The organism is Methanoculleus sp. (assembly GCF_030019085.1).
GTDB lineage: Archaea > Halobacteriota > Methanomicrobia > Methanomicrobiales > Methanoculleaceae > Methanoculleus.
The window spans coordinates 1-56863 of record NZ_JASEFJ010000002.1 but is presented as its reverse complement, the minus strand read 5'-3'; the positions used below and the strand labels follow the sequence as shown (position 1 = coordinate 56863).

Sequence of the window (56863 nt, the reverse complement as noted above, 5' to 3'; positions counted from 1 at the left end):
TCAGGGTAAGCAGAGAGAACAGGAGCACGTTCCTGAGGGTAAAGTGCCCCGACTGCGAGAACGAGCAACTCGTCTTTGAGCGGGCAAGCACCGTTGTTGAGTGCAACGTCTGCGGGCGGGTTCTTGCAGAGCCCCGTGGCGGAAAAGCCGATATAAAGGCTGAGGTTGTTGCAGTCGTTGAGTGAGTGTTCCATGCACGAGAGAGAGTGGCCCGAGGAAGGAGAACTTGTTGTCTGCACCGTCTCTGACGTCAAGGACTTTGCGGCGTTCGTGACCCTCGATGAGTACAAAGGCCGTAGAGGGCTCATACCGATCTCCGAGATTGCGCGGGGCTGGATTAAGTACATCCGGGACTACGTACGTGAAGGACAGAAGGTCGTCTGTAAGGTCCTGAACGTGGACCCAGAACGCGGTCACATCGATCTCTCGTTAAAAGACGTGAACGAGCACCAGCGGCGCGAGAAGATTCACGAGTGGAAGAACGAACAGAAAGCCGCAAAATGGATCGGGTTTGCCGCGGAGGCTGCCGGGGTGGACAGGGTTGTCATCGAAGAGGCCATATACCATGAATACGGCCAGTTATACCCTGCATTTGAAGAGATCGTCGCTACCAGCGGTGAGGCTGCAGAGAGGTTGAACCTGGATGAACCTGTGAAAAAAGCACTCATCAACGTCGCAAACGAGAACGTGAAAATCCCGCGCGTGACGATCAGCGGCTACCTCGTACTGACAACACCGCGGCCTGACGGTGTCAACGTGATCCGCCGGGCTCTCCGAAGTGCGCAACCGAAGATAGATAACGTTGATATCGACCTGGTCTACGTCGGTGCCCCGACGTACCGGATAAAGGTGACTGCACCGGACTATAAGGAGGCCGAGAAGGCGATCGAGAGGGCGGCGAACGCTGCAATCGGCGTGGTTGAAAGAGCAGGCGGCACCGGCAAGTTTGTCCGGAAACAGAAGACCGGGTAGGTTTTCATCATATGAACAGTCGCATTCGCCGCTGCCCACACGAGGGGAGATATACCCTCTCAACCGTCTGCCCGGTCTGCGGTAGGCGATGCGGGCCGGCTCATCCGGCACGTTTTTCACCACAGGATAGGTACGGGTATTACAGAAGGATGCTGCGCAGATGGAAGACGTCACAGTAACCTTTACGAGAGATGAGGAGATCGAGGCCTCTGTCCTGATCGAGGGGCTGCCCGGTATAGGACATGTTGGAAAACTTGTTGCCGAGCATCTGATTCATGAACTTGAGGCCGAGAAGATCGGGGAGATCACTTCGATCTATTTTCCGCCCCAGGTGGTGGTCGATGAGCGTGGCGTCACATCTCTTGTCAACAACGAGATCTACCGCTGCGAGAAGAACGGCCAGGCAATCCTATTCCTTGTGGGTGATTTTCAGAGCACCTCGGCCGAAGGCCATTATATCCTGACCGAATGTTATCTGGACATCGCACAGGACCTTGGGGTGCGGCGGATATACACACTCGGGGGCTACGGTGTCGGCCACCTGGTCGAGAGCCCGAGGGTGCTTGCCGCAGTAAATACGGAGAGCCTCCTGCCAGAGGTCGAGAGCGCCGGGGGATCGTTTGAGGGCGGCGGGATGATCGTTGGAGCTTCAGGCCTTCTGCTCGGCCTTGGCCTTGCACGGGGCATAGAGGGTGTCTGCCTGATGGGCGAGACGAGCGGCTATATTGTCGATCCAAGGAGCGCCGACAACCTTCTCACAGTGCTCTCCCGCCTCATCGGGATCGAGGTTGACCACACCCTGCTGCAGCAGCGTGCCGAAGAAATGGAGCGGATCATAGCAAAGATCCAGGAAACCGAAGAGGCCAGAGGTCGGGAAGACCTGACCTATATCGGCTAATTTTCTTTGCAGATTCGCAAAAAACGGATTCATCATCTCCCCTGGCCTGGCAACCTGAGGGACATGACCAGGTACACTATCTTACCATCTCCGGTGGGTAGCCGTTGCTGTAGCCACAGGCCGCACCAGGGTCTTTCCGGACTTTTTACCTCTCACATCTGCCCAGGCGGACCGCCGGGATGATCGCCTCAGAGAGGTGGCGCCAGTCCGCTGTCAGTTAGGCCTCCGCATGCAGGGGGTCCTGGCAGACGCCTCCCACCGAACAGGTCCCTATTTCTGCAGTTCGTTCGGGGTGCCAGCGAAAGACCCGGGCCCCGGATCTCCATGATATTGTTGAAACGCAACCGTTCGTGACTGCCAAGGAGGCTTATGAACAGGACCGCCCATTTCCGGGCCAATAGTGGTGATGCTACCCTCGAAGGGATCGAAACCTATTCCATCGCCACACTTTTTCATACTCGTTATTAATATAGACCAGGTAGTATTATACCACATAAATTATAATGTTTGTGTAAGCAATTGAGCGGAGGTGAATCAGAATGTGTAATCCGGTTCATCAACACGGTCACGGATGCTCCTGCCAGGGACCATGCGGATGGATGCAGTCGCTCACGGTCGAGGAGGAGATCGCTATGCTGGAAGCCCAGAAGACGCGGATGCAGGTCATGATCGATATGATAGACCGAAGGATCGAGAGCCTGAAGAAGAGGGCCTGAGGTAGATCTTTCGTATGAAAATGACCCCCGATTTTCATCCGGTATGCCTGTAGCCCTGACGGGCATCATGTGGTTTTTTAGTGTAGTCCGTGTCCAGCAGTGGACAGGGCAATTGCGTCCCGTCTCAGGCACTGCCTACGGCGCACCCCCTGCCTTAAAGATCCGCTGAGATATCTGAATAAAACGGTATCCACTGGCAATACAGATCTACTCAAACGATCTTTCCTTCCATCGGATAAACCAGGAGATAGGGACGTTTCGCATCACCATCATTGAGACTGGAAATAGGGAATTCGATGGCAATATCTATCCAGGAAAGATTTGGTGGGGTGCGGCTCTCGCCTCAGGCCTCAGCAGTCATTTATCAAGGCCAAACGACCTGTCAATCTCAGCAGCCGCGGCCTCGATGTCTTCAATAACACGGAGAGCGTCTTTACGTAACTCCTGCACCAGCGACTGGAGGGAATGCCCGCGTAGATAGATCCGTTTCTTGTGGCGGTAGACGACACCGGCGTTTACAAGGTTTCTTATGTGGTGGTTAACACGCGAACTGGAGATGTTCAGGTCACGGGAGATCTTCTCCACCGATGCACCCTCTCCGGCACTCTGATAATAAAGGAGTGCGGCCAGGATCCGCCTGGCAACCTGATCAACATCTCTCCCCTCACCTATGCCGAGGCTGTTGAAGAGCCATTCCAGGTTTTCTTCCGCCCCTCTCCCCCTCGGTCTCTCGATCTGCCTGAACGTTATCTGCTTTGCAATTGGGGCCATCTTTCACTCATCTCTATCGTGCCCGGATCGTATAAACATATCCATAATATTAATATGATTTCGATAATTTTGATAAGGTTTAAATATTTACAGGGGTGTAAAATATTGATGTAAACATCCTCTAGAGGTGATAGAGGTATGGAAATTATCCCAATCGGAGAACGGGTGCTTATCAAGCCAATCAAGAAAGAAGAGGTTACAAAGAGTGGTATTTACATCCCCGAATCAGCACGCGAGACCAGAAAAGAGGGGGCTGTCATTGCGGTGGGCAAACGCGATGACGGAACAAACCTCCCACTAAAGCCAGGCGATCACGTTCTCTACGGTGGTTACAGTTCGGACACGTTTGAGATTGACTCTGAGACCTACGTCTTCGTCCCGTTTAAGGACATCCTGGCAAAGATTGAGTAAGGAGGTGAGAGTGTGGCATCGTCAAAACAGCTCATGTTCGATGAAGACGCCCGCAAAGCGATCCTTGCCGGAGTCAACAAAGTTGCAGACACTGTCAAGATCACGCTCGGCCCGAGAGGCAGGTATGTTGTGATCGACAAACCAACAAACCCCATCGTGACAAACGACGGTGTGACGATTGCAAAGGAGATCTCTCTACATGACAAGTTCGAGAATATCGGGGCGAAACTCGTAAAAGAGGTTGCCCAGAACACCCAGGACAAGACAGGTGATGGGACCACAACAGCAACCCTGCTCACACAGGCTATCCTCACGGGGGGACTGAAGAACATAGCCGCAGGGGCCAACCCCAACGATGTGAGGCGGGGCATCGAGGCCGCGGTCGGGGCGGTCGTTGAGTATATCCGGTCGACAAGCATCCCTGTCAGGGAGCGGGACAGGATCCTGCAGGTTGCTACAATCTCGGCCAACAACGACGAAGAGATCGGGAAACTTATCGCGGATGCGATGGACAAGGTAGGATACAGCGGGCTTATCACCGTTGAGGATGCAAAGAGCCTTGAGACCAGTCTCGACGTGGTCAGGGGGATGCAGTTTGACCAGGGTTACATCTCTCCATACATGATCACAGACCCGGAGAAGATGGTCTGCGAATACGAAGACCCCTACATCCTGATCACAGATCGTAAGATCACCTCACTCAAACAGATGCTCCCCATACTCGAGATCGCCGCACAGGACGGTAAACCGCTCCTGATAATCGCCGAGGACCTCGATGGCGAAGCTCAGGCAGCGCTCATTCTGAACATCATACGCGGTTCTCTCAAGGCCTGTGCGGTCAGGGCACCAGGGTTCGGGGATGATCGCAAGGAACTCCTGGAGGATATCGCCGTACTCACTGGTGCAACGGTTATATCCGAGGATAAGGGGATGAAACTGGAGAACGTATCCAGACAGGTCTTTGGTTCGGCCCACACTGTCAGGGTCGATGGAGAGAAGACCCTTATAGTCGGCGGCAAGGGTGACCGCAAGGCTCTCGAAGAGCGGATGCGCCTGATCGAGTCTCAGATAAATATTTCTGACTCAGAGTGGAAGAAAGACGAACTCCGGAAGAGGCTTGGAAACCTTGGTGGCGGGGTCGCGGTCATCAAGGTCGGGGCGGCAACCGAGACCGAACTTAAAGAGAAGAAGATGCGGATCGACGATGCCTTAAACGCCACCAAAGCTGCAGTCGAAGAGGGTGTTGTTGCCGGTGGTGGCGTCACACTCTTCCGCGCGATCGGGAACCTTGAGGCGCTGCAGTTCGACGACGATCGGAAGATTGGGGTCTCCATAGTTCGCCGGGCGCTGGAGGAACCCATCCGTCAGATCGCAGAGAACGCCGGTGTTGAAGGTGCCGAAGTCATCGCCACCGTTAGGGGGAGTGACGACCCAGCGTTCGGCTACAACGCAAAGACCGGTGAATACGAGGACCTGATAGAGAATGGCGTCATCGATCCCGCGAAGGTGGTCCGTCTTGCGCTTCAGAACGCCGCCTCCATCGCAGGGCTGATCCTCACGACGGAGGTCGCAATCACCGATTTCGACGAAGAGAAAGATACAAGGACAGCTGCGATCATAATCTGAGGCAAATTGTCCCTTTTTCCCCCCTCTCTGTTTTCACGCAGAGACAGACGTGGCAGTGGTTCCGGGTCTTGCCCATTCAGCCCACTGCCACGGGCAGTCCTTCTGCCTGCCAGGCGCTGATCCCACCCTCTATCTCGTAGACTTCACTGAACCCGGCCTCGCGCATCAGGCTGTGAACGCCTGCGCTCCGCCCTCCTCGCCGGCAGTATATAAGGTAGGTTCCGTTCGGATCGAGGTTATCGATCTGTTCAGCAAGGGTTGCCGAGTCTATGTTGATTGCGCCGGGGATGTGCCCGGCGGCAAACTCGTCCACTGTCCTGACATCGATTATGACAAATCCCGGGTCGTCTCTCATCTCTTCGATCATGGTGGCGGCCAGAGCAGGAGAGATCAGCCCCGGATTCGGGTCACCATGGCCCGGCGTGTTTCCCAGACAGGCGCAGGTGAGGGTTAGGCTGAGAACGACAAGAACCAGCGGTGGGAGACGGTGGTTATCTACCATACACCCATATTCATCGGGAACGACAATAAAGGGGTTTCGGTCAACCAACCACAACCCGATTGGATATGGCGGCAGAAACATCCCTTTTTCCCGTTATCGGTTATACGATGATCCGTTCTTCACTATAGGGATCATCCAGGTGCACGGTCTGTAACGTCTCAGGTCGCTACATCGAGCTGCGCTTGTTCAAACCCCCGGAGCCACAGTTCTGCACAGGCTATCCGCCAGAACTCGGTGGAATAAGCGCTCTTTCCCGCGAGGAACTCCCGGTAGTTCCTGAGCACACGCTCTGCATCCCAGTAGGGCCTCCGGAGGAACTCCGGCGAGGAGAAGAGTTCAAGGACGCGGGGTGCGAGCTCACCCCTCATCCACACCTCCTCGGGGGTGACGAAACCCATCTTGTCGGTCCTGCAGCGAACAGCGTCAGCGACGAGGCCCCTGATCGCACTTCGAAGAACGTACTTTGTGATACCGTGGCGAATCTTCTGGTCGAGCGGGAGCGACGCGAGGTACTCCACCACCCGGTAATCCAGGAACGGAACACGGGCCTCGATCGAGAAAGCCATCGAGTTCCTGTCTTCCCAGTGCAGCAGTAGTGGGAGGTTGGAGACCGTGATCTCCCGTTTCAACACCTCATCGAGGGTTCCTGCGTAGCGGAGAACTTCCGGCGGAGACCCCAGGAGAAGGTCACGCCGCTCTGACCGGACAAGAACCTGACGGAACGCCCACCAGAAGAACGAACTGTGCAACCTCAAACTCCCGATAATCTCCCTGAGTGCAGCCAGGATCTCACCATGGCCGAGAAGGGTGCGGATATAGGGCACCAGATAAGCAATGTATCCTCCAAGTTGCTCATCTGCGCCCTGCCCGTCGAGAACCACCTTCACCTCATCCTGTGCAAGCCGCATCACGCAGTACTGAGCGTAGATCGAGAGAGATGCAAACGGCTCATCCTGCATGTAGAGTAACCGCTCGATATCCTCCCAGAGACCGTCCGTGCCGGGCGTCGTCCGGCGGTTCTCGACCCCGGTCGCAGCAACCACCGTATCGATGTAGCTGCTCTCATCAAACCTCTCGTCCTCAAAGCAGACCGAGAACGTCTTCTGCCGATCACCAACGCTCTCCGGGCTCTCTGCACGCAGTAGATGGTTGATGATGGCGGTTACAGTCGATGAATCGATCCCGCCAGATAGGCACGTCCCGACAGGAACGTCGCTCCTCAACCTGAGTCTGACTGCATCGGTCAGGAGATTCCGGAGTTCTCGTGCAGCGGCCTCGTCGTCGACCCCAACACCACGCGGGGTCGGGTTCATCTCAAAATCCCAGTAGCGCTCCGGATCTCCAACACCTTTCTCTGTGACCAGAAGCCTGTGTGCCGGAGGGAGCTGGAAGATGCCATCGTACATCGTCTCTGGAGTATGGTCGGCAACACCCCAGGCCAGAAATGTCAGAAGCATCCGGTCGTTCGGTCGTTTCCCGGCATCGGGGTGTGCACGGAGCGCCTTGATCTCCGAGGCAAAGAGGAACGAAACCCCGACCACTGTATAGTAAAAAGGCTTGATGCCCAGACGGTCGCGGGCGCAGAAGAGTTCACGCCGACGTCCGTCCCAGATAGCAAAAGCCCACATGCCGTTGAACCGCTGCAGGCAGTCTCTCCCCCACTCCTCGTAGGCATGGAGGATCACCTCCGTGTCGGTTGCTGAGAAGAAAGAGTGTCCTGCAGCCTGGAGTTCGCCCCGGAGTTCGCGGTAGTTGTAGATCTCGCCGTTGAAGACGACCCATATCGAGCCGTCCTCGTTTGCCATCGGTTGCCTCCCCTCATCAGAGAGGTCGATGATGGCAAGACGGCGGTGGGCGAGGCCGACCGGCCCCGAGCAGAAGCTTCCCTCCCCATCCGGCCCCCGATGGGCAAGTCTCTCTGCCATCGCAGCGATGAGGGCTGCATCTGCCTCTCCCCCGTCAAGGACAAACTGCCCGGCAATACCACACATACCAGGGATACCGGTAACTAACTATTACTTATCCGAAAAGGTCTTATTCAGCCCTGTACCGTTGATATCGCACGTGGGGCAGGAGGCAGATGAGCTGTCCACCACCCGGTACGCATCCGCCAGAACGGCAGAGTTTGCAAGCATACCCGCGATCAGGATCACCTCCAGAACCTCGGCCCGCGTCGCGCCTTTTGCCATCGCTGTCTGCATATGATACTCAACACAGTGGCTGCACTTGAGCGCTGCCCCCACCGCAAGGCTGATAAGTTCGATCACCTTCGGCTCGAGCTGGCTGGTCTCCGTGACAGCCCCCTTGTAAAGGAGGTGCGAGATGAGGATCTCTGGCCGTTCAGCCATCTTCTCAAAGATAAGGGGAACCTTGCCATATTCTCTCTCGATCTCCAGGAGGAGATCTTCCGCGAAGGCGTTTTGCCCACGTTCCATAATCCTTGCGAGTATCTTCTCAAAGTCCATCGCAACTACACCAATATCCTGGTTTCCGAGAAAGGTTTCACCCTGATCAATATGTAGTTGCGCATCCGCGACGGTGTAACCTCGGCGATATCCCCGACCGTGACGCCCTCGGTGACCTCAAGCGACCTGATCTCCGGAGCATAGTATTCGTAGGGGAGTTTCACCCTCAGTCCCTCCATCTGTACTGTCACCGGCGTCGGGTGCGTCAGTAGCGTGACCTCCGGGAGCTCCTCCTCGATGATCGTCATCAGACGTGGTGGAAAGACTGAGAGAGGATCCTTTGCAAGAACATCACGGCGTGCGTCCAGTACGCGCGAGACCTCGTCCACCAGCTCATCAAGTTTCGCGAGTTCCTCCGGGCGCTTGAACCGGTGCATGATCCTGCCGATGCCTCCGACATACCCTTCAACCGGCGGATCGATGATCCGCATCAAAGTCTCGCGGTCTGGAGCACCGGTCACCACGATTGGAACGTGGATCCCACGGCGGAGCACAGGGAACTTATGTTGTATGCACTCCTCAAAGTTGCCGAGCATGTATACAGCGAGATCGTGCTCGTTGATGACGTCGCGTTCCTCGTCGTTGAGGTTTGCAATCCGCTTCCCGAATCCTCTGGCAAGTCCAACCATATTGGTCTTTGCTCCTGAACGCCTCAGATACTCGGCGATATCGCAGGAGGTATGAGGTAGGTGGTGGATCTCAAGGCTCGGACTGACAACAGCGATCTCAGTCCCGACAAGGGGAGCCTCGGTCACCTGCCCGGCGAGAGGTTTGGCAACCGCACGTATCAGTTCGATGTCATCACGGGGCACAAACGACTGGAGCACGACGTCCTGGGCCATGACGTGTTTCTGCACCACGTAGCCACCGAGGTCATCGATCAGATCCATGATCTCGTCGTGCCGATAGACGCCCCCCTTGTAGGTCACAGGAACCAGCGTTGTCACAGAGTAACCCCCATCTTCTCAAAGAGCGGCATGACCCACCTCTCCACGACATCATCGGGAAGCGTATCCTCACTTGCAACATAGTAAAACTTCCCTTCCCGGATATACTGGCGACGGACCTTGAAACCTTCCGGAGCCATGTACTGCATCGCGTAGATGACATCTTTATGCAGCGTCTCGCTTGGATCAGCAACCACAACCTGCTCGAGGTCTTCTTCCCCCGCCATACCAGCCGGGAGGACTATGGTGAAACGATCAGGCTGTTCAACGTTCTCCTTGCCATAAATCTCCCAGAGCACCCTGAGCAGCGGCGCAAGATAGGTCTCATCGCCAATATCGAGGACTATCTCGGTATCGCCACGTTTGACGTTTGCAAAGTCGCCAAGATAGATTGCGCGTGGCATGTGGCGCAGGACGCCCGCAGCAACGAAGATAGGGATCTTCGGGTCGACGTAGATATGCAATCGATCGATCACCTTGATGAGATCCAGATCCTGGAGGACATCGCCTGCGACACGCTCGTAGGCCCTCCTCCCGACATCGTCCGGCGACTCTACAACGAAGTAGTTCAGCGGAGGCATCTACTCCCCTTCAATGAACCCTGAAGCAAGCAGGGCAGAGCCAACCGCACCGATATACTGTGAGTGTGGCGGAACAACGACCTTTACCTGCAGGAGATCGCCCATAGCGTGAACCAGACCCTCGATCAGGGATGTGCCGCCGACCATGATAACCGGTTCCTTGATATCGATCTCCTGCAACTGCTGCTCGAACACCTGTTCCGCCACGCTGTGACAGGCCGCGGCCGCCACATCCTCACGGGAGCTCCCTGCGGCGAGCGCGTTCACCAGGCTCTGTGTCCCGAATACGATACAGTAACTGTTCATCGGGACGTTCTTTGACAGACCTTTCATGGCCAGGGGGCCGAGTTCGGTGATATCGACGCCAAGACGTTTTGCAGTCATCTCAAGGAACCGGCCGCTTGCCCCGGCGCAGATCCCGCCCATAGTAAACGTCCCGGGGATACCGTCTATCACGCTGATAGCCTTGTTGTCCATCCCGCCGATATCGATGACGGTTGAAGCGCCCCGCTGATGGTCAGCAAGGTAGACTGCGCCTTTCGAGTTCACTGTCAACTCCTCCTGGACCAGGTCGGCCCCGAAGTGCCTGCCGACCAGGAAACGCCCGTAACCGGTGGTTCCGATCGCCTGGATATCTTCACGGACAAGACCGGCCATCTCGAGCGCCTGGGCGACGACTCCCTCGGCACTCTTGATGACCTCGGTCGTTGGGAGCCAGCCGGTACCAATGATCTCGTTGTCCTTCATCACGGCGGCCTTTGTGGTGCTAGATCCAGAATCGATGCCCATCGTGATTCCGGTCTGCGCTTCGCGGGCAAGGAGCGCCCTCCGCCGGGCGATGGTGGTCAGCGCCTCCATCCGCGTGAGGAGCGTCCCTGCGGTAGTCCGCTCAGTGAAGGAGTAACTCACAACCGGCAGCCTGGAGTTCTCATGGATGTAGCGCCTGAGTTCGTTTCGGACGATCGCCGCCTCAGCGCACCGGAAACATGTGCCGATGAAGACCGCGTCGGCATCAACCTTCCCCTCCACCAGGGCCATGCCACGACCAATCATAAGTTTCAGATCAGCGCTCCGGACGTCCAGGCCGAATGCATCCACAGCCCGCTCAACGTCAGCTAACGCTATGTCAGGGAAGAAGACCTCCGCATCCACCGCCTCGGCGGCCCGGTAGATCTCGTTCTGGACACCACTGTACTCCGACCCGCAGGATAACTGCGCAATCCGCACCTTCCGGCTCACGCTTCAACCTCCTCTGGTAGACCATCAAGGAACTTCCTGACAGCCGCTACAAACCGGACGCCCTCTTCCTCGTCCCCGGGATAGTCCAGTTCCAGGATCGGGATACCACTCTGGCGCAGGGTAAAGAGGATCAACTCGTTGGTTCTGGCGCAGCCCATGCACCCGAACGCGAGATCGGCATCGTTGACGATGATTGCGGCCTCGGCCTCCTCGATGAGGGGGCCGTAGATTGCCATCCTCCCCCTGACACCTGAGGGCACCTCGACTGCCGCATACTTCAGGCCGCGCTTTGGTTCTTCGGGTGTGATCTGAAGGGGGGGGGAGTCGACCCCGGCGGTCTGTATCCGCTCCCGGATACCGAGGGCTGCACCGAGGGGTTTATGGCCAAACCTGGCCACCAGGTCGGACAGGATAAGGCTCGTTGCAGGGTAGATAAACACCTTTGCCATTGAATTCAGGGCTCCTCTAAGTTTATCAGGTCTTGTAATCGTTTTATATCGAGTTTTGGTCTTTTTTCGTGACCGGGAGGCACCGGTTCGGGCTCCTCGCCCTCCCCTCGTTCGAGTTCCTCAAGCCCACGGCTGATGTAGCGCAGAAGTCGAAACTCCCGCTCATGCCCGAGATAGCCAGGTCTCGCCCCGCCAAGGTTCGCCCGGCAACGTCTCGAATCCCCCGGCGGGAACCCCCTGTCTTTGACGAATATGTGGTCTGGATCGATGCTGCGGATGACCTTGATGAGTCTATCGACTGCATCCGCTTCACCGGTCACCTGCAGCCCAAAACAGGTCTCTTTGATGAGAACTCCCTCAGAAGCCTCATACGCCCGAAGCGCGAGTTCACCAGGCGTCATGCTGGGTGACTCGATGAAGACGTATTTGGTCACCGTCCCAGCATACCCCGGGGTGTATTCGGCCATCATTTAACCTCCCTTACATATACCGTCGAGCCTTCACGCAGTCCCGCCAGTTTCTCCGTATCGAGCACTTTACCGATGATGTTAGTTCCCGTGAGAGGCTCAGAGGTCGGACCAAATTCGGAGTTGGATGTTGTGCGGACGCCGACCATGCCCACCCCCCTGCGAGAGTCGTTCGTCATCGCGAGTATGAATGCCGGCACCTCACCTGTGGGGGTGTTCTCAGGTATGATCCCGACACTCTTCTCTATCTTTGGTTTGAAGAGGTAGACATCCTCAAAGATGAAGATAAGTGGCATCTTTCCGATAGCATGGTGTTTGAGCCCGGTCGCCTCACGAAATATCCTGACCGACCTTGGTGCGGCCTCATCATCAAGGCTGATGGCGATAACCCGCTCGGGTGGCTCGGTATCGACCCTGACCTCACCAGCAGCAAGAACCTCGAGTGTCGTCTCCGGACTCTGGCCGACCACGATGCGATCACCCCCGGCTACATTGGCGGTCAGGGAGATCCCCCGACTGGAGGCGACCTCTTTTGCCTCGTCCACCGCAAGACCGATGAGATCGAACCGTTCGGGCTCTGCCCTGATTGCCAGAATGTCACCTTCACCAGCAAACCGGGCGAGGTCGATGCCATGGACTACTCTACCCACAACGGTATGTACCGGACTTGGAGATACGCCCTGCGTATAGATGTAGACCGCCCCCGAAGATTTTCCCGACGTCCTGAGCGTGACCGTTCCCTCAAGCCTTGAACGCTGGAGTTCCATCGGGACAACTGTCGGGACGAGACGCGTATCGGTGATATAGGTACTGCTAGAACGATTAACCTTGAATCTACCATCCTGCACGGAAAGAAGGAAATGCTCAACACTCCTGGCGGTTGTGGTATCTATCTGCTCCTTGCTGAAACCCTGCACAGCCACCTCCAGATAGGAGATGATCCGCATCCCATCCTCAAGCGGGAAGGTTGCATCGTGGGTTATAACGGCGTGCGAGCGGTCGGCGCGCTGGAGCACGCGTTCGACCCCGGTTATCTGATCCCCCTCCCCGAACCGATCGATCACACCACGGCCTGTGACAACCCGGCCGATAACACCGCCCCCTCTCGAGGCACCGTGGTCGGCAACATGCCTGATGCGCGCAAAGATCAGATATGACCTGGAGGGAGCATAGCCGCCGCATCCCAGTATCACGTCTCCACGCTCGTAATGCCAGGGTTCTCGTGCCGGGTGGATATCGGACTTGAACGGGCCGAAAGCAGCGGCATAGCGATCCTGCCAGTGCAGGTGTAGCCGCCCCGCGATCTCTGGCTGAAGGAGACGGCTGGCTACCGCGGGATCCGACATCTCGACCACCAGATCTCCCGCTGTGGTGGTTAATCTGATCTCCGCTGACTCTGCCACATCCTCCTCCACCCTCGGACGTATGACGGCGACGCTGCAATGCCAGTCCCACCCCGGGAGAAGATCACCGAGAGACGATCCCTCCGGAACCTCAACGCGTTTGCCGTCCAGCTGGATCTCCATCAGACGCACCTCAGGTGGCTCCGGACCCTCCCATCACATTTCGCTCATCGTCGGTGAGGTGAGCGAGCACCTCTTCGGTCGGACCCATCTGGATGATCTTACCTCCTCTCATGAGAGCCACACGATCACAGACCCCCTGCACAAAATCCATATCATGGGAGACCACGATAAACGTCTCATCCATCTCTTCGCGGGCGTGGAGGATTGAGTGCTTCACATCGAGCTTTGTGATAGGATCCATCGTACCGGTCGGCTCGTCAAGGACGACAAGCCTGGGTTCGCGGATGAGCACCTGAGCGAGAGCCACACGATGCTTCTCCCCCTCCGAGAGCTGCCCGGGATAACGATCCAGGATCTCTCTGCTCTTTTCGGGTGTAAACCCGGCCATCCCCAGCGTGATGATCGCCTTTCTCATCGCCAGTTCCTTGGGGAATTCCAGACCAATGGCGTCAGTGAGGTTGTCCAGAACCGTTCTGTGCGGATATAAATCGTATTCCTGGTGGAGGAGCCCAATATAGGCCTTTGCCCGGCCACGGTTCTCGATACCGGGTTTCGTCATATCGATCCATTCGTCGCCGATTCGGATGTTCATCTCCCCGCTTGTGGGTTCAAGGATCCCGGCTATGATCCGGGAGAGGGTCGTCTTGCCGGCACCGCTCTTACCGATTATCCCGAAGATCTCCTTCTCATAGACATCAAAGGAGACGCCATTGACAGCCCGAACAACGCCACGGTCGATGGAAAGGTAACGCTTGACTATGTCACGGGCTACCAGGATCTTCTCGCCAACTTCAGCCACGCCGTGCTTCTCAACGTCGCTGTAGTTCTCCATAAACCTCTTTATCACACTCTGGGGATCTCCGATCTCCACGATCTCCCCGTTCTCAAGAAGGATCGCTCTGTCAGCGACCTCCTCGATGACGTGTGAGAAGTGCGACGTGACAACCATACTCATATCGTTGGCCTGCGCGCTCTCAATGAGCATCCGGTGGACGAGCGTGGCGGTCTCAGGGTCGAGAGTCCCGGTCGGTTCGTCAGCAAAAAGGAGGAAGGGATTTTTTGCAAGTTGCCGGGCAAGCACAACCCGTTGTTTTTCGCCGCCAGAGAGGTCCCTCGCGATATGCATCATCCGGTGTGAGAGTCTGACCTGGTCGATGAGGTCAGCTGCCCTGCTGATCGCCTTCTCGCTCGGGTAACCTATATCGTCAAGCGCCCGCAGAACGTTTTCTATCACCCTGTCGTCACCATAGAGCGCGAACGTACGCTGGAACATTATGGCGGTCCTTCGCATGATCCGGCGTTTCATCTGTGCGTTCTCTTCCAGCCAGAAGTCGACATCCACCGGTTTGAGTCCGCCGCCACAGGCAGGGCACGGTTTCCCTCGCTCACCAGCGGTACCGACATACTCACACCTATCGCAGGCTGCGATGTGGTAGATTACCGCACCTCCTGTGGGCGGCTGGTCGACACCCCGCATAAGGTGCATAAGAACCGTCTTACCAGCACCGCTTCGCCCTATAATGCCGACGGTTTCTCCCTCTGCCACCTCAAAATTGATATTTTTGAGCACGGTCGTTCCATTGAACTCCATGCAGAGGTCTTTTATGGTAACTAGTGGGGTCATCTCGAGGTCCTCGTTAAACTGATCTTTCTGTGGTATCATATTAGGGTTTATATTGTTGCACTTTGCTCCCGGTTGCCGGGGTGCCGGAGAGGAGTTCCGCCACGATACCGGGCACCTCACTGACGTTGCGGATCACCCGATCCACGTATGCGTAAAGGATATCTGGTTTCCGGTCAGACTGCTGCTCCGTGAGTATGGCGAGGTCTGCTTTCTGGAAGGCGTTCAAATCGTTTATGGCATCTCCTACCATCACAACTATCTCATATTGAGATTTCAGTTCTTCCACGATCCTCGCCTTCATCGATGGAGTGGCAACACCGTAGATCCGTTCCCTGGGGATTCCAAGATAATCCCCCATACGTTCCAGTTTCTCCAGTCTGTCGCCCGACGCGATGTATGCCGGTACGCCCATCCTGTGCAGTTCACTTATAGCCTCTCTCGCGCCTTCAAACGGTCTTCCGCCGGTTGTCACCGTGAACTCTATGCCAGGGAGATCCATGTTGAGGATCACGCCGCTGTTCATGGTAACGATAGACTCCTGCTTACAACTTGACCAGACCTCGCGGATGCACGCCTGCAGGTCGCTTACAAGAGCACGTTTGTCGCTGTAAAGAATTTCGGCGACCTCCTCAACGGGAATAACCCTCATGGAACAGGCGACACCAAAGCCGATCGAGTGCTCTGAGAGGAACTCTGAGAGGATCTGGTCTCCCGGCGCTTCCATGACATCACGTGAATGGAGATGTAGTACGACCAGGACACGAGCCTCGCCTCCAAACGTCAGTGTAGTGGTCTCGACCTCGGTCAGCATCTCGCCGCGGAGAATATCGCGCGCTACACGGTATGTCCGCAGAAGTGTGCCTGCACTATCAAAAACAACGGCTACCAACATCTAATCTCACGTCAATAAATCTATGTAATCCCGGGTCATCTCTTGAGTGAGGACTATGTTACTGAGTGAGACGGCAGCAAGCATAAAGAATATGGAGATCCGGGGCGCAGGCAGGATCGCCCGTGCAGCAGTGGAAGCACTGGCCGATTACGCGAGAAACCTTGACGTATCCGATCCTGGGAGGTTCAGGCAGGAGATGCAGAATGCGGCCAGGATCCTGATCGAGACGAGACCGACCGCCGTATCGCTCCCGAACGCTGTAAAGAGTGTGGTAAGGGCGCTGGATGAGTTTGAGTCGGTGGACGCCGCAAGAGAGGCTGTCCTTTCACGGGCGGCGGAGTTTATACAGCGCTCCGAGCATGCGGTTGAGCGGATAGCAGATATCGGAGCACGCCATATCTCCGATGGTGACGTCCTCCTTACCCACTGCAACTCCGAGGCAGCGCTCGGTTGCATCCTGAAAGCACACGGTCAGGGTAAGGAGATAGAGGTTTACGCGACGGAGGTCAGACCGCGGGACCAGGGTCTCATAACGATAAAGACCCTGAACGAGGCCGGGATCCCTACAAACTACATTGTCGACTCGGCAGTCCGCTACTTCATCAACGAGGTTGACATGGTCTTCGTCGGTGCCGATGCGATCGCGGTGAACGGGGCGGTGGTCAACAAGATCGGCACCGCCCAGATCGCGCTTGCGGCACATGAGGCAAGGACAAACTTTATCGTTGCCGCCGAGACCTACAAGTTTGCGCCGAGGACGATCCTGGGTGAGCTTATCGAGATAGAGGAGCGTGATCCTGCCGAGGTGCTAGCACGGGAGATCGCGGAAGAACTCCCGTATGTCAGGGTCCGGAACCCGGCTTTCGACGTTACACCTGCAGATTACATCGACCTCATTGTGACGGAACAGGGGGCGATCCCGCCGGAACTTGCGTTCACGGTGATCCGGGATTACCTTGGATGGACGATAGAGGAGTTACAGTAGGATCATCCGGATGGCGTGGTTGGGGACACCCGGCGAGATCGTTTGGAGGTACTTCTACCCGACAGAGAGTCGGGTGCAGCAGGGACGCTATCCCTGAGATCGAAGCCCTAAAGATTACACACGGCCGAATACCTGACTGGGCATGACCACCGCAAAATCGCCTGCCCCCCCTACAAAACTTCGAATATCTTCGTCGTTAACGCCAGGTATAACTACAGCCGATGCCATATCGCAGACCATGGACAGAAATGCCATCTGCCTGCTGCTTCTCGCGGGCATTATAGCGCTCGGTTGCATCGCTGCCGGATGCACCGGGACGGAAGGTACTGCACCTGTGAATTCCACCCATCCTGTCGGGCAGGTGACAGCAAGTCCAGAGGTGGTTGCAGAAAGCGTCGCCAACGTCACGGATGGGAACAACAGGTTTGCACTCGACCTCTACCGGCAGATCTCAAGCGACCCGGCATACGCCGACAGGAACATCTTCTTCTCCCCCTACAGCATCTCTTCTGCGCTCGCGATCACCTACGAGGGTGCCCGTGGCATAACCGCCGACGAGATCAGGTCGGTGCTCTGCCTCCCCATAGACGACACCGTTCGGCGGGAGGGGTTTGCCGCGCTCAACGCCGCCCTGAACCGGGGTAGCGACAACTACACCCTCCGCATTGCAAACGCCCTCTGGGCAGAGGAGACCTATCCCTTCCTCCCCGGCTACATCGAGGTGGCGGAACGCTGGTATGGGGCAAACGTCACGAACCTGGACTTCATAAGCGATCCCGAAGGCTCGCGGGAGACGATCAACCGCCACGTTGAAGGTGAGACCGAAGAGAGGATCCGCGACCTCCTCCCTCCGGGTTCGATCGACTCCATGACACGTCTTGTGATAACAAACGCGATCTACTTCAAGGGAACCTGGGTGAGAGAGTTTAACCCGGACGAGACGGTGGAGGAGGAGTTCCGGGTTTCACCTGACAGGGCTGTGAGCGTCCCGATGATGCGCAGGACCGATGAGGATGCCATCTATCCTTACACCGAGACCGATACCCTCCAGGTGCTCGAGATGCCCTACGCGCACGGGAACGAAACCGGGATATCCATGATAGTTCTACTCCCGAAGGACGGCAACCTGACGGCATTAGAGGGGGCACTGGATGCGGAGACGATTGAAGAACTCCGGGATTCGCTGGTCGAGCAGCGGGTCAGGGTTGTCTTCCCGAAGTTCAGGCTTGAGACCGACTACACCCTCAGCCAGATTCTCGCAGATATGGGTATGCCAACGGTCTTCTCCTATGATGCCGACCTCTCGGGGATGGACGGCACTGATATGCTCTTCGTCGATGAGGTCTACCATAAAGCCTTCGTGGATGTGAACGAGGAGGGCGCCGAGGCCGCGGCAGCGACAGCGGTCGTTGTGGACCTAAAGGGCGCGCCGGGGGGCGACACCACCCCTGTCTTCCGGGCGGATCACCCGTTCGTCTTCCTGATCGTCGAGAGGGATAACGGCACGATCCTCTTTGCGGGCCGGGTTGTGAACCCAGAGGGTCGGTGAGGATGGGCTATAGCCGACCCGGTTATAGCACCCATTTTTCCAATGAAAGAGGGCAGCAACAGGCTTGAGGAGGGAACGACCATAAAGAACGGCCTTTCATAGAAACTCCTTAACCCACTGGAGACGCGGTCCCACGCCACGGATTCTCATGATATTTTGCATCCTCTCCTGGTTACGGTGGATCAGGTAACGGGACGCCACCTGATAGAACAGTAACAGCCCTTCCAATCATGGTATGATGGTGAGGTAGGGGTGTGGATAGAACAGGGGGATGAGGTTATACCCGGGTGGCTGTTGCACTGACCTGGATGCGGTTGGCCTCCCATGATACCTCGTGCCCACTGCACCTCCATGAAGAGGCGCAAAGACCCTCTACCACAGGGCAACATCCACATACATTTAGTAAAGTATTGTTAACAATATGTTATAACAATTAGACGTATGCAATCCTCACCAACGATCAAACCCGGGAGGAGAGGACGAAAAATGGCAGGGGCCCCGTCCCTGGCTCTTGTAATAGCCGTCCTCACCATCTGCAGTGGTTGTAGCGCTGCAATGGATACCGGAGGGGACAGCACGAGCCTTCAGGATCAGGCCGATCTGCAGGCTGACCCCTCACACAGCAGCAGCGCCGAACCAGACTACGCGGTGGTTTTTCCCACCGACAGGGTCAACACGATGACGATCACGATCTCGCCGGAGAACTGGCAGAAGATGCTTGACAACATGACTGAACTCTACGGTGAATTTGGCGGGAGCACCGCCAGCGGTATGCCCGCCGGACAGGCGTTCCAGGGCGGCATACAACCGGATGGAGCGCGGGGTATGGGAAATACCGCTGATATCGATCCGGTCTACGTTCCTGCAAACATCTCGTTTGAAGATCAGGTATGGACCGACGTTGGTATCCGTTTCAAGGGTCAGATGTCGTTAGGGAGCACCTGGCGGGAGGGCTCATACAAGATCTCGTTCAAACTTAACTTCGATAAATTCGAGGACGAGAACCCGGCCATAAAGAACCAGCGGTTCTATGGGTTTGATGAACTCAACCTGCAGAGCGGTTATGGGGATAACTCGTTGATGAGGGATATGATCGTCCCCACCATCTTCAGGGAATCGGGTGTCCCGGCACCGCATACTGCGTTCTACCGCATCTACGTGGACTACGGAGAGGGACCGGTCTACTTTGGTCTCTACACCATGGTCGAGAGCGTTGAGGACACGGTCATAAAGACCCAATTTGAGGACGATTCGGGCAACCTTTATAAACCCGAGGGCACGGGAGCAACATTTGCACAGGGCACCTTAGACACCGAAAGTTTTGAGAAGAAGACCAACAAGGGCGACGAGAACTGGAGCGATGTCGAAGCACTCTACACCATCCTGAACTCCGACCTCCGAAAGACCAACCCAGCAGCCTGGCGAGCACAACTCGAGAGTGTGCTGTACGTCGATGAGTTCCTCCGCTGGCTCGCAACAAACACCGTTATCCAGAACTGGGACACCTACGGCAGCAACTGCAGGAATTTCTACCTCTACACAGACCCCACCGACGGCAGGATAGTCTGGATCCCCTGGGACAACAACTTTGCTCTCAACGGCAACATGGGCGGCGGATTGCAGGGCAATTTCGCAGCAAACGATAACATCGGCCGAATGAACGGATTCCCGGAGAACACCACCAGACAACTCGATCGGCAGCGTCCAGCAGACGTCCTCATGGCCGGGAACCTGACAGGAAGGGGTATTGAACAGGGGGCAGGCGGAGGTGGCATGGGCAGAACTCTCTCCCTGGATCTCGGGAGCGTCGGGGATAACTGGCCGTTGATACGCTACCTCGCCGACGATCCTGTGTATTTTGAGAAATACCGGGATTACCTGGAGATGGTCGTGACGACATCGTTCGAACCGACAAAGATGGAAGAGACATACCGTTACTACCACGCGCTGATATCCCCGTATGTGATCGGCGCCGAAGGTGAACAGCCCGGTTACACCAACCTGGACAGCCCTGAAGCCTTTGAGGCCTCCCTCGAGACGCTGATCGAGCACGCCTACGCCCGCCACGATGCGGTCATGGACTACCTTGCCACCGGGGAGGCAGCATAACGTGAATACTATATCGACGGCGGTTGCCTCAAAAGAGTTCCACTCCCCTCTCCATTTACGTCCCGATGCTGGTTATGAAACCGCAATGATGCGGGATCTTCCCTGCATCGTCCAGGATTTTGAGGGTATCGACCTTGCAGGGGTCGTCGAGACAAAAGCCAGGCTTCTATTCCGAGTTGAGAGCAAGTACCTGATGACGGCCGGAGAGTGCAGGCAACTGATAGGGATGATGTCTGATTCATACATGGTGATGGAGGTTCATAACACCAGGATGGGGGGCTACAGGACATGCTACTATGATGACAGCACCTTCACCACCTACCTGCAGCATCACAACGGTAAAGCCAACCGCTATAAACTGCGGTTACGCCATTATGAGTCCTCGGGGGAGACCTACCTGGAGGTGAAGAAGAAGACCAACAAAGGTTCCACCGAGAAATGGCGGATAGAGACTTCCTGGCCGCCGACAGGACTCACAGTTGAAGAGGAAGAGTTCCTGGAAATGGCCTTCCCATACGACCATCACCGGTTCAATCCTGTCCTCACGACCACCTATGAGAGACTCACCCTGGTATCGAAAGAATTCCCCGAGCGTGTAACCTTCGATACTGGCATATCGTTTGGAAACGGGCAGCAGAACATATCGTATCCCGGTATAGTCATCTGTGAGATCAAGCGTGAAAAGGGTCTACGAACAACTCCGGCGCAATCCGCCATACGTTCGATGGGTCTCCAGGAGAGAGCCTTCTCGAAGTACTGTACAGGCGTCTCGCTGCTGTATGACCGGCTGAAACATAACCGTTTCAAGCCGAACCTGCGCCTCCTCTCCAGACTCTCTACAGGGGGTAACCCAGCATGCTGATCAGCGACCTTGCGCTCTATGCCGCAGGGTTTATCCTCAACCTCCTTGCAGCGTTTGTCATCGTCAGGTTCATCTACTACCCCCGTGGCCGGAACAACAACTACGTCTTCACGTTCCTTGCCTTCAACGCGGTGATCTACTTCATCATGGGGTTGTTTACCAGCGTTGAGTTATCGATAGGTGCGGGTTTCGGGCTTTTTGCGCTCTTCTCGATCCTCCGATACAGGACCGAGACCGTCCCGATACGGGAGATGACCTACCTCTTCGTGATGGCGGTGTTACCCCTGCTGAACTCGGTTCTCTGGAGTTTTGCCCGATATGGCGAGATGCTGATCGCAAACATCCTGGTTATCCTGACGATCCTGGGTCTTGACAGGGCATGGGGATTCCGCAGGGAACAACACCAGATGGACGTGATCTATGAGAAGATCGACCTGATCCAGCACGAAAGAAAGGATGAGATGCTTGCTGACCTAAGGAGGCGAACCGGACTGAACGTCTCCGATGCCGAGGTATTGAGCATAAACTTCCTGCGCGACACCGCTGAAGTCAGGATCACCTACTCGAAGAACAACAGTTGACACCACGTTCCGGGAGAGGGGGCGGTTTTCTGACGGCCCCGGCTCACGCCGTCTCTTCAAGTCGCTCAACGACCGTCTTCTGGAGGTAGCCGATGATCGGCATATCCGAGCCAATCACCGCGTGCCGCCCGGAACCCGCCGCGGCAATTATCAGGAAGTCCCGGCCGTCAACCAGGATCGTGCACTCGTCCTGCCTCAAGTCGATCAATGAATCGTTCACCGGCGGCGTATTGAGAAGATCGATCACAGCCCCTCTGGCCTCGTAGATCGGGAGTTTGATCTCTGCATAGTCCTCCTTTTTGCGTACAACGACATACAACTCGATCTTCTTCTCAAGCGGTTTGATGGCAGCATAGTGTCTACAGAGGAACTCCGGGTTGTAACAGAGGACCACCATGCTCTTCTTAACCCGGCGAAACAGTGCTGAGATATGGTTCTCGATCGCCCAGTCGCTCCGGAGGATGAAGAAAGAGTCCGGAGGAAGACGCGGTTTGACCGAGAAGCTCTTCAGCGCCTCACGGGTCTCATCGAGGCTGCGGATGTAGTCATCCTTGAGCCGGTCAAAGACCAGATCGATGTCGAGAACGTAGTAGGAGGTGGGAGACCCATCTTCGACCCCGATAAAACCCCGGCGGGCAAGGTCGTTTAAGATCTCGTAGATCCGCCCCCTTGGGACTCCGCTGATCTCATGGAGGTCCCGTGCGGTCGCTTTCTGCAGCCCGACAAGCGTGGAATAGACGCGTGCCTCATATTCGTTCATCCCGAGTGCTCGCAGCGCCGTTACAACCTCAGCGGTCATTGCACCTCTGTTAGGTTGCAACACACTTATGAGTTGCGGGGAGAGATTATATACTCGACGAGAGAGGGTCGATATCTCGCGGCCAGAGCGTCTTTGACAGAGCAGCCATCATAAGGCCCGACATAAACCCTCCTTTCGCGAGAGTGGCTGTGCCCCGAGAGGTGGTGGCTGATCGGTAACAGAGCGCAGGAACGATACAGCAGGTCTAACTCCCGCGCCACAACCTGCGACATGGACGGCGGCCCTGCGCGCGCCTGAAACCACTGCCCTAACCGCCTCTGGCAGATTGCAGGTGTGATCTTTTCAGTTACTATAAAGGGAAATCACCCGGCCTCCACGAGAAAACCTGAAAAACAACCCCATTACATGGGATCCGTTCCTCTTCGGGGTTGCAGCAGGTTCATATCCAGTCCCACAAAAACATTACCTCCAGTTTATGAACCATTTATGCGAGGAGAGACGTGAACTGCACAACCACCTGTAACTCAGGGCTCAACCGTGGTTCCGGGGAACCACCATGCAGACACCCCATCCACCGTGAGATATCCAGCAGCGAGCCGCATATTGAGGAGACCGACCAGGTCTGGTTTGAGGCCGGATTTCTCCCGCCGAAGGAGCATCGACAGGCCGTGGCCCTGCTCCACCACCTTGCCATGGACGAAGACCCTGCAACCCCCATGCTCTCATCCATACTGAGCGGAATGACTGGGGGGCTGGAATTTGACCGGGGTTACCGGATCTTCGACCGGTCAAAACTCTACCACATCGCATCAGAATACGGGATCGAACCAGACGGGATGAGCGAGACAGAGGTCGCCCATTCGGTAACGATGGCGATCATAAATGAATACCGCGAAGAGATTGAAGGGGATCGCAGATGAGGGACCCTTACGAGTGGCTTGCAAACGCCATCAACAACCATACCTGGACGGTTGCAGGGGTCGCTGCAGCCATATTTATCCTGGCACTCCTGGGTCTCTCAATGGTCTCGATGGAGACGGGTGAGGATACCTATCTAGACAAGACCACACCGCGCGGAGCGCTCCTGGATCACTACATGGAGACCTACAGGTCTGACGCAATCATGCTCCTCTACGAGACAGATAACGTCAGAGATCCCGAGATCCTGAGGTATATAGACAACCTCCAGGAAGACATCCGAAGCGAGCGATATGTCGAGAGCGTCTCCGGCGTTGTCGACATCCTGAAACAGGCAAACGGCGGCGCACTGCCGTCTTCAAAAGCGGAGATCGATGCGATCATCGCACAGGTTCCTCCCGAGACAATCGAACAGATGATGCCCTCAAGGCTCATGACAATCGGGGTCATCAACCTTGAACCTGGTGTAGACCTGGATACACAGAAACAGGTCCTCGGGAACGTCAGGTCAACAATAGCCATCTCAAACCCTCCGCCCGGTCTTACCATCACGGTCACCGGGAACCCGGCGTTCGCCCAGGATATGATGGAAGATATGGGGACCGAGACGGGTACACTGATCCTGGTGGCCATGGTCCTGATGATCTTTGCCGTGATGCTCCTATTCTCTCACGTCCGATACAGTCTCCTCCCGGTCGCGATCGTGGCCATCGGCCTGATCTCAACCTTTGGGTTGATGGGTCTATTCGGTATCCCGATAAGCATGGTGGTTGTCGGGTCTTTCCCGGTGCTCATCGGGATCGGCATAGACTATGCCGTCCAGTTCCACGCACGGTTCGATGAGGAGGTGCGTGAGAAATCGATCCCTGAGGCCGTCCGGGCCACCGTCACCCAGATGGGGCCATCCGTCCTGATCGCCATGTCGGCAACGGCGCTCGGGTTCATCGCGATGTTCTTTGCCCCTGTCCCCATGGTGGCCGACTTCGGGATGGTCTGCACAATCGGGATCGCCTCATGCTACGTCGCAGCGCTCGTCATCGTCCCGATCTTTGCGATCTTCACCCGCTACACGCCAAAGAACGGGAAGAAAAGCCAGGTAGAAGTATCCTCGCAGCCATCAGAGGAGTCCCTTATGGAGCGGTATGACCGCTTCCTCGGTCGTCTGGCCTACAACATCGCAAAACACCCACTTCAGGTAATCATGCTCTTTGCAGTGGTCGCGGCAGGAGGGTTCTACCTCGACCAGAGGGTCCCGGTCAGTGCGGATGAGAAGACATTCGTCCCCGACGATATGCCCGCTCTCCTCTCCCTCGAAAAACTCACCAGGGTGATGGGGTCAACTAGCACCATCCCGGTCGTTGTGAGCGCAGACGACGTTCTCTCTCCGGATACCCTTGCATGGATCGATCGGTTCGGGACATACGAGCAGGAGAACAACGATAAGATCACAGGGGTGAGCAGCATCGCCACCCTGGTCCGGGACTACAACGGCGGTGTGCTCCCCTCGACCGAGAGGGAGGTCGATGCGATCGTTGCCCGGATCCCGGAGTCAAGCCTGAGCCGCTACCTCAACGGGAACATGGAGGCGGTGCTCGAGTTCTCGACGGTCGAGATGGAGATGAGCGTCGCCCGTGACCTTGTCAAGAGGATGCAGGATGATGTCGCATGGAGCAACCCTCCTGCCGGCGTGACGGTGAAGATCACCGGTAGCCTGGAGATGTTTGCGGCCGTCATGGACGATATCAGCGAGTCCCGGGTTTATATGACAGTGCTCGGGTTTACCTTCATCCTTGCCTTCCTGATCCTTATATACCGAAAATTCAACGCCATCTCACCGGTCATCCCGATCGTATTCATCGTTGGATGGAACGGAGGGATCATGTACCTGCTCGGCCTGGATTACACCCCTCTGACGGCCGTCCTGGGATCGATGACGATAGGCGTCGCATCGGAGTACACCGTCCTGATCATGGAGCGTTGCGAGGAGGAACTTGCCCGGGGCACACCGTTCCTAGAGGCCGTCCAGACAGCCGTCCAGAAGATCGGGACGGCAATCACGGTCTCGGGGTTGACAACGGTCTTCGGGTTCTCCGCCCTCACCGTCTCAACCTTCAACATCATCAGCAACTTCGGGATCGTGACCGTCCTGTCGGTGGCATTCTCACTCCTGGGCGCGATCGTGGTGATGCCGGCGATCCTCGCGGTGATGTACCGCTTAAGCGGGCGTTCCCGCGCCCGAAGCGGGATCGCCGTCCCCGAGTGAGTTGGAAGAAGAATCATCCACCCCTCTCTTTTACTGCTACCTCTAAACAGGGGACTGTCTCGTGGGAGGGGGCTAAAGCCCACCATACTTCTGCACGTGTTCCCTGGCCCGGCGGTACCGCGGGTCATCGGTGGCAGCGTTGCGACTATAGTGCCGGCGGTCTTCTCCCACCGGGCAGACCCGTATGCAGATCCCGCAGGGGGAGATGTGGCGGCTGGCGAGTCGGGCGCTGTTTGCAGCACAGGCCGCGCTGTCTGTCAGGCCCTCAGGGTAGTCCAGTTCATCGAGCGCGCCCACCGGGCAGGAGTGGACACAGAGCATGCAGCGAGTGCAGAGACTTTCTGGAAATATCGGATCTGGCGGAAGTTCAGCGGTGGTGAGGACCGAGGCAAACCGGACACGCGGGCCATACTGGGGGGTGAGGATGGTGTTATTCACGCCGAAAGTTCCCAGTCCGGCAAGAAAGGCGGCGTGACGGTGTGAGAAGAATGCAACCGGGTTCTTCTGTAGCACCTCGATGTTCCCGTAACCGTCCCGCGGGACGAAGACCGAGGGGTGGCCACGGTCGTTGAGGAAGGAGGCAAGCCGATAGGTGTACTGGTCAAGCAGGGTGTTTACGGTTCTGTAAAGTTCGTGGTAGTAGATCGAGGGTGTGGTCTCGATCACGGGGAGGTGGATCGGCAGGCCGATCACAATCACCGAGCGCGCCCCTGGAAAGATCGATTGCGGGTAGAAGTCTTCCGGCATCCAGGGACGGAACGGCGGGTTCTCCCATCGCTCAGTCTTCGCGACCCCGATAAGCGGGATCTCCATCTTACGGCACTGCTCTATAACAGCAGCCTTCAGGTCGTCGTTCATGGCTATCGACCCCTTATCCCGGCCGGGGGAAGGGTTCATCATCCTCCAGCAACCGGCGGGAAGAGGGCAACCTCGTCTCCATCCTCAAGGGTAAGCGACCCGATATCGTTCTTGTTTGCCCGCTTTCCGTTCAGCATCAGTATGACGTGCGGCCGGAGCCCCCCGGTCTCATCGAAGACCGCATCCACCTTATCACCGGCACGTTCCCTGAGCACGGCAAGAAACGATTCCATCTGCGCCCCGTCCGGGAGTTCGACAGAGAACTCGCTCCCCAGGATCTCCCTGAACCTGGCAAACGCCTTCACCCTGACCCTCATACCTTCACCCCGTTGCCGCAGACATAGGCGTCCAGCCGCGATCTTCTCTTAACCATGATACATACCTCACCCCGACCATGCACAAAGGTATTTCACCTCCAAGAACAAAGTTAACAATTGTTAACGTCACAGTAGGGTGGTGCTCTGAAACAATTAAGTGTTGTGGTGTCATGAAACTTCCCTGTCAGTTGATTGTATGGAATGTTCTGCCTGCAATCCGTGCCGCAATCGCAGAAGAGTTGATCGCTCTCGGCGTTTCCCAGCTGGAAGCCGCCCGCCTCCTGGACATGACGCCCTCGGCAATCTCCCAGTACCGCACCGGTAAACGGGGTTACAGGATCGTCTTTGAGGGCGAGGTTAGAGCCTCGGTAAGCCAGCTTGCACGGGACCTCAAGGACAGTCGGGTTGACGACCTTGCATGCCGCATCTGTGAGATCTGCACACAGATCCGCGATGAGAACCTGCTCGAGGGATCGTGTGGCACGGATGCTTGAGGAGAGTCTGCCGATGGAGTCCGGTTGCAGCAAAGAGACGATCATCGAGACCCTGAAGAAACACGACCGACTGCTGATCGCCTTCTCCGGCGGCGTCGACAGTTCTCTTCTTGCCGCGCTGGCCGTCCAGGCGCTGGGACAAAACCACGTCCGCTGTCTTCTCCTGGACTCCCCCCTCATCCCCAGACGAGAGGTTGAGGAGGCGAGAGAGACCGCCGCGGAACTCGGGCTTCCACTTGAGGTTTTGGCGTTCCCGATCCTTGCAGACCCAACCTTCCGGGAAAACCAGACTGACCGTTGTTACACCTGCAAGAAAGCGGCATTCCGCCTGCTCAAAGTGGTTGCCAGGCGAGAGGGGATCGATACGATCGCAGACGGGACAAACCTCTCAGACCTTAGTGAGTACCGTCCAGGACTCGCCGCCAGCGATGAGGAGGGGGTCTGCCACCCCCTTGCCGTGGCGGGTGCGACCAAAGAGGATATCAGGAGGATTGCTTTCGATTGCGGTCTCCCGTTCTGGAACAGACCATCGGCAGCCTGTCTTGCCACCCGCATCCCCTACGGGAACGAGGTAACAGTAGAGGTGCTTGCCAGGGTTGAGGCGGCCGAGGACGCGCTCTGCGAGCGCGGTTTTTCTGGGGTGCGGGTCAGGGTGCACGGCAACCTCGCCAGGATCGAGGTCCCGGAGGATAAGATGGCACGGTTATTTGAGATTCGCCGCGAGATAACGGCGGAGTTTCGCCGGATTGGGTTTGTCTACGTCACCCTTGACCTCGCCGGATACCGTAGCGGGAGCATGGATGAGGCAATATGAGGCTTGAAGACTGCAGGGCGGACTTCCCCCTCACACGCGACCTGATCTACCTGGATAGCGCTGCCACTTCGCTCACCCCGAAACCGGTGATCCAGGCCATGGTGGGCTACGACCTCCGTTACCGGGCAAACGTCGGCAGGGGGGTGCACCGCCTCACCACCATAGCCACCCACCGTTACCGGGACGCTCGTGACTCAATCCGGTCATTCATCGGGGGGGAAGGCGGTGCCATTGCCATAACCAGGAACACAACCGAGGCGATAGGGATGGTCGCCGCAGGGCTCCCCTGGAAACAGGGTGACAGGGTGGTGACGACCCTGCTCGAGCACCACTCAAACCTCCTCCCCTGGCTCAGGCTACGCAAAAGGGGCGTTGAAGTGGATATCGTCCGACCTGACGCTGAGGGTAGCCTCGAGATCGCCGACCTGGAGGCTGCCGTCCGTGACGGGACCAGGCTTGTTGCCATCACCCACGCCTCGAACGTTCTCGGTACAGTCATTCCCGTCGACGAGATTGCCGCGATCTGCCATGACCACGGTGCCAGACTCCTTGTAGACGGCGCCCAGTCTGCCCCGCATCTCCCGGTCGACGTCTCCCGGATGGGGTGCGACTATTTCTGTTTCTCGGGCCACAAGATGCTTGGTCCGACAGGGACAGGCGCGCTATGGATGCGCGAGCCTGACATCGAACCTCTCCTCGTCGGCGGCGGTTCGATCGCGAACGTGACCGCCGACGACTACACCCTCGCTCCCGATGAAGGGCGTTACGAGGCAGGAACGCCGCCGGTCGCCGGCACCATCGGGTTTGCACGAGCAGCAGCATACCTTAGAGAGATCGGGATGGAGACGGTGCACCGGCACGATGAACGGTTGTCTGCCCGACTGATCGAGGGGCTATCGGAGGTTGAGGGTGTAAGGGTCCTCGGTGCGGAGGTTGAGGGGGAGCGGATCGGAGTTGTCTCGTTCACGGTCGATGGTCTTCACCCGCACGAGGTGGCGCAGATCCTGGACGAGGCCGCTGCCGTCCTGGTTCGATCGGGGCACCACTGCTCTCAGCCTCTCATGGAGCACCTCGGTCTTCCCGAGGGGACGGTGCGGGCAAGCACCCACATCTACAACACAGAAGAGGAGATCGATACCATGATAGCAACCGTCGAGGAGATCGCACGGAGGGTGGCCTGATGCTTTACCGGGAACTGCCGATAGTCAGGGTGGAGGACAGTACGTTCGTCCCCGCCACGCACCCTGTCGTAGAGGAGATACCACTCTCGGTGACCGTTAACGGTCGCCACGCCCTCACAGCGATGACAGGCCCCGCGATGCTGCGGGAGTTTATAGTGGGCTACCTGTATACGGAGAGGATCGTTCGGGGACTCGATGATATCGAGTCTATCCGGATAGATGGGAACACCGCAAGCGTCCTCACCAGGAATCCGTTCACAATCCTGAGATCCCATAAGACCGTCCTCTCTGGATGCGGCGGGAACGCCTCGTTCCTTGATGCAGGTCGACTCCCATCGATCCACTCTGATATCAGCCTCACCCCGGAGATTATCAGGGCGGCAACAAAGGAGACGCTGGACTCTGACCTTCACCGGATCACCGGCGGCATCCACCTCGTCGGGCTCTTTGATGAGGAAGGACGGGCAATCCGGATCGCAGAGGACATAGGCAGGCACAACGCGCTCGACCGGGTCATCGGCCACGGGCTTCTGGAGGAAATTGAGTTTTCACGAACATTTGCGGTCAGTTCAGGCAGGATATCATCCGAGATGGTCAGGAAATGCCTGGTGGCAAACATCCCTGTTATCGTCTCGCGGGGAGCTACAACCACCGCAGCGGTCGAGGCCGCAGAGGCAGGCGGGCTAACGATCGTCGGGTTCGTGCGGAGCAGGAAGATGAACATCTACACCGGCCCGGAACGTATCCGCGGTGCATCTGAAACACCCGGTCTTCCGGGCTGATAAGATTCATATCCGGGGCCGCCAACTCACCATCGATCCACAATGCCCTGCACGGTCGTGACAGGTGATGTCTTCTCTGGCCACGATGACCCCGGCCATCCCGAGTCGCAGGCACGCCTCGATGCGGCGCTGGCCGGGGTGCCGGCCGGAACAGACCGTATCAGACCCGTGAGAGCGACACCAGGCGATCTGGCCCTGGTGCACACAGAGCGACATATCGAGGCCATCCGGCAACTCTGTTGTAAGGTCCCTCCCCGCCGCGCCCTCTACCTCGACCCTGACACCTACATAACCGCCGGATCGTTCGATGCAGCCCTCTACGCGACGGGGGGCGCGTGGCAGGCGGTGGAACGATCGCTCGAGGGTGAGCACTGTTTTGCTCTCGTCCGCCCGCCGGGGCATCATGCCACGCCGGATCGAGCGATGGGGTTCTGCCTCTTCAACAACGTCGCCATCGCCGTGGCAAAGGCGCTCCATGAGGTCAACAGGGTGGCTATTGTGGACTGGGATGTGCATCACGGGAACGGAACGCAGACGGCGTTTTACACCTCAGACCGGGTGTTATACTGCTCGGTTCACCAGGCGGGGATCTTTCCCGGGACGGGATGGCCGGAGGAGCGGGGCGCCGGTCAGGGTGTTGGGTATAACATCAACCTGCCGGTTGTGGCAGGTTCAACCGGCGCCGACTACGCCCTGGTGTTCCGGAGGGTCTTTATCCCGGCACTCGCGAGGTTCGAACCGGACGCTCTGGTGGTCTCGGCAGGGCAGGACGCGCTTTTTGATGACCCGCTCGCGTCGCTGCTCCTCCGGCCAGAAGATTTCGGGGCGCTGACCGGGATGCTCCTTGATGTATACGGTGGGGCGCTCGCTCTCGTGCTCGAGGGCGGCTACAGTGTCTCGCATGCAGCGGCGGTAGAGGCGATCATAGCCGCTCTTAATGGAGCACCATTCAACCCGTGGCCGGGTGAACCGAAGGAGACCACCCGGCAACTCGTTGAAGCGAGTGCCAGTGCCGGCTACACCGTTCCATGAGGAGGATGATCGGGATTGCCACCTCCGCCCGACCGATGCCTCTACTCTTTATAAAAGGTGGTAACAGACCGATCGGAACCCATGTTGTGTGGGCCAGGGGAAGGGGAAGTTAACGTCCCCGTCTTCCTGTTCCCGAGGGGGTGACTCTCCATCGATGCATTGCCAGGAGGAGGCACCAGTTTGCGGTCTCAAAGAAGGGTCCCTGAGACCCAGTTTTTCACCCCCTGGCACAGCATACCAGGTGCAATCGCCACGCACTGCCCACACCTCTCATTGAGCGGCCGCGAAGTAAGGGGGGAGCGATGAGAAACGTTCACCGGGGGCGATTTTATGACCCCGATCTGGTTCATACCGGGTAGCATCCAGCAGGACAGCCGCATAGATTCAGGTGAATATATATACATGAATGTATTACTTTGTACAACAATGAATATGATGCTCATCGCGCCTCCTGAACACAGCATCCCCTCCTGCGATTATGCTGGAGAGTTCTTCTGGCCCATGCCACAGCCACGCTGGCGTCCATACTGATTACTGCAACATATAAGCCCGATCGTCCGTCGAAGACCCAAATTATGATGAGATTGATACCATGAAATCGAGAGATATTGCAATCGTAGGCATACTCCTTGCCATAGGGGCCATAGTCAGGTACCTCTCCCTCCTGATTCCGGGACCCATCGTATCGAACCTTGTGATCGCCTTTTACAGCCTCGCCATCATCCTGATCGTGCCCACCTTCCGGGAAGCGATCGGGATCGGGGTCGTGGCCGGGATCGTCTGTGCGCTTCTAAGCCATTCGATCTTCCCGCCAGCAAACCTGATCAGCGAACCCATCGGTGCCGTCGTCTGTCTCGCCATTTATCGGGTGCTAAGAGACCGGGTCCCCCTTGCTCCGGCGGCCACAACCCTCCTCGCCACCTTCGCGAGCGGGTTCTCCTTCATATTCATCGCGATCCTTGCCGTCGCCCCGACAGTCCTTGACCGGTTCGGAACCCTTGGCGCGTTCCTGGCGGTCACCGTGCCGATAGTCCTCATAACGGCAGCGGTCAACGCGGTCGTTGTGCAGGCGCTCCAGGTACCGGCATCTCGTGCGCTGATGCAAAGCGGCGTGCGGCATGCAACCCCCGACCGGGAGGCGAGGCCGTCAGATGAGTCCTGAGACCGCCCTCTCCCTCAAGGACGTCTCCTATACCTATCCAGGGTCGGAGACTCCCGCACTAAAGCGGATCAACCTGACCGTCGCTAAGGGAGAGATCGTATTTGTCACCGGACCCACAGGTGCGGGTAAGACAACCCTCGCTCTTGCGGCGTCCGGGATCCTCTACCACGATTACGGGGGCACGCTCAAAGGACAGGTCAGCATCCTTGGCAGGAACGTCCGTGACTACAGGGACATGAGCGAGATCGGGAGACATCTCGGGGTGGTCTTTGACGACGCCGATGCCCAGCTCATCTTCACGACCGTCGAGGAGGAGGTGGCCTCCGGGCTTGAGAACCTGGGTCTTTCGCGCGATGAGATGCGCCGGCGGTTACAGGAGGTGATGGAATCGACCGGGATCACAGCACTGGCGGACCGCGCGCCTCACACCCTCTCCGGCGGACAGAAGCAGCGGGTTGCCATCGCTGCAACCCTCGCCCTGGGAACAGAGATCCTGATCCTGGACGAACCCACCGCCGAACTGGATACAGAAGCGACCGCTGCGGTATCCACCGTCCTCCAGCGACTTGCACGTGAGGGCACAGCTGTGCTCGTCGTCGAGCAGAAGATCGGCGAACTTGCAGCCATCGCAGACAGGATGATAATCATCGAGGATGGAACGATCGTCGCCGACGGCACGCCGGGGCAGGTGATGCGGAATGAGAGAGCCTCCAGCACCCCATTGACGGGCAACCGGAGGATGATTCCCCGTTGTAGCGATGCTTCCCCAATCATATCTGTCCATGGACTCGTCCACCGCTACGATGGGATCGAGGCCGTCGCGGGTATCGACTTTGAGGTATCACCGGGCGAGATCGTGGCGGTGGTGGGGGAGAACGGGTCCGGAAAGACGACGCTCATCAAACACTTCAACGGTCTGCTCCGCCCCACAGATGGCAGCGTCATCGTCGCCGGACTCGACGCCGCGACAACCCCGATATCGGAACTCGCGCGCCACGTGGGACTCGTATTCCAGAACCCCGACACCATGCTCTTTGCGGATACCGTGGAGGAGGAGGTAGCGTTTGGTCTCGAGAACATCTACCCCGGCGCTTCCGGAGAACGGATCGAGGCTGCCCTGCACGAGGTAGGTCTCCTGCACCGGAGAACGGTCTACCCCCGCTCACTCTCGCGGGGAGAACGCCAGCGGCTGGCAATCGCCTGTGTCATCGCCATGAAACCAGACGTAATCGTGCTTGACGAACCCACAACCGGCCTTGACGCCCGCGAGTCCGGCAGGGTCATGGAGATCCTTGAACGCCTGCGAGAGGAAGGGCACGCGATCGTCATGGTTACACATGATATGCGAGTTGGCGCGACCTGTGCCGACCGCATCGTCAGGCTAAAACAGGGGAAAATCGTCCAGGATGGAGAAACTTATCAGGAGGATACATGTCCGAGATTATGCAGTATGTCACACGGGAGAGCGCCTTTCACAGGCTCCACCCTCTCACCAAACTGATCTTTGCGATCGTCGTTGTGGCGCTTGCGGTGCTGACAGCCGATACAATGATGCTCACGGTGCTTGCGGCGGGGGTCGTGGCTGTAGCGATAGCAAGCGGGCTTGCCCGCGACCTCCTCCGCCAGGTTCCGCTGCTGATCTCGCTTGCGGTGAGCCTTCTCATCCTCACCGTCCTTACCATACGGAGCGGCGAGACCCTCTGCTACCTTATACCGCCGTCTGTCCCGGTCATAGGCGGGGCGTTGCCCGTCACCGTGGGAGCGATCGACCTCGCGGTTGCGATGTCGCTACGGTTCGCCGCGATGCTATTTGCATTCCAGCTCCTGGTCATATCCACCCAGCCACGCGACCTTGTCCATCTGCTGGACCGTCTCAGGATGCCGGTCGATTACACGCTCATGTTCCTCATCGCGCTCCGGTTCATCCCGAGCCTCCAGCTCGAGGCAAAACGGATTCACGAGGCGCAACTTGCCCGCGCCTACAACCCCGGGAAGGGGGTTGCGGGGAAGGTGAGAGGACTCTTCCCCATCATCATCCCCCTGGTCTCGAATACCCTGGGGAAAGCAACGGTTCTCGGGCTGACCATTGACCTGCGGGGTTACCGCTCGGGGAAACGAACACCTATGCGTGAACTCTCCCCGGGCAGGGCTGATTATGCCGGGATCTGCTGCATGGGGGCTGCGGCAGTCGGGTATTTGGCCGTGCTGATCGTATAAGATTGAATATGCACGGTGCTGCACCACCAGGGACGTTCGAGTTCTACCTTGGCGGGAGTGCGGGCCCCTCCCTCTACGTCAGGCTCGTGGACGGCCGGCTACTCTACGAGCGGGGGAGTGGCGGCGGCTACTCGGGGGTCGTGATGGAGGCGTCTCCTACACCAGAGGAGTGGGCGCGGTTCCGGGAGACCGTCGACCGCCTGGGTGTCAGGGAGTGGGAACCGGAGTATCACTCCCCCCACTCCTGCTGCGATGTGGTCTACTGGTATCTCAGACTGGAGTTAGACGGCCAAAAGATCGTCGCGCGGGGCGCAGACGCGTACCCGGCCTCAAGTGGGCCGGCGGTCTCAAAAGAGTTCCGGGAGTTCCTTCTTGCTGTGAAACGACTGATCGGGCTGGAACCGTGAGCGTTCATGGGGTGATACGCTCCAGGAAATCAAGGCTTCGCTCGAACTGTTGAAACGAGACCGATTCGACAACTTTCGTGGCGCCCGCCGGGATGGCTGCCAGCACGCGACGAAAATCGATGTTCCCCTCACCGCATGCCAGGTGGTCATCCCGGTTACCGCAGTTGTCGTGCAGGTGAACGTGGATCGCTCCCCCCAGTTCCAGGAATGTTTCCAGGTTGCCGTTTGCGTGGGCATGGCCCACATCGAGGGCAAATCCCAGTCCGGTATCGGCAAGACGACCAAGGAACTCCGGTTCCCTGAAGAAACAGACCTCCCACGTCCCCATGTTCTCGACAGCAAACCGTACGTTTACCTCCTGCTGCATCACGGCAAGGTCGTCGAGCGACCGATCGAGGGCCTGTTGTGCGGCACCGCGTGTTCCCCCATCCCATAGGTGCCCGGGATGGATAACCAGCCTCACAGCGCCGATACGGTCGCAGACCTCCGCGAGGTCTCCGATGACCTGGATGGCCGCCTTCCGGAGGCACTCGTTCTCGGATGCTATGTTTATATCAGCTGTAGGGGCGTGAACCGTATACTGGAGGTCGAATGAATGGCAGGCTTCTTCAGATATAAAGAGGGAGTGAAGGCTGTCAGAGAGGATCTCCGCACGACACGTGTGGCTGGAGATCAGGTCAAGCGCCTCCTCAAGTGACCGATCCATCAGGCACCAGGTTGAGCAGCCGATAGAATTCAGTGTGGGCATAGAAAATATGGCCTACCGTCCCTCTCTTCGCCACCACATCAAGGCGGCAACACATGCGACCACAGCAACCGGCGTTGCCGGGGAGAGTACCCTCGCCTCATGTTGCGAGGTTGTCTGCCCATTAGGGAGGGCACCGCTGGTTTGAGATGGTTCAGCGGCAGCGGTGGTGGCGTTAGATAAAGTATTATCTGGTGCCCCGCCCGACATGGTTTCTGGTTGCAGATCAAATAACGATACACTCCCGTCAAACGCACCGGTTAGAATTTTCATACTCCCAGATGGAGCGGAGACAGACCTGATACCCTCTTCTGTTGCGTATGTCCATATGTTCTCTCCGCTCCGGTTGTAGACTGCAACACCTCCATCTGCCAGGATAAGAGTCGAACCGTCTCTGGAGATCGCAACATCGGCGATCCTCCCCGACACCGAAGACTTCCAGAGTAGCCGTCCGTTTCGATTCAGGAGGATCACCTGCTGGCTGGATGCTGCGGCAACTGTCGACCCGTCTTGGGAGATGACCACCTTGATGCCGCTATTACCCGCTCTGTAGGTCCAGAGAAGGTGCCCGTCCCCGCTGAGGAAGTATACATCACCCGCGGCCCCGCCGGCAACGATACCCGTAGCCTCGCCATCAACCGATACACTTTTGATCCGGTCTCCCGCATCAAACGTCCAGGAGACGTTGGCGACCGTTCGCTCCTCGTTCAGGGAGAAGACGCGGAGGCCGACATCGGTTGCCGTGCAGATGGTCCTTCCGTCAGCGGTGAGAGCAACGTCCCGGATACGGGAATCCGGTTTATAACGCCATATGATGGTTCCTTCCCGGTCAAACAGCAGAAGATGGTCCCCAGCGGCAACGATGCGTTCGCTGTCAGATGAGATGGCCACACTCTCGCCGTGGGATACCGGGTAACGCCAGATAACCGTGGCGTTCGGATCATAGACGTAGATATTACATTCCGTGATGACAAGACCGCATATACCGTCCTCTGAGAGCGCAACCGCCATAACCGGGTCTCCAACCCCGGATCGCCAGACCTCGCTGCCAGACACCTCCTGCCCGGCGACCGGGCAGGCGAGACTGCCGAGCGCAACAACAGCAAAAAGTAGGGTTAGGGTTTGGCTCTGCCGCACGCTGCATCACTTCCTGCCTCTTTCATGGACCAGGAGAAGAACAAGGAACGCACAGGCAAGAGTGATCACGTTGAAACCCGGCGACTGAGCCACGGTGGTCTCTTTCGGGCTGCCTGCCTCAAAGAGGTCCGGGTGGAGGATGGCCGCCATCTCTTCCAGCGCGTCCACAATCCGCGGTCCCCCACGACTGACGGCATCAGCATCGATGACGTAGACGCGGCCTTCCCTGACTGCGGTGAGTTCCTGCAACCGTGGTTCATTCATGAAGTAATCATAGACGATATCGCGCCCCCTCTCACCCATACCATCTCCGGAACTGACCAGGATGTAATCCGGATCCGTGACGATAAACTCTTCAAGGCTGATGATACCCCATCCATAGACCTGATCGAATACGTTGACACCCCCGGACATCCTTATCACCTCGTCCTGAAACGTATCCTGGCCGCTGACCCAGATCGGGTCATACCAGACGACATGGGTGACCGATGGTTTTTCCTCCAGTGTCTCCGTCTTCCCGGTCACCGCCTCTACGCGGGCCCGGAGTTCCTCAACGAGCGTTGAGGCCTCTTCCTCCTGGCCGGTCACCACACCGACAAGTTCGATGTCGTGCAGGACGTCTTCGACCGTCAGGGGGTTAAGGGAGACAACGGTTAGCCCCAGCGACCGCAGACGGTTGACAACATCCTCGGTATTCCCGAACGCAGCTATAACCAGATCTGGTTCCGCTGCGATCACCTTCTCGATGTTGACGGTGCTGTAGCCGCCAACCCGCGGTTTACTGGCCGCTTCGGGCGGGTAGTTGCAGTAATCGGTGACGCCGACCACCCGGTCATCCAGATCGAGGGCATACAGGATCTCGGTGTTTGATGGGGCAAGCGATACGATCCTCTGTGGGGTTCCCCTGATGGTGACGGTCTCCCCGAAGTCATCGGTCACTGTAACGGATCTCTGGCTGCTATCCGTCACCACCGAAGCGGTTGTAACGGTTGGGGTTGGGGTTGCGACCAGGGGAGCGATCGTTTCGTGCGGTTCCGTGGTGGAGGATTGTGGCTGCTGAACCTGTGCAGATGTTATAGGGTAAGGCATTCCAAGGAGTGCAGGTATCGCACTTGCCGTCATCCGGCAGGGACTGTCGGTCACGTAAGCGGTGTAGCGAAACGATCCGTCGGGGTTCTGGAAACCAAGGAGATGCTCAACCACACCCCTCTCCCCCACCATCCACGCGGCGGGATTCTCTCCTGAGGCGACGATACCCTGGATAACCCAGGCATCGGAGGCAGCGTTTGTAGCACTCGTCCCACCATAATGGAACCCACCGTCCTCCTGCTGCATTCCTTTCAGGTAGGCGAGAGCCTTTTGCACCACAGTCGCATTACTGGGGACGCCAGACGCTGCGAGGGCTTCAAGCGCGGCACCGGTATCGTCCGGGTCGCTCTCAGCGCCCGGCGTCCAGGGAAATCCACCATCGGTGTTCTGTCTGGCTATCAGCCATGCAGCCGATGAATCAGTATCTTCGCCGACCGAAGCCAGGGCTATGATCGTCCAGATGGTCGTGTAAACGTGATCTCCTGCCTGGCCATCGAGTTTTACCCGGGATTTCAGTTCCGTGACGTAGTCAGTCCCGCAAAAAGCGCGGGGGTCTTCTCCGATCGCGACCAGAGTCAGGATGGTGCGGGCGATATCTACGGTTCCTCCTTTTGCCAGGATCTCGTCGTTCATCGAGCGGAGGTAGTCAATGGTCGAGTTTCCTCCGTTCGCCCAGTTCCGCGGGTCTTCGCCAGCAGCGACAGCTGCCATTATCACCCACGACGTCGTGCCGGGACTACTCTCACGCCCGATCTCCCCGAAACCGCCGTCACTCTTCTGGCAACCGCGGATATAATCAATCGAGACCTGGATGCTAGGGTCATCCGTGTTCAGTGGATAAGCGCCGCACGAGGCGACACAGAGGAGGAGGATGAGGAGGGTGAGACCGATCCGCTTCATCGGGTTCTCCTCCGCTTGATAAGGATGGATGCCGCCCCCACAAGCAGGATCGCGCACACACCGATCACACCGATAATGAGGTGCGGTGATAAGAGGGACAGCGTTGCCGCTGTGCGCATCGCCGGCGTGGTAAGGCTACCAGGAGTGGTTGCCGGGGTGATCGCCCCGGTCTCCTCTTCTCCGGCGGCCGGAACCGCCATGACCGCCAGAAGGCCGAAAGTGGAAAGACCGTCAGGAGATACGGCTTCGAAGATCAGGTTACCATCTGCATCGCTACCGACTGGCCGGGTATCAAGTATAGTGCAGGTACCGTCCTCCGCAGACCGCACGATCCTGATAGCATCCAGACCACCATGTTCATCCACCCAAGCAGGGTTTATGACCATCGTGATCACCGCTCCGGCGATATCTCTACCGTTCTCAAGGTTGATCCGCGTGACGGTCATGCTGTAGGCAACTGCGGTGATATCTTCGCCATTCTCTGCCGAGGCAAGATGGAATGCGCGCGCTGTGTCTGCATCGGTGGTCTCATTCAGTGAGATCCTGATCTGGCCGTCCCCCGGGAGGCCCGTGAGGTTCAAGTTTACTGATGCAGCGATAACGCCCGTCGTGCTGAAATTGGCCCTGACGGGCCCGACCGATGCCGTGACATGCTCGATCAGGCCCGTGGCCAGGTCACCCTTCTCATCGATGTTCCGGGCGGTGATGACCAGTGTTACACCTTCCCGGTTGATGATGATGGTGTTTCCTGATATGTTTACCTGTTCCGTGGATCTATCTCCCGCGGTGAGATCAACCGAGATACTCTGACCCCACTCTCCGAGTTTGACAGTGGCTCCTGCCGGTAACCCAAGGGAGAACGAGAGGATCTCTCCTGATCCACCGGTTCCCGTGGTCGCGGTGGTTGATGTGGAACCAGATCTGCCGGAGCTGCTTCCTGATGAACCAGATCCAGAACCACCGGACGACGCCGGGGTCACGACCTTGATGAAGATGGCATCCCGCGATGTTGCCGGGGTTGAAGTCATACTCTCGCTCCAGAAGAAGACAACCTCGTCGCCGTTCTGGACGGTATATACGTTTGCACCGACGGCAGGGCTTTCAGCGTTCACCTGGTACATCCAGCCCGCGGCCCCTTCGTTCGCCCTGCCCCTGATGGAGTCAATGAAGAGCGAGCCGTATTCCTGGTAATAAGCGTCGTTGATGGTGTATGCGATCCCCGTCGCATCGAGGGCCCCCAGCGCGGTCTGCCGATCGACCGTGTAGGTCTTTCCACTGTTCGTCGCGGTGAGATTGAATGTGCCCGCTGCAAGGGTGACGCTGACCCAGGCGGGTGACGAATCACCGCCGCCACCGCCATCTCCGCCACTACCACCACCCGGTTTCTGGATGGAGACAGTGATGTTGACTACCGCACGGGCGGTTTCTGGCGATGAACCCCAGGGACCATACCAGTAGGTGACGACATCCCCATCCTTGAGAGAATAATCGGCTGCCCCGACCTCAGCGGCTACGCCGTTGACTGAATAGAGCCAGGAGTCCCAGGAAGTCTCGTTGTAGGCGATACCGCCGATAGAGTAGAGGAACAGACCCCATTCCGTCTCCTGAAGGGTGTAATTGAACCCGCCTTTCACTGCAGCGGCATCCAGAGCCCCAAGGGCTGAGGTCCGGTTGATGATGTAGATGGCACTCTCGTTGTTGAACGGAGTGACCTGGAAGGTCTGACCGTCTGTTAAACTGACCGATCCCTCCCACGCAAAGTCGCGAAGGCTGACGGTGATGATGACGGCGTAGTCGGCCTGGTCGGTGAGCGGGGCATACGTGGATGGATCCGCAGGGCAGTAATAGAAGGCGAGCCTGTCGCCGTCCGCGAGAGAGTTCGCTCCGAGTCCGGCTGGAGCTGCCGCACCGTTGATGAAGATCGACCATGTGCGTGCATTCTCCTCTGTCCAGTCCTCGTTTGAAATGCCGGCGATATCTTCAAGCAGGAACGACCCGTAGGAGGCATACCAGGCATCGGAGGCGTTGAAGGTGAAACCGCCGCTCACTGCGGCGGCAGCGAGCGCCCCGAGGTCAGTGGTGCGGTTAATCGTGTACGAGGCACTTTCGTTGTTCGAGGGGACGAACTGGAAGGTCTCTCCTTCTGTGAGGGTCACCGTTCCGTCCCATAACGTGGTGACCGGTGCGGGGGGTAGCGGGATGGAGACAGTGATGTTGACTACCGCACGGGCGGTTTCTGGCGATGAACCCCAGGGACCATACCAGTAGGTGACGACATCCCCATCCTTGAGAGAATAATCGGCTGCCCCGACCTCAGCGGCTACGCCGTTGACTGAATAGAGCCAGGAGTCCCAGGAGGTCTCGTTGTAGGCGATACCGCCGATAGAGTAGAGGAACAGACCCCATTCCGTCTCCTGGACTGTGTAATTGAACCCGCCTTTCACTGCGGCGGCATCCAGAGCCCCGAGGGCTGAGGTCCGGTTGATGATGTAGATGGCACTATCGTTGTTGAACGGAGTGACCCGGAAGGTCTGACCGTCTGTTAGACCGACAGTTCCGCTCCATCCGGCAAACGTATCTCCAGGTATCTCTCCTTCCCCGAAGGCGTAGAAGTGGTTGTTCTCGGCTCCGATGTAGAGAACACCGCCCGATACGGCGGGTGATGATGTGTAGAACGCGGAGTAAGTCCCGTCGCCCGGGGCCTCGAGGGAGTACGACCATACCGGTTCGCCGGTCCCGGCGTCCACCGCATACAGGGTTCCTGTCTCCTCATTTGTCGCGGCATAGACGAGGTTACCGGCAACGATCGGTGCAACATTGACCTCTTTTGCTGGAAAATGCCATTCCTCATCGCCGGTCGAGGCGTCAAGGCAGTGGAGGCCATCATATGCCCCTGCATAGATATACCTACCGGCAAGGGCAGGGGTCGACATCGTTCCGGTCACCGAACTGTTCCAGCGCTCTGTGCCCGTGGTGCTGTCGAGGGCATAGCACCGCGACGAGGTGGTGAAATAGACTGTTCCGTCCCCGCCGATGACCGGCGAAGACTTTACCGATCCCCCCTGATTGAATGTCCAGATGGCGGTCTGCGTTGCAGGATCGATGCAGAAGATCTGGCTCCTGTTTCCTGCGCAGTAGATCTTTCCATCGTAACCGGCAGGAGAGGTGAAGTATATCACACCGTTACCGGTCTCAAATCTCCAGGCTTCGGTACCATCAGGGTTGAAGGCGTGCAGCACGCCATCTGAAGCGGAGAGGGCGTAGATTTTTCCATCGTAGACGAGAGGTGATGATGAGAGCCCAAAATAGCCGGTGGTGTCAATCCGATCGCTCACCCAGAGCGTATCCCCCGTCTCCTCATCGATGCAGTAGAGTCGTCCATCGGTCCCGCCGAGGTAGACACAACCGTCAGCGACAGCGACCCCTGAGACGGAACCAACGTTGGCGCCGCCGAGTTCATTCGTCCAGACCTCCACACCGGTGACCGCGTCATAGCAGACAAGCCCCATCAGGTTGGCTTCGCCGAAGTTCATATCAGGCCATGTGGGGACGAAGACTTTTCCGTTATACACCGCAGGCGAACCATCAGCCCATTCAGCGGTCTCCACCACCCAGAGGATGGCGTCTGTCTGCGGCCCCTCTTCGGGGACGTAGCCAGTCCGTTGTTGATCGTGGTGGAACATTGGATATGATGCGCTCGCCACTCCAACGAGCAGTATCAAAAGGATAATAGATCCCGCAAGGGGGAGCACCCGTTCTGATGCCATAGTACAAATATACTTTATCTAAATTAATAAAACTTTACAAAATTAATTTTATATAATTATATATAAATTGCTTATGTAGCCGAGTCTCAACCTGGTTTCTGGAGACCTCCAGGCATTTTTATGGTTTATTATAAGTTTATAAAAAGAGAAATTGCGGGCTGTGGCAGCAACCCTCGCTCAGGAAATCTCGCGGTAAATATTGGCCCCCTGCCCGGGTCAAACTTTTTCGATCCTACCGCTCCTTCCAGAGCAGGAATACCACAAACAGAGCAAAGACTATCGTGACCACACCAGACCCCGGTGACTCTGCCGCATCAGTGGTCGCCCGGGCGGTCGGCGCCGGGGTTTCCCGCTGGAGGATGGCCGCCACCTCTTCCAGCGCGTCCACAATCCGCGGTCCCCCGCGACTGACTATATCAGCATCGATGACGTAGACACGGCCTTCCCTGACAGCATCAAGGTTCTGGAGGCGGGGTTCGCTCACGATGTAGTTGTAGACGGCATCGTAACCCTCCTGACCCATACCGCTGCCAGAACTGACCAGGATGTAGTCGGGGTCGGTGGTAATAAATTCCTCGAGACTGACGATACTCCAGCCCTCACGCGAACCAAACGCATTTGTCCCGCCAGCCAGCGTGATGACCTCGTCCTGGAACGTATCCCTGCCACTGACCCAGATCGGGTCATACCATATTACGTGAGCAACAGACGGGCGTTCTGTGCGGTTTCCCGTCTCTGCAACCACCGCATCGATGCGCGCCTGCAGTTCCGCAACAAGCGTCGAGGCCTCCGCCTCATTACCGGTCACCCGGCCGAGAAGTTCGATCTCATCCAGGACGTCCTCGATCGTCTGGGGGTCGAGGGTGACGACGGTCAGCCCGAGCGAGCGCAAGCGGTCGATGAGATCCTCCGTATTGGCGGGCGCGGCAAGGATGAGATCCGGATTCATCGCGATCACCTTTTCGATGTTGACAGTGCTGAATCCACCAACCGTAGGTTTATCGGCTGTTTCCGGCGGGTAGTCACAGTAATCGGTGACGGCGACCACCCGGTCCTCAAGCCCGAGGGCATAAAGTATCTCGGTGTTGGAAGGTGCAAGCGATATGATCCTCTCCGGCCTTCCCTGGATGACGACAGTCTCCCCGAGAGCGTCTGTCAGCGTTACGCTGCGCCCGCCATCGGCCGTTGCCATCGCTACCGGTGGCGCCCCGGCAGTTACGGGCACAGCACCCGCTGTAGCGGCAAGAAGTAAGAACACCACGAGTAACGAAACAGAGATTGTCAGGCGTATGGATCGCATAACCATAATAGGCATCTCATTGAGCGTAATAACTTCTCAGACCGGCGACCCCGTCTTCTCCCACATGGGACCCGGGGCCTATTCACGACCGAACTGCCCTTTCGAGAGGAGGGCGATGAGATCCTCCGCTCCTTCGACCCTCAACGCCCCCCGAGTCTCAATCTCAGCCAGAACCGCATCTGCCTCGCCCCCGGTGTAGTCCTCCATCCGGGCGCTGCCGTTCCCGGCGTAGATGATGATGGGCTTTCCCGGGTAATCGAGCAGCACACGAAGGTTATCGAGGTTCCCGGGCCCTATAGGCATTGCCGTCACGACTATGGCATCAGCCCGGTCAAGCCACTTCCTGGCAGCCGCAAGGGATGCCGTGGTTATGCCATGAAAAGGGGGTTCTGCAACGGTGGAGATGCCCAGGTGCATGGACGTCCCGTAATCCGTATCCAGGACGTTCAGGACACCACAGGTGACAGTGAACCCTGCAGCACGGAGCAGGTAAAGGATATCCGACCCCGTCCCCCCACCGCAGATGACATGCACCCGCCTGTTCACCCCGACATCAGTGGTTTGCATGTAGACCGGCAGGACGTAGGGTCTCCCGGTCAGTGGGTGTGGTCTGACGAGCGTCTCCATCCCGAAGATCTCACGGATGTTCTCACATGTAAGGACATCCGCAGGTGCCCCGATGGCGTAGACCTTCCGCTCCTTGAGGAGGAGGAGTCGATCACAGTAGTATGCAGCCAGGTTCAGGTCGTGAAAGACGCTGATCACCGTGATCCTCCCGGTAAGGCCTCTGATGATGTTTAGGATCTCGACCTGGTGACTGACATCCAGGTTTGAGGTAGCCTCGTCGAGGAGGAGGATCTCTGGTTCCTGTGCAAGCGCCCTGGCGATGAGCACCCTCTGGCGTTCCCCACCGCTGATATCGTGCACCGATGTATCGACAAGGTGCGCGACGTTTGCAAGACGCATGGCGTGCTCACAGATCTCCACGTCCCGTGCCGTCTCGGAGGCAAGCCTCCCGATGTGGGGGTGTCTCCCCATCATGACGATATCACGCACCGTGTAGTCAAAACCGATCGAGATATCCTGTGGAACGACCGCAACCCGACGGGCAAGTTCACGGTGCCCCAGGGTATCCAGGTCATGGCTCTCGAGAAGGATCTCCCCGCAGTCCCTGGCAACGACCCGGGTCATCGCCTTGAGCAGTGTCGTCTTCCCCGAACCGTTAGGTCCGATGATCCCCAGGATCTCGCCCTTATCCGCGTGGAACGAGATCTCCTCCAGGATCTTCTTTGCCCCGTAGGATACGTCGACCCCGATGATCTCGATAGGCTTCATGCTTTCATCCGGCTCCTCAGGAGGTATATGAAGAACGGTGCACCGAAACATGCTGTTATGATCCCGACCGGCATATCGTTTGTAAACGTCCTGGTGAGGGTATCTGACCACACAAGGAGGATGGCCCCGGCAAGTGCGGCTGCTGGAATGAGGACGCGATGGTCTGGCCCGACGATAAGACGCATGAGGTGAGGGGTTATCAGCCCTACGAACCCGATCGATCCCGCTACTGCAACGGCTATCCCCGTCACGAACGCGCTCAGAGCAAGGAGTATCCCTTTTACCTGCTCGACGTTCACCCCGAGATGGATCGCATCCTCCTCGTTCAGGGAGAGGACGTTGAGATCCCGTGCGAAGAGGTAGACCCCTCCACACCCCATCAGGATAGGGAGAGCGATGAAGAAGTCGTTCCAGGATACGTTCCAGAACCCACCCATCAGCCAGAACATGATCTGGTGGAGGCTCCGCCCCGCGGTATACATCAGAAAGGAGAGGAGAGCTGAAAGAAGCGTTGAGAGTGCGACACCGGAGAGGAGCAACGTCTCGACCGGGATCTTTCCCCCGCTCCTGGCGATGAAGTAGACGGTGAAGGTTGCGGCCATCGCTCCCAGGAACGCCAGCACGGGACGGCCGTTGCCGGCAAAGAGAACTATGGCGATCGTGGCCCCGAGCGCCCCGCCAGATGAGGTACCGATGATGTAGGGGTCTGCCATGGGGTTCCGGAAGAGCCCCTGCATCGCCGTGCCCGCCACGGCAAGCCCACAACCGACCAGCGCCGCGGTGATCACCCTGGGAAGACGAACGTCCCAGAAGATCATCAGGGTGGTTGGTGAAGATAGGAGGGTCTTAATGGGGATGCCAGCCGGTCCGAGGGTGACTGCACAGCCCACGCTGATTAGAAGTGCACAGATGAGTGCCAGGATAATTAGCGGTGCTGTCCTCCGCATAGTCAGATATAAAAATTAAATTTACTTTGTTAAAATTATTTGGATTAAGGTGCGGGAGATGCCCGTCCCTCGCGAACGGAGCAAACCTCATACCCCGCGAAAACCAAGAGATCTGGCATATGGGCAACCTGAATGTTGCCGTGCTCGGCCCCACCGGTTATGCAAAAGACCTCGGGAAGAAGGGCACGGAGTCTGATATCATCTTTTATAACCTGAAGAAGGGCGAGGATACTGTAACCTTTATCGAGCCTGCGCGCTACCCGGAGCGACTGGCTCCGCTCTTTTATGCTGCATCGATGGCTGATGAGGCCATCATCGTTCTGAACGAGATCACCCCGATATTCGGGGAATGGGTGCTTATGCTCGATGAAACAGGAGTAGAGCGGGGCAGCATAATACTCAAGAACTACCTCACCCCTGCAGATCTTGCGCCGCTACTCCGGGGGACGGTGCTCGAAGGCTATGAGTTCATCGACGACGACCCTATAGCGCTTCGTGAACGGTTGATCGCCCGGGCACACGCCCGTAAAGCCGTTCCTCCAGAGGCCGGTGCCAGGGGAACGGTAACCATCGATCACCACTTCAACGTCCGCGGCATAGGAACTGTCATCCTTGGCGGCGTTGTGCGGGGCGAGATCAGGAAACACGATATCCTGACGGTCTATCCTGGAGAACGTACTGTCGCCGTGCGCTCAATCCAGAAGCATGACGACGACTTTGATCGGGCCGCAGAGGGCGACCGTGTGGGGCTCGCGCTCAAGAACATCGAGTCCGAAGACCTCGACCGCGGGTATGTCCTTTCAAATGATCCGGCCATATGCGTAGGGGGGAGGATCAAGGCGCGGGCAACGCTGGTCAGGTACTGGCCGGCGCCTATCACGCCCGGGATGGTGCTCCACCTCGGCCACTGGATGCAGTTCATACCGGCACGGGTCGAGGCGGTGCAGGACGACGGGGAGAGGCGGAGACCGACGCTCACGCTCGCGCTTGAGAAGGACCTCGTCTACCTCCCCGGTGATACGGCGGTGCTACACTATCTCGAGGGCGGGAAACTCAGGATCGCCGGGCATATAGAGCTGTCCTGAGCGGCGGTAACACAACGATATGAACAACAAACTCTCCACCTTTTCCCGTAAGTTACACCCAATAACCCTCAAATCACACGCCATTTAATGCCCTTCGGCGATCGTCCCACCGCCATGCCGCTCAAATGAGGGGTGAGAGCAGTGTGCGATGATTGCCCACAAAAAACCGTCCCGGAGAGACGAAGCGGGGTCTCAAAAAAGACAATGAGACCGAAAGATATGCCGCAACCCCCTTCAAACCTCCGGTCGGAGGTACTCCACCTTCATCCCCGCCCCGAATATCCGCCGGCTTTCCGCTCCTGCAACGATCCGTCTGGCAAGTGTAACATCTGTTACCACAAAACCCGAAAGATCGGTGACACCGTAATCAAAGAATACTGATGATAGCGGGGTTCCAGGACCCACGATCGTCACACCCTTTGCATTTTCTGAGAGTTCAAGGAGTCGCGGCATGCTTTTGTCACCGACGGCAGCACAGGTCAAAAACGCATAATCAGACTCCGGCAGCAGATACTCACAGGCAGAATACGGATAGTCTCCTTCCTCCGGGTCCCACTCAACAATACTCAGGTCACAGACCGGGGCAATCAGCTTCTCGAGGAACGGAAAATGACCTACAACACAGACCTTCCTGCCCTTCACAACGTTCTGGGACTTTATGAACGGGTCTTTCAGTCGTTCCTCAACCCGCTTCTTCTCCGCGATCTCGATCCCTGCCACCCTGGCAGTATCCGGATGATTGTACCAGGCGTTGATCGCCGCATGACCGATAGAAGCCTCCCGAAAGTTCCATGACTTCACACACCCGGCCACCTCTTTTAATGGCTTTCCAATCCTGTTTTCGGTAATCATCGGGGCACGCTAGACATAATCACGGTACGAGGTAAGGCCGATGCCACCGTTTGCCTCAACGTACGTCATCTCCCCGCCAACAACAATACCATCAACGATGATGTCGTCTGGGATCCCTTCAATCAGTGCATCATATAATTCCCACATGATCATCTCTCCTGAAATTCCGGGACACTATCTTTTGTGACAAACCCTCCTCCCCGGATTTGATTTCGAATATCAAGGAGTATGGAATCGATTGCTTCAATCTTTCGAAGCGTCTGTTCTTCTTCGGCGGTCGTCTCGATAACCTTTGCAATACCACCGTTCCGGATGACGATCCGCTTATTGGCACGGAGGGCCAGCAGCGGATCATGCGTTGATATGAATACGATCTTCTCGTTGCCGATAAGGAGTTTGATTGCCTCCCGCCGATCGAGTCCGGCGTTCTCGAGTTCATCGATAAGGATGATCGGGGAGGAACTCAAAAGAGCGGTATCGGCGATCATCAACGACCGTGACTGCCCGCCGGAGAGCTGGGTGACCTTCGTCCCGGGTGTGAACTTCTCACCTGCGAGAGCATTTGCAACCGCAAAACACTTCTCCACAACCGGTGCAGAATCTGAGATCATCCTGCTTTTTGCATGCATCTCCAGAAACTCCTGCACGGTTAGATCCACAACAAAGTTCATGTTCTGCGAGAGCTGGGCCACCAGTTTTCCCCCTGAGGTGAATCTCTTATTGACGTCCGGAACCGACCCGTTGATGAGAATCTGCCTTGCTGTTGGCGTATCACGCTGAGCAAGACACTCAATATCCTCAAGCAGCCTGCTCTTCCCCGACCCCGTCGGACCTACGATACTTACCACCTCACCGGGCGTAACAGTCAACTCGACCATCTCAGGTCTTCCCACCTTGTCCCGTCCACCCAGGATCGTGATGGAGGATATCTCGTCAACAGAACTCTTCACGGGAGAGAACGCCGCAAGAAATGCAGAGAGATGGTATATGACCTCCTCACGGTCAAGCCCGAACTCCTCAAGCATATCCTCATCGATATCCTCAAGGACCTCCGGTAACGTTCTGGTTTCGTCAACCCCGTTCAACCGGATGTTGGCGAGATAATCGGCCACAAGAGGATAGCGCCGGAGGATCTCACCAAGTGGAACAGAAGAAACCTCTGCAACATAATCAATGGGCTTCATACGTCGTCAAACTCCACTCTCCTGACCATCCCCATCTGGTAGATCTCTCCGATACGCGTCTCACCGGTACAGTATGAACAGATGGCAGCAGGCATGGTAAACCGGAGTTTGCGGTCGCGAAGCGTCTGGATCTCAGGGGCGTCCTGCCAGTGGCGGGCAAGCATAACCGCTCCCTGACCGGTAATTCCGTTGACGAAAAGAACGGTTGCCGATGCATTGACCTCACGGATATTGAAGGCAAAGACCTCCCGCTCCGCCTGAGAAACGATATCCCCCTTGGTGACAACGACGATGTCGGCGTATTTCAGCATTGGCCCGATCTTCCTCGGCGTGTTGATACCGGAGAGATTGTCAATTACGCAAACCGATAAAATCCCGTTCACATATGGCGAGCACCGGTTGCATAGACCTGCACTTTCTGTGACAAGAACCGACAACCCCTTCTTTAAACCCCATTCGACCGCACCTTCAACATTGCTTACGAAAAAATGATCCGGACAGATCTTTCCTGCAAAAGCGGTCTGGTTGGGAATCTGCTCTTCATCGTAGCGCTGGTGGTCAAAGGAGGTGAGCGAGTCGAACTTTACAACACCCACACTTCCTGCTGGCTGTCCAAGGGCTTCGATTGTCTTGAGTATCACAGAGGTCTTACCTGAAGATGGCGGACCTGCAACTGTAATCAACTTCATGGTGTTGTTCTTTTGATATGGATTTGGGTAATGTATAACATTTGGTGACTGCGCCCCCCCTCCGCCAGCGCTGACATCCAGAGCAATTCATCACCCAGAATATCGGAAGCGATGCCCAGTGTATTCCCGGGGTTTGCCAGGGATCAGGCGTTAGCCCGGGCCACCCCACCTTACCTCACCTGGCAGGTCGATCCACACAGGCTGCCCGCGGTTCACGCGTGTGCTAAACCTCGCTCCTGTGGGGGACAGAAACCGTTTGAAAAAAGGTGGTTTTATTTAGATTAACTTGAAGAACGGATGTTCTTCCGCCTGCGGCTCGATACCGAGGTCACGCGCAGCTTCCATCACGACAATGTCGGTGTAGGCCTGCGCGGTGATCATCGCCTCGACGTTCTCGATCGGGCCGTACATGATCAGGTCCGCACCGAGTGTGCTTGCGATCATGTTGCAACCGATATCGGGCGCAGACCAGGCCGCCTGGCGCATTCCATCCAGTCCACCAAGATAGTGGTGCAGGAGCTGCTTGACCAGCGCATCCTTACCCTCCAGGCCAGCCAGCTGCTCCGAGGGGTTCTTCTTCGTCCCCTTCCAGCGCTTCAGCCATGTCCAGGAGACAGTCATGTTATGGTAGGCACCACCAGTCGGGAGGCCATGGATCGCCTTGCAAGCAAGGATCTCACGGTATGCGCCGCCAGAACCGAGCCCTAGCGGGGTTGCTGCGGTATCAAGGATCGGGCGGGTAATCCCGCATTTCTCTGCGATCGTGAGCATACCGAGTTCCTGGCCGGCGACACCGCCCTCGACCAGAACCTTCTCACGACCAGCGACCGATGGGTCGGCGGGGTTGAAGGCAAGGACAATGGCTGAGTTCACATCACTCTTTGCAAGAGCCTCCATGTTCTCGGGTTGGATCGAACCGTTGATGGAGTTGTAGATCGCACGGTCCGCAACACCGGCCTGCGTAACATATTCACAGGCGTGTGCAAGCGCCGCCGGGACGGACGAGTCCATCAGGAAGGCCGTCTTGTCATCTATGCTGCAGAACCAGTCGATGTAACTCTCAAACGCCTCACCATATTCCGCAATGATCTGGATGAAGTGCGGAATCCCGGTAATGTCCGAGAGTTCCTGGCAACGGTTCCAGAGTGCCTCAGCTGTCTCTTTATCGATCTTTCCGGTATGATCATCCAGAACAATCTCGTGCTTGTTGTAGAAGATGGATGCGGCGAGCACCGTCGGATACTCTCCAGGCTGCCCGCCAAGCTTGGTACCATTGAAGTCGTGTACCACCTGTTCTTTTTCGAACTTGAACATATTCGTCAATCCTCCTTACAGATACTCAACCAATTTGGGCAGTAATACCAGCAACATCATGAACACAATCAAACCTGCGACCAGTCCGTAGAGAATACCAATGTCGCGCCCGATCTTTCTTCCGACGCGCTGGGCAATCTCCGAGTCCACGAACTCGATCTTCTCCTCGATGGCGTCGAGTCTCTCCTCGATCTCAAGGAACTGCGGGTTTACACCTGCAACGGCAACTTCTGCCGCACCAGCGCCCGCCTCTTTGACCTCGACGATCATGGGCTCTGCGGGGAAAGCACCCGGATCTTTCGCCTTCAGTTCCGCGATCTTGGCCTTGATAGCGCCCAGGTCTTCCGTCTCCATGATGTTGACGATCTCAACCTGCTCCTGGAAACGCTTGATCGCCTCTTCAGAGAGGTTCTCGATGAACGGAATGGCACCCTGAGCACCGACGATCTTTCCACCGGAGACACCGTTCTGGTGCAGAGCGATGAAACTCTGCCCGGCAAGATGCCCCTTCACCTCAGTACCACAGCAGAGGACGAACCTGATGTTGGGGTTGGAGATGACGTTTGCGATGACCTTCTCAAGGCCAAGGTTTTCCGTCTTACATGACCCGGCGATCGCAGCTCCGGCATCGCAGATGGCCTGCTCGTCGAGATGGGAACCCATGGTGACGACGGCAACGCAACTCTGCGGATCCCCCGAATGGAAGTCGCCCTTGACGATCGGCCAGCCACTGGCCGGTGATTTCTTCTCAACCATGTTAGATCCCTCCCAGCAACAGTGCAGGAACCAGGATAAAGATCAAGACCAGAGCAAGCCCGATCGCGAATCCTATGATCCCCGAATCCATGATACCTGAATCCAGTTTGTTCGTTCTGGCAAGGATCTGTGCCTTGTACCGGATAGAGTCCATCATCTTGTTGATTGCGGTCATCCGGATGGGGCCGGTTGCCTTTGTAGTTTCTTCTACCATTTATCTCACCCCAGCAAGATGAACCCCAGGATCACGAACGAGACGATCAGACCGATCATGAGCCCCTCGATCTTGCCCGCATAGACACCGGCGGCAAACCTGTTGCGATAGCCTATGTCGGTGACCATCCGCTCGATAACCTTCATCCGTGCGTGTATCAGTGCCAGTTCGCCGGAAAGCGGCTGGACCTCGCCGGTCGCTTCCTCTTCTACACCGCCCGCCTCTTTGACCTCGACGATCATGGGCTCTGCGGGGAAGGCACCCGGATCTTTCGCCTTCAGTTCCGCGATCTTGGCCTTGATAGCGCCCAGGTCTTCCGTCTCCATGATGTTGACGATCTCAACCTGCTCCTGGAAACGCTTGATCGCCTCTTCAGAGAGGTTCTCGATGAACGGAATGGCACCCTGAGCACCGACGATCTTTCCACCGGAGACACCGTTCTGGTGCAGAGCGATGAAACTCTGCCCGGCAAGATGCCCCTTCACCTCAGTACCGCAGCAGAGGACGAACCTGATGTTGGGGTTGGAGATGACGTTTGCGATGACCTTCTCAAGGCCAAGGTTTTCCGTCTTACATGACCCGGCGATCGCGGCTCCGGCATCGCAGATGGCCTGCTCGTCGAGATGGGAACCCATGGTGACGACGGCAACGCAACTCTGCGGATCCCCCGCATGGAAGTCGCCCTTGACGATCGGCCAGCCACTGGCCGGTGATTTCTTCTCAACCATGTTCTTTCACCTCACAGCAGTCCTAATACGACGACACCGGCAATCAGAAAACCAATTGCCATGCCATACCAGAATGCGGTCACACCTCCGGCGATCTTGAGGACACCTCCCCTGTTCGGGAACGAAGACAGGAAACTGCCTTCTCCGGAGAGCATATCAACAAGGTCCTCGGTGATCTTCTCGAGTTCTGCTACCTGCTCGAGTACTGGCGTGTACGAGACGCCAACGGTGGTGACTATACCGACCATCGGGTCGACGACCAGCCCATACTCTGGCAGCACATGAACGTAAGCCATTCTCAGGCACCTCCCTTGGGCTCGATAATAGGCTTGGCGTCAAGCCAGGCGTATGCGTCACGCTTCGAGAGGTCGATGTATCGCTTGTAGGTGTAAATCCACCCGATTACGGAGACCAGGAACGCAAGGAGAGCGGCGTAAGTCTCGATGAACGCAAACGAGATTATCGCGACGGTTATCATGCTTAGGAACCCGCACTCCGCGGCGAGCATGAGCGTCCGGTCCTGCTTCTCCCCGGGTCCAAGACAGGCGTTGAACGCGTGCTGGATGGCGATAGCACCGAGCATGAAGATCACGGCGATGACGCCGCCACCGATGACAGACATCCCGTAGGTCTGCACGGTGAATCCGAGGAACGTAAACGTGCCGGTGATCATACCCAGGAACTCAAAAGTCCCACAGGCCATCGTTGCAAGACCGAGAACTGTGATCGCACCGACGATCGCAAGTTCGGTCAGCGAGGACACCATGGCCGGGATATCCATCCTGACCACATGATTGGCCAGCAATCCGGTAATCGCCCCGATGATCGCAGCGAGGATGATAGTAACGATGGGCGTCAGCACCCCGGTCGTTGCTCCGAAGAGCGCAGCGAGAACGCCTGAGCCAAGCGCGATCATACCCGCTGAAGGGACACCGGTACCCAGACCGTAACTGCAGAGGTGCTTGATCGTGTCGGCACCCCAGACTAGCGCAGCGACTGCGGCAAGCCCGCCAAAGAACGCAAGATACGGAGCCTGCAGGTAGGTGTTGAGGTACGTGAGATAGAGAAAGATGAACGAACCCACAAGACCGTAGATCATGACCTTGTTGTGCGGGACGCCGCCTGCCCCAACTTCAACCTTTACTGTCATTTAGAATACCCCCAGCAGCTGGAACAGCCCGAGTGCAATGACGCCTGCAACAGCAGATGCCGCGGCAGCTGCGATGATCGCCCTCGGGAACCGCTTGAACTTGGGGTCGTGCGGCCCCTCGATGGTACCGGTGATGTTGTATGCCGCAAGCACAGCGTTGACCAGGAACATACCGATCGCAAAGATGCCCGCTAGCGAGACGGCAACGGGTGCGATCTGCTCGACCGTCGCACCAAGGATTACCGGTAGCTGAGCCTGGTAGATTCCGAGAAGCTCAAGGTAGATGAGCGTCCCACCAAGACCACCGAGTGCACCGCCGATGACGCCACCAACCCAGGAGATAAACGGAAGGCCGTGCCCCTCGGTACCCTGGCTCTTGTACTCAGGGAAGGTGTCGCCCGTGATGGGATCCTTTGCGACCTTACCCGAAGCTGCCGGTATACCCATGCCAAAGACGTAGATTACGTTGACCATGGTACACGTGATCGCCATCAGGAGCCCGCCACCGATCGCACCGCTGGCTGCAGCGATAGCGAGTCCGAGTGGAGCAGCCCAAGCGCCAGCAAAGAGTCCGGCCAGACCGGCACCGGCGGCGAGCATCGCAACACCGGTTGCGATACCCGGGGATTGCCCCATCGCAGCTGGCGCACCGCCGACCGGGACGAAATGGACGCCAAACCCGATCAGGACACCGCCGATGATGATACCGATAAGGGCTACCAGCCCGGCTGTCTGTACAAGTAGGAAGGAAAGCGCGAGTGCAACGATTATGAGGACAACACTGAGAACGATACCCATGGCTGTGGGTGGCTGGAAACCTCCCGCCTGTTTGGGCGCACCGAGTGCGGTCATGACGATGCCTCCTCTGGAGTCGTGTAGGGACCAAAGGTCTTCCTTGCCCAGACCTCAATGTAGCGGTCAATTATGGCAAAGATCAGAATCACAACAACACCGACTATGATCGCTCCCCATCCGGCGGCGACCGGTTCAAAGACCACGGTACGCCAGAGTTCAAAGAAGACGATCAGCCCAAAACAGATACCTGACGCAGGGCCACCCAGTTTGGCGCTGAAGAAACCGTTGTCGATCGAATTCCGCTGACCGGCCTCAGCATAGCGAACGATGTTGCCGGACGCGGCAATCGGAACACCAGCCCCAAACGCCTGATTCTGGTACTGCCGCTCTTTTCCGTAGAACGGGTTACCCGTTGCAGATCCGGCCGCACCGAGCGCGATACCCCACACAAGGCCCAGCAACGGAAGCGGGAAGGGGTGACCGAGCGCACCGTTCATCAGGTGACACACCGTGACAGTAGCAAAGATCGCTACGAATGCGTGCGCCATGGTCACGGTCGTCATCGATTTCAGGATATCGATATAGACCGGCTGTTCGAACTTGGAGAGACTTGCAGTACGCCCCAGATATGCGGTTGTCGCATATACACCCTGCACGAAGACCGCGAGAGCGCTTCCGAGCACGATTGCAAGTATCGGGTTTATCTGCATCGCCATGAATGCCCAGGCAAGGCCTGCACCCAGAGCAACCCAGAGGCCGTACGCGGGAGGTTCACCGGCAATCGCCTTGTTGAATATGCGGTGAACGTATCCCATCTGCGGAGCCAGCTGAACCTGTGAGTTAGGGTCGCCCTGCGACCCGATATCAGATTCAGTGTCTTCCGCAGCGCCGGCTACGGCTGCAAGAGCACCTGCCAATGCGGTAATGCCGATGCCAAATATGATCTCTTCCATTCAGCATCCTCCTCCAGTGCACACGCACCGAAGTATGAGTTAAAACCTTTTTGGTTCATTTAACAGTTGTTTATGATTTAATTAAAGGTTTCGAAAAGTTTCGCAGATATCGCGACGAAACGTAAAAATTCGCCCAGAACGTTCTATTTACTCTATAGTATTTGCACTAAAGAAAAAAAAGTTGGTTTAGATTTACCGGGCCGGGATGATGAGCGAACGCTCGCCGGCGGGCATGTACTCGCGGATTGCACCCTTTGCGAACTCGCGGCGCGGTTCGGCGAAGTCGAACTTCAGTGCCGGGTCGGCGAAACAGATCTTGACGAGGGGGCTGTAGCAGAACGCGTCGCCACGGCCGTAGTGTGAACCGCCGACGATCGCAGCGTACTCGCCCTGGTGACCGACGTTCATCGCGTAGTTCGGGTAGTTTGGCCCACGCAGTTCTCCCATCAGACCGCGATCGGGTTCGATGGAGAGCGAGTTCGCGGAACCACACTGGTCCTGGAGGTCGTAGCCGAAGAACCCGAGACGTGACCAGCCGTCCTTGTG

The 56863-nt window shown here is 57.3% G+C and carries 57 protein-coding genes and 1 pseudogene (1 of these 58 cut by a window edge); 23 read left to right on the top strand and 35 right to left on the bottom strand.

What is annotated here, in order from left to right:
• The 4 genes in view from QMC91_RS01445 to QMC91_RS01430 are tightly spaced (at most 11 nt apart) and all read left to right on the top strand, a layout consistent with a single transcriptional unit that may run on beyond the window.
• Window positions 1–185, top strand: partial view of a 30S ribosomal protein S27e gene (locus QMC91_RS01445; protein WP_300234311.1) — the 3' portion only. Its footprint begins 4 nt before the window's first position; 185 of the gene's 189 nt are visible here — the last part of the coding sequence; its start codon lies off the left edge, out of view; it ends in the stop codon at window positions 183–185.
• A gap of 7 nt (window positions 186–192) precedes the next feature.
• Window positions 193–972, top strand: a complete 780-nt coding sequence (locus tag QMC91_RS01440) for a translation initiation factor IF-2 subunit alpha (protein WP_300234308.1) — start codon at window positions 193–195, stop codon at window positions 970–972.
• 11 nt (window positions 973–983) lie between these two features.
• The gene (locus tag QMC91_RS01435) at window positions 984–1151 is read left to right on the top strand and encodes an RNA-protein complex protein Nop10 (RefSeq protein WP_300234305.1); all 168 of its coding nucleotides are present in this window, start codon (window positions 984–986) and stop codon (window positions 1149–1151) included.
• Window positions 1133–1870 carry a proteasome assembly chaperone family protein gene (locus QMC91_RS01430; RefSeq protein ID WP_300234303.1) on the top strand — a complete coding sequence of 246 codons (738 nt, stop codon included), beginning with the start codon at window positions 1133–1135 and terminating at the stop codon, window positions 1868–1870. The genes QMC91_RS01435 and QMC91_RS01430 overlap by 19 nt, the downstream gene beginning before the upstream one ends.
• A gap of 1073 nt (window positions 1871–2943) precedes the next feature.
• Here QMC91_RS01430 and QMC91_RS01425 read toward each other — a convergent pair.
• On the bottom strand, window positions 2944–3357 hold the full coding sequence (locus QMC91_RS01425) for a winged helix-turn-helix domain-containing protein (RefSeq protein ID WP_300234299.1): 414 nt from the start codon (window positions 3355–3357) through the stop codon (window positions 2944–2946).
• A 138-nt stretch (window positions 3358–3495) separates the two neighbouring features.
• Here QMC91_RS01425 and groES point away from each other — a divergent pair, with 138 nt between their 5' ends.
• A complete protein-coding gene (gene groES / locus QMC91_RS01420) occupies window positions 3496–3768 on the top strand; it encodes a co-chaperone GroES (protein WP_300234296.1) in 273 nt (90 codons plus the stop codon).
• Window positions 3769–3780: 12 nt separating this feature from the next.
• Window positions 3781–5394 (top strand): chaperonin GroEL, encoded by a 1614-nt coding sequence (gene groL / locus QMC91_RS01415; protein ID WP_300234294.1) that lies wholly within the window; start codon window positions 3781–3783, stop codon window positions 5392–5394.
• A 76-nt stretch (window positions 5395–5470) separates the two neighbouring features.
• Here groL and QMC91_RS01410 read toward each other — a convergent pair whose 3' ends face one another.
• The 11 genes from QMC91_RS01410 to QMC91_RS01360 all read right to left on the bottom strand — a co-directional run bounded on the left by QMC91_RS01410 (window position 5471) and on the right by QMC91_RS01360 (window position 16086).
• Entirely contained in the window at window positions 5471–5896 is a 426-nt protein-coding gene (locus QMC91_RS01410; protein ID WP_300234291.1) for a rhodanese-like domain-containing protein, read from the bottom strand.
• 158 nt (window positions 5897–6054) lie between these two features.
• Entirely contained in the window at window positions 6055–7887 is a 1833-nt protein-coding gene (gene asnB / locus QMC91_RS01405) for an asparagine synthase (glutamine-hydrolyzing) (RefSeq protein WP_300234288.1), read from the bottom strand.
• Window positions 7888–7911: 24 nt separating this feature from the next.
• Window positions 7912–8361 carry a carboxymuconolactone decarboxylase family protein gene (locus QMC91_RS01400; protein WP_300234285.1) on the bottom strand — a complete coding sequence of 150 codons (450 nt, stop codon included), beginning with the start codon at window positions 8359–8361 and terminating at the stop codon, window positions 7912–7914.
• Window positions 8362–8366: 5 nt separating this feature from the next.
• Window positions 8367–9308 carry a methanogenesis marker 7 protein gene (locus QMC91_RS01395; RefSeq protein ID WP_300234282.1) on the bottom strand — a complete coding sequence of 314 codons (942 nt, stop codon included), beginning with the start codon at window positions 9306–9308 and terminating at the stop codon, window positions 8367–8369.
• The gene (locus tag QMC91_RS01390) at window positions 9305–9889 is read right to left on the bottom strand and encodes a methanogenesis marker 17 protein (protein ID WP_300234279.1); all 585 of its coding nucleotides are present in this window, start codon (window positions 9887–9889) and stop codon (window positions 9305–9307) included. The genes QMC91_RS01395 and QMC91_RS01390 overlap by 4 nt, the downstream gene beginning before the upstream one ends.
• On the bottom strand, window positions 9890–11128 hold the full coding sequence (locus QMC91_RS01385; RefSeq protein ID WP_300234276.1) for a methanogenesis marker 15 protein: 1239 nt from the start codon (window positions 11126–11128) through the stop codon (window positions 9890–9892).
• Window positions 11125–11577, bottom strand: coding sequence for a methanogenesis marker 5 protein (locus tag QMC91_RS01380; RefSeq protein WP_300234274.1), 453 nt, complete (start codon window positions 11575–11577; stop codon window positions 11125–11127). Before QMC91_RS01380 ends, QMC91_RS01385 begins: the two co-directional genes overlap by 4 nt.
• A 5-nt stretch (window positions 11578–11582) precedes the next feature.
• Window positions 11583–12044, bottom strand: a complete 462-nt coding sequence (locus tag QMC91_RS01375; RefSeq protein ID WP_300234676.1) for a methanogenesis marker 6 protein — start codon at window positions 12042–12044, stop codon at window positions 11583–11585.
• A complete protein-coding gene (locus QMC91_RS01370; protein ID WP_300234271.1) occupies window positions 12044–13570 on the bottom strand; it encodes a methanogenesis marker 3 protein in 1527 nt (508 codons plus the stop codon). Before QMC91_RS01370 ends, QMC91_RS01375 begins: the two co-directional genes overlap by 1 nt.
• A gap of 10 nt (window positions 13571–13580) precedes the next feature.
• Window positions 13581–15194, bottom strand: coding sequence for a methyl coenzyme M reductase system, component A2 (gene atwA / locus QMC91_RS01365; protein WP_300234268.1), 1614 nt, complete (start codon window positions 15192–15194; stop codon window positions 13581–13583).
• 40 nt (window positions 15195–15234) lie between these two features.
• Complete coding sequence (locus QMC91_RS01360) at window positions 15235–16086, bottom strand: HAD family hydrolase (protein WP_300234265.1); 852 nt, start codon at window positions 16084–16086, stop codon at window positions 15235–15237.
• A gap of 55 nt (window positions 16087–16141) precedes the next feature.
• On the opposite strand from QMC91_RS01360, the gene QMC91_RS01355 reads away from it, so the two are divergent.
• The 5 genes from QMC91_RS01355 (at window position 16142) to QMC91_RS01335 (ending at window position 22172) form a co-directional block, all read left to right on the top strand.
• On the top strand, window positions 16142–17071 hold the full coding sequence (locus tag QMC91_RS01355; RefSeq protein ID WP_300234262.1) for a ribose 1,5-bisphosphate isomerase: 930 nt from the start codon (window positions 16142–16144) through the stop codon (window positions 17069–17071).
• Window positions 17072–17309: 238 nt separating this feature from the next.
• Window positions 17310–18620 (top strand): serpin family protein, encoded by a 1311-nt coding sequence (locus tag QMC91_RS01350; RefSeq protein ID WP_300234259.1) that lies wholly within the window; start codon window positions 17310–17312, stop codon window positions 18618–18620.
• A 486-nt stretch (window positions 18621–19106) separates the two neighbouring features.
• Window positions 19107–20729: a CotH kinase family protein gene (locus QMC91_RS01345; protein WP_300234256.1), complete on the top strand. Its 1623-nt coding sequence runs from the start codon at window positions 19107–19109 to the stop codon at window positions 20727–20729.
• Between the two features lie 85 nt (window positions 20730–20814).
• Entirely contained in the window at window positions 20815–21591 is a 777-nt protein-coding gene (locus QMC91_RS01340; protein WP_300234253.1) for a polyphosphate polymerase domain-containing protein, read from the top strand.
• Window positions 21585–22172, top strand: a complete 588-nt coding sequence (locus tag QMC91_RS01335; protein ID WP_300234250.1) for a DUF4956 domain-containing protein — start codon at window positions 21585–21587, stop codon at window positions 22170–22172. The genes QMC91_RS01340 and QMC91_RS01335 overlap by 7 nt, the downstream gene beginning before the upstream one ends.
• A gap of 43 nt (window positions 22173–22215) precedes the next feature.
• On the opposite strand, the gene QMC91_RS01330 is transcribed toward QMC91_RS01335, so the two are convergent.
• Window positions 22216–22971 (bottom strand): TrmB family transcriptional regulator, encoded by a 756-nt coding sequence (locus QMC91_RS01330; protein WP_300234247.1) that lies wholly within the window; start codon window positions 22969–22971, stop codon window positions 22216–22218.
• 461 nt (window positions 22972–23432) lie between these two features.
• On the opposite strand from QMC91_RS01330, the gene QMC91_RS01325 reads away from it, so the two are divergent.
• Both QMC91_RS01325 and QMC91_RS01320 read left to right on the top strand, forming a co-directional pair.
• Window positions 23433–23852, top strand: a complete 420-nt coding sequence (locus tag QMC91_RS01325; protein ID WP_300234244.1) for a hypothetical protein — start codon at window positions 23433–23435, stop codon at window positions 23850–23852.
• Window positions 23849–26113 carry an RND family transporter gene (locus tag QMC91_RS01320; RefSeq protein ID WP_300234241.1) on the top strand — a complete coding sequence of 755 codons (2265 nt, stop codon included), beginning with the start codon at window positions 23849–23851 and terminating at the stop codon, window positions 26111–26113. Before QMC91_RS01325 ends, QMC91_RS01320 begins: the two co-directional genes overlap by 4 nt.
• 72 nt (window positions 26114–26185) lie before the next feature.
• Here the strand turns inward: QMC91_RS01320 and QMC91_RS01315 are convergent, their stop codons facing one another.
• A complete protein-coding gene (locus QMC91_RS01315; protein ID WP_300234674.1) occupies window positions 26186–26971 on the bottom strand; it encodes a 4Fe-4S binding protein in 786 nt (261 codons plus the stop codon).
• A gap of 38 nt (window positions 26972–27009) precedes the next feature.
• Window positions 27010–27288: a ubiquitin-like small modifier protein 1 gene (locus QMC91_RS01310; RefSeq protein WP_300234238.1), complete on the bottom strand. Its 279-nt coding sequence runs from the start codon at window positions 27286–27288 to the stop codon at window positions 27010–27012.
• Between the two features lie 170 nt (window positions 27289–27458).
• Here QMC91_RS01310 and QMC91_RS01305 point away from each other — a divergent pair, with 170 nt between their 5' ends.
• The 9 genes from QMC91_RS01305 to QMC91_RS01265 all read left to right on the top strand — a co-directional run bounded on the left by QMC91_RS01305 (window position 27459) and on the right by QMC91_RS01265 (window position 35377).
• The gene (locus QMC91_RS01305; RefSeq protein ID WP_300234235.1) at window positions 27459–27782 is read left to right on the top strand and encodes a helix-turn-helix domain-containing protein; all 324 of its coding nucleotides are present in this window, start codon (window positions 27459–27461) and stop codon (window positions 27780–27782) included.
• Complete coding sequence (gene larE / locus QMC91_RS01300) at window positions 27742–28596, top strand: ATP-dependent sacrificial sulfur transferase LarE (protein WP_300234232.1); 855 nt, start codon at window positions 27742–27744, stop codon at window positions 28594–28596. Before QMC91_RS01305 ends, larE begins: the two co-directional genes overlap by 41 nt.
• Window positions 28593–29777, top strand: a complete 1185-nt coding sequence (locus tag QMC91_RS01295; protein ID WP_300234229.1) for a cysteine desulfurase — start codon at window positions 28593–28595, stop codon at window positions 29775–29777. Before larE ends, QMC91_RS01295 begins: the two co-directional genes overlap by 4 nt.
• Window positions 29777–30559 carry a formate dehydrogenase accessory sulfurtransferase FdhD gene (gene fdhD / locus QMC91_RS01290; RefSeq protein WP_300234225.1) on the top strand — a complete coding sequence of 261 codons (783 nt, stop codon included), beginning with the start codon at window positions 29777–29779 and terminating at the stop codon, window positions 30557–30559. The genes QMC91_RS01295 and fdhD overlap by 1 nt, the downstream gene beginning before the upstream one ends.
• A gap of 42 nt (window positions 30560–30601) precedes the next feature.
• Complete coding sequence (locus QMC91_RS01285) at window positions 30602–31591, top strand: histone deacetylase (protein ID WP_300234221.1); 990 nt, start codon at window positions 30602–30604, stop codon at window positions 31589–31591.
• A gap of 592 nt (window positions 31592–32183) precedes the next feature.
• Window positions 32184–32753, top strand: a complete 570-nt coding sequence (locus tag QMC91_RS01280; protein WP_300234217.1) for a hypothetical protein — start codon at window positions 32184–32186, stop codon at window positions 32751–32753.
• Window positions 32743–34254 carry an ABC transporter ATP-binding protein gene (locus tag QMC91_RS01275; protein ID WP_300234213.1) on the top strand — a complete coding sequence of 504 codons (1512 nt, stop codon included), beginning with the start codon at window positions 32743–32745 and terminating at the stop codon, window positions 34252–34254. The genes QMC91_RS01280 and QMC91_RS01275 overlap by 11 nt, the downstream gene beginning before the upstream one ends.
• A complete protein-coding gene (locus QMC91_RS01270) occupies window positions 34185–34970 on the top strand; it encodes an energy-coupling factor transporter transmembrane protein EcfT (RefSeq protein WP_300234209.1) in 786 nt (261 codons plus the stop codon). Before QMC91_RS01275 ends, QMC91_RS01270 begins: the two co-directional genes overlap by 70 nt.
• An 8-nt stretch (window positions 34971–34978) precedes the next feature.
• Complete coding sequence (locus QMC91_RS01265) at window positions 34979–35377, top strand: hypothetical protein (protein WP_300234205.1); 399 nt, start codon at window positions 34979–34981, stop codon at window positions 35375–35377.
• Window positions 35378–35381: 4 nt separating this feature from the next.
• Here QMC91_RS01265 and QMC91_RS01260 read toward each other — a convergent pair whose 3' ends face one another.
• The 7 genes from QMC91_RS01260 to QMC91_RS01230 all read right to left on the bottom strand — a co-directional run bounded on the left by QMC91_RS01260 (window position 35382) and on the right by QMC91_RS01230 (window position 46597).
• Window positions 35382–36083: a sugar phosphate isomerase/epimerase family protein gene (locus tag QMC91_RS01260; protein WP_300234201.1), complete on the bottom strand. Its 702-nt coding sequence runs from the start codon at window positions 36081–36083 to the stop codon at window positions 35382–35384.
• A gap of 54 nt (window positions 36084–36137) precedes the next feature.
• On the bottom strand, window positions 36138–37259 hold the full coding sequence (locus tag QMC91_RS01255) for a PQQ-binding-like beta-propeller repeat protein (protein WP_300234198.1): 1122 nt from the start codon (window positions 37257–37259) through the stop codon (window positions 36138–36140).
• Window positions 37260–37265: 6 nt separating this feature from the next.
• Complete coding sequence (locus QMC91_RS01250) at window positions 37266–39248, bottom strand: helical backbone metal receptor (protein ID WP_300234195.1); 1983 nt, start codon at window positions 39246–39248, stop codon at window positions 37266–37268.
• Window positions 39245–43015 (bottom strand): PQQ-binding-like beta-propeller repeat protein, encoded by a 3771-nt coding sequence (locus QMC91_RS01245; RefSeq protein WP_300234191.1) that lies wholly within the window; start codon window positions 43013–43015, stop codon window positions 39245–39247. The genes QMC91_RS01250 and QMC91_RS01245 overlap by 4 nt, the downstream gene beginning before the upstream one ends.
• A 232-nt stretch (window positions 43016–43247) precedes the next feature.
• Complete coding sequence (locus tag QMC91_RS01240; protein WP_300234188.1) at window positions 43248–44315, bottom strand: ABC transporter substrate-binding protein; 1068 nt, start codon at window positions 44313–44315, stop codon at window positions 43248–43250.
• A gap of 78 nt (window positions 44316–44393) precedes the next feature.
• A complete protein-coding gene (locus QMC91_RS01235; protein ID WP_300234184.1) occupies window positions 44394–45650 on the bottom strand; it encodes an ABC transporter ATP-binding protein in 1257 nt (418 codons plus the stop codon).
• Window positions 45647–46597: an iron chelate uptake ABC transporter family permease subunit gene (locus QMC91_RS01230; protein WP_300234180.1), complete on the bottom strand. Its 951-nt coding sequence runs from the start codon at window positions 46595–46597 to the stop codon at window positions 45647–45649. The genes QMC91_RS01235 and QMC91_RS01230 overlap by 4 nt, the downstream gene beginning before the upstream one ends.
• A gap of 119 nt (window positions 46598–46716) precedes the next feature.
• Here QMC91_RS01230 and QMC91_RS01225 point away from each other — a divergent pair, with 119 nt between their 5' ends.
• The gene (locus tag QMC91_RS01225; protein ID WP_300234175.1) at window positions 46717–47682 is read left to right on the top strand and encodes an EF-Tu/IF-2/RF-3 family GTPase; all 966 of its coding nucleotides are present in this window, start codon (window positions 46717–46719) and stop codon (window positions 47680–47682) included.
• Window positions 47683–47916: 234 nt separating this feature from the next.
• On the opposite strand, the gene QMC91_RS01220 is transcribed toward QMC91_RS01225, so the two are convergent.
• The 13 genes and pseudogenes from QMC91_RS01220 to QMC91_RS01160 form a co-directional block, all read right to left on the bottom strand.
• A complete protein-coding gene (locus QMC91_RS01220) occupies window positions 47917–48534 on the bottom strand; it encodes a DUF364 domain-containing protein (RefSeq protein WP_300234173.1) in 618 nt (205 codons plus the stop codon).
• A 9-nt stretch (window positions 48535–48543) separates the two neighbouring features.
• Window positions 48544–48681, bottom strand: a complete 138-nt coding sequence (locus tag QMC91_RS01215) for a DUF4213 domain-containing proteins (RefSeq protein ID WP_300234169.1) — start codon at window positions 48679–48681, stop codon at window positions 48544–48546.
• Between the two features lie 2 nt (window positions 48682–48683).
• Window positions 48684–49718, bottom strand: a complete 1035-nt coding sequence (locus tag QMC91_RS01210; RefSeq protein WP_300234165.1) for an ATP-binding cassette domain-containing protein — start codon at window positions 49716–49718, stop codon at window positions 48684–48686.
• Complete coding sequence (locus tag QMC91_RS01205; protein ID WP_300234161.1) at window positions 49715–50407, bottom strand: GTP-binding protein; 693 nt, start codon at window positions 50405–50407, stop codon at window positions 49715–49717. Before QMC91_RS01205 ends, QMC91_RS01210 begins: the two co-directional genes overlap by 4 nt.
• A gap of 276 nt (window positions 50408–50683) precedes the next feature.
• Window positions 50684–51721 (bottom strand): tetrahydromethanopterin S-methyltransferase subunit H, encoded by a 1038-nt coding sequence (mtrH, locus tag QMC91_RS01200; RefSeq protein WP_300234157.1) that lies wholly within the window; start codon window positions 51719–51721, stop codon window positions 50684–50686.
• Between the two features lie 15 nt (window positions 51722–51736).
• Window positions 51737–52477 carry a tetrahydromethanopterin S-methyltransferase subunit A gene (mtrA, locus tag QMC91_RS01195; RefSeq protein WP_300234155.1) on the bottom strand — a complete coding sequence of 247 codons (741 nt, stop codon included), beginning with the start codon at window positions 52475–52477 and terminating at the stop codon, window positions 51737–51739.
• A gap of 1 nt (window position 52478) precedes the next feature.
• Window positions 52479–52691, bottom strand: a complete 213-nt coding sequence (locus tag QMC91_RS01190; protein WP_300234153.1) for a tetrahydromethanopterin S-methyltransferase subunit F — start codon at window positions 52689–52691, stop codon at window positions 52479–52481.
• Between the two features lie 5 nt (window positions 52692–52696).
• Window positions 52697–53419 (bottom strand): tetrahydromethanopterin S-methyltransferase subunit A, encoded by a 723-nt coding sequence (mtrA, locus tag QMC91_RS01185; RefSeq protein ID WP_300234151.1) that lies wholly within the window; start codon window positions 53417–53419, stop codon window positions 52697–52699.
• An 11-nt stretch (window positions 53420–53430) separates the two neighbouring features.
• Window positions 53431–53715, bottom strand: coding sequence for a tetrahydromethanopterin S-methyltransferase subunit MtrB (gene mtrB / locus QMC91_RS01180; RefSeq protein ID WP_300234149.1), 285 nt, complete (start codon window positions 53713–53715; stop codon window positions 53431–53433).
• Between the two features lie 2 nt (window positions 53716–53717).
• On the bottom strand, window positions 53718–54569 hold the full coding sequence (gene mtrC, locus QMC91_RS01175; protein WP_300234147.1) for a tetrahydromethanopterin S-methyltransferase subunit MtrC: 852 nt from the start codon (window positions 54567–54569) through the stop codon (window positions 53718–53720).
• Window positions 54570–55421 (bottom strand): tetrahydromethanopterin S-methyltransferase subunit D, encoded by an 852-nt coding sequence (gene mtrD / locus QMC91_RS01170; protein WP_300234145.1) that lies wholly within the window; start codon window positions 55419–55421, stop codon window positions 54570–54572.
• On the bottom strand, window positions 55418–56317 hold the full coding sequence (gene mtrE / locus QMC91_RS01165) for a tetrahydromethanopterin S-methyltransferase subunit E (RefSeq protein ID WP_300234144.1): 900 nt from the start codon (window positions 56315–56317) through the stop codon (window positions 55418–55420). Before mtrE ends, mtrD begins: the two co-directional genes overlap by 4 nt.
• Before the next feature lie 192 nt (window positions 56318–56509).
• A pseudogene (locus QMC91_RS01160) lies at window positions 56510–56863 on the bottom strand (methyl-coenzyme M reductase subunit alpha); the annotation flags it as partial.

Excerpts from the sequence above, each read along its gene's own strand:
- QMC91_RS01220 (WP_300234173.1), bottom strand. The coding sequence starts at position 48,534 with ATGATTACCGAAAACAGGATTGGAAAGCCATTAAAAGAGGTGGCCGGG.
- QMC91_RS01315 (WP_300234674.1), bottom strand. The coding sequence starts at position 26,971 with ATGAACGACGACCTGAAGGCTGCTGTTATAGAGCAGTGCCGTAAGATG.
- QMC91_RS01430 (WP_300234303.1), top strand. The coding sequence starts at position 1,133 with ATGGAAGACGTCACAGTAACCTTTACGAGAGATGAGGAGATCGAGGCC.
- QMC91_RS01400 (WP_300234285.1), bottom strand. The coding sequence starts at position 8,361 with ATGGACTTTGAGAAGATACTCGCAAGGATTATGGAACGTGGGCAAAAC.
- QMC91_RS01270 (WP_300234209.1), top strand. The coding sequence starts at position 34,185 with ATGTCCGAGATTATGCAGTATGTCACACGGGAGAGCGCCTTTCACAGG.
- QMC91_RS01305 (WP_300234235.1), top strand. The coding sequence starts at position 27,459 with ATGAAACTTCCCTGTCAGTTGATTGTATGGAATGTTCTGCCTGCAATC.
- QMC91_RS01380 (WP_300234274.1), bottom strand. The coding sequence starts at position 11,577 with ATGGCAAAGGTGTTTATCTACCCTGCAACGAGCCTTATCCTGTCCGAC.
- QMC91_RS01285 (WP_300234221.1), top strand. The coding sequence starts at position 30,602 with ATGCCCTGCACGGTCGTGACAGGTGATGTCTTCTCTGGCCACGATGAC.
- QMC91_RS01230 (WP_300234180.1), bottom strand. The coding sequence starts at position 46,597 with ATGCGGAGGACAGCACCGCTAATTATCCTGGCACTCATCTGTGCACTT.
- QMC91_RS01350 (WP_300234259.1), top strand. The coding sequence starts at position 17,310 with ATGGACAGAAATGCCATCTGCCTGCTGCTTCTCGCGGGCATTATAGCG.
- QMC91_RS01190 (WP_300234153.1), bottom strand. The coding sequence starts at position 52,691 with ATGGTAGAAGAAACTACAAAGGCAACCGGCCCCATCCGGATGACCGCA.
- QMC91_RS01390 (WP_300234279.1), bottom strand. The coding sequence starts at position 9,889 with ATGCCTCCGCTGAACTACTTCGTTGTAGAGTCGCCGGACGATGTCGGG.
- mtrC (WP_300234147.1), bottom strand. The coding sequence starts at position 54,569 with ATGACAGTAAAGGTTGAAGTTGGGGCAGGCGGCGTCCCGCACAACAAG.
- QMC91_RS01320 (WP_300234241.1), top strand. The coding sequence starts at position 23,849 with ATGAGGGACCCTTACGAGTGGCTTGCAAACGCCATCAACAACCATACC.
- QMC91_RS01355 (WP_300234262.1), top strand. The coding sequence starts at position 16,142 with ATGTTACTGAGTGAGACGGCAGCAAGCATAAAGAATATGGAGATCCGG.
- QMC91_RS01435 (WP_300234305.1), top strand. The coding sequence starts at position 984 with ATGAACAGTCGCATTCGCCGCTGCCCACACGAGGGGAGATATACCCTC.
- QMC91_RS01370 (WP_300234271.1), bottom strand. The coding sequence starts at position 13,570 with ATGGAGATCCAGCTGGACGGCAAACGCGTTGAGGTTCCGGAGGGATCG.
- QMC91_RS01335 (WP_300234250.1), top strand. The coding sequence starts at position 21,585 with ATGCTGATCAGCGACCTTGCGCTCTATGCCGCAGGGTTTATCCTCAAC.
- mtrA (WP_300234155.1), bottom strand. The coding sequence starts at position 52,477 with ATGGTTGAGAAGAAATCACCGGCCAGTGGCTGGCCGATCGTCAAGGGC.
- QMC91_RS01345 (WP_300234256.1), top strand. The coding sequence starts at position 19,107 with ATGGCAGGGGCCCCGTCCCTGGCTCTTGTAATAGCCGTCCTCACCATC.
- QMC91_RS01375 (WP_300234676.1), bottom strand. The coding sequence starts at position 12,044 with ATGGCCGAATACACCCCGGGGTATGCTGGGACGGTGACCAAATACGTC.
- QMC91_RS01295 (WP_300234229.1), top strand. The coding sequence starts at position 28,593 with ATGAGGCTTGAAGACTGCAGGGCGGACTTCCCCCTCACACGCGACCTG.
- QMC91_RS01360 (WP_300234265.1), bottom strand. The coding sequence starts at position 16,086 with ATGTTGGTAGCCGTTGTTTTTGATAGTGCAGGCACACTTCTGCGGACA.
- mtrB (WP_300234149.1), bottom strand. The coding sequence starts at position 53,715 with ATGGCTTACGTTCATGTGCTGCCAGAGTATGGGCTGGTCGTCGACCCG.
- QMC91_RS01410 (WP_300234291.1), bottom strand. The coding sequence starts at position 5,896 with ATGGTAGATAACCACCGTCTCCCACCGCTGGTTCTTGTCGTTCTCAGC.
- QMC91_RS01440 (WP_300234308.1), top strand. The coding sequence starts at position 193 with ATGCACGAGAGAGAGTGGCCCGAGGAAGGAGAACTTGTTGTCTGCACC.
- QMC91_RS01425 (WP_300234299.1), bottom strand. The coding sequence starts at position 3,357 with ATGGCCCCAATTGCAAAGCAGATAACGTTCAGGCAGATCGAGAGACCG.
- QMC91_RS01280 (WP_300234217.1), top strand. The coding sequence starts at position 32,184 with ATGAAATCGAGAGATATTGCAATCGTAGGCATACTCCTTGCCATAGGG.
- QMC91_RS01235 (WP_300234184.1), bottom strand. The coding sequence starts at position 45,650 with ATGAAGCCTATCGAGATCATCGGGGTCGACGTATCCTACGGGGCAAAG.
- QMC91_RS01225 (WP_300234175.1), top strand. The coding sequence starts at position 46,717 with ATGGGCAACCTGAATGTTGCCGTGCTCGGCCCCACCGGTTATGCAAAA.
- mtrA (WP_300234151.1), bottom strand. The coding sequence starts at position 53,419 with ATGGTTGAGAAGAAATCACCGGCCAGTGGCTGGCCGATCGTCAAGGGC.
- atwA (WP_300234268.1), bottom strand. The coding sequence starts at position 15,194 with ATGACCCCACTAGTTACCATAAAAGACCTCTGCATGGAGTTCAATGGA.
- QMC91_RS01265 (WP_300234205.1), top strand. The coding sequence starts at position 34,979 with ATGCACGGTGCTGCACCACCAGGGACGTTCGAGTTCTACCTTGGCGGG.
- mtrH (WP_300234157.1), bottom strand. The coding sequence starts at position 51,721 with ATGTTCAAGTTCGAAAAAGAACAGGTGGTACACGACTTCAATGGTACC.
- larE (WP_300234232.1), top strand. The coding sequence starts at position 27,742 with ATGAGAACCTGCTCGAGGGATCGTGTGGCACGGATGCTTGAGGAGAGT.
- QMC91_RS01275 (WP_300234213.1), top strand. The coding sequence starts at position 32,743 with ATGAGTCCTGAGACCGCCCTCTCCCTCAAGGACGTCTCCTATACCTAT.
- asnB (WP_300234288.1), bottom strand. The coding sequence starts at position 7,887 with ATGTGTGGTATTGCCGGGCAGTTTGTCCTTGACGGGGGAGAGGCAGAT.
- groES (WP_300234296.1), top strand. The coding sequence starts at position 3,496 with ATGGAAATTATCCCAATCGGAGAACGGGTGCTTATCAAGCCAATCAAG.
- mtrE (WP_300234144.1), bottom strand. The coding sequence starts at position 56,317 with ATGGAAGAGATCATATTTGGCATCGGCATTACCGCATTGGCAGGTGCT.
- QMC91_RS01250 (WP_300234195.1), bottom strand. The coding sequence starts at position 39,248 with ATGAAGCGGATCGGTCTCACCCTCCTCATCCTCCTCCTCTGTGTCGCC.
- fdhD (WP_300234225.1), top strand. The coding sequence starts at position 29,777 with ATGCTTTACCGGGAACTGCCGATAGTCAGGGTGGAGGACAGTACGTTC.
- QMC91_RS01260 (WP_300234201.1), bottom strand. The coding sequence starts at position 36,083 with ATGGATCGGTCACTTGAGGAGGCGCTTGACCTGATCTCCAGCCACACG.
- QMC91_RS01240 (WP_300234188.1), bottom strand. The coding sequence starts at position 44,315 with ATGCGATCCATACGCCTGACAATCTCTGTTTCGTTACTCGTGGTGTTC.
- QMC91_RS01310 (WP_300234238.1), bottom strand. The coding sequence starts at position 27,288 with ATGAGGGTCAGGGTGAAGGCGTTTGCCAGGTTCAGGGAGATCCTGGGG.
- QMC91_RS01245 (WP_300234191.1), bottom strand. The coding sequence starts at position 43,015 with ATGGCATCAGAACGGGTGCTCCCCCTTGCGGGATCTATTATCCTTTTG.
- QMC91_RS01205 (WP_300234161.1), bottom strand. The coding sequence starts at position 50,407 with ATGAAGTTGATTACAGTTGCAGGTCCGCCATCTTCAGGTAAGACCTCT.
- mtrD (WP_300234145.1), bottom strand. The coding sequence starts at position 55,421 with ATGACCGCACTCGGTGCGCCCAAACAGGCGGGAGGTTTCCAGCCACCC.
- QMC91_RS01215 (WP_300234169.1), bottom strand. The coding sequence starts at position 48,681 with ATGTGGGAATTATATGATGCACTGATTGAAGGGATCCCAGACGACATC.
- QMC91_RS01210 (WP_300234165.1), bottom strand. The coding sequence starts at position 49,718 with ATGAAGCCCATTGATTATGTTGCAGAGGTTTCTTCTGTTCCACTTGGT.
- QMC91_RS01330 (WP_300234247.1), bottom strand. The coding sequence starts at position 22,971 with ATGACCGCTGAGGTTGTAACGGCGCTGCGAGCACTCGGGATGAACGAA.
- QMC91_RS01340 (WP_300234253.1), top strand. The coding sequence starts at position 20,815 with ATGATGCGGGATCTTCCCTGCATCGTCCAGGATTTTGAGGGTATCGAC.